This window comes from Aeromonas sp. EERV15, assembly GCF_900079845.1.
GTDB classification, from domain to species: domain Bacteria; phylum Pseudomonadota; class Gammaproteobacteria; order Enterobacterales; family Aeromonadaceae; genus Aeromonas; species Aeromonas sobria.
Genome location: NZ_FKKY02000011.1, coordinates 114,336 through 167,943 on the forward strand (window position 1 = coordinate 114,336; position 53,608 = coordinate 167,943).

The following is a 53,608-nucleotide window of genomic DNA, read 5'->3' on the forward strand; positions in this document are numbered from 1 at the left end:
CAGCCGGTTGCTGATGGTGATGGATGAGGACTTCATTAACGCCCCCTCGCGGGTGCGGCTGAAGTAGCTGCTCCACTGGCTACCGGCCTCTCCTTGCAAGCGGTTGAGGGCAAAGTCGGTGACGGGAGCCCCCGCGCCACGGCCAGTGACATGGCCGTTGGCAATCTTGATGACTGAGGCATCCAGATTATCGAAGGCATGCAGCACTACCTCGCAGCCGGCACCAAACAGGGCTGCCAACGCCTCGACGGCCGGTTCGAAACTGGCGATCAGATGGCGTTCTTCATCTGTTAACGCATTGATGTGGTCAGTGGTGGCTGCTGTGGACATATATGAGTAACTTTGAGTAAACCGCAGTTGATTCTACTATCAACAATCTCAACTAATGTTGAGCGGTATCCCCTTTTTGCACGCCATTATGCCCGCCTTTTAACAAAGTGCGAAAAATTGTGAAGGCACGCACAGACGCAGTGGCCAATCAGAGGTGATAGCGGGCCAGCAGCGCTTGATAGGCGGGGGTCTGCCTGAACAGTTTGAGTGCCTCCGAGAAGCGGATAGCCAGCTGATCGTGGCCGGGCTTGTGGGTAAATGCGAGGAAGTTGCGGTTATCATCCGTCAGTGGGAACAGGTGATGGCGCACCTGATCCTGCAGCCCCTGCGTATGCAGCAGATAGCGCCCGACCCGCTCGTTGAGTACCACCCCATCCAGTCGACCGGCCATCATCAGATGCAGCTGTTTAACGGCATTCCCCTCACCGGTCATCGGCATCCGGATCACTCCGGGATCGGTCAGAAATGCCTTGCTGTAGGCGTAGTCGGCCTGAATGCCGATCCTCAGCCCCTTGAGGTCGGAGATCTGCTCGAGATCCACCGGGCGAGCAGCCGGATAGAAGAGCACTTCGCCGCTGTAAGAGAGCGGCTCTTCGGGATAGTGGAGCCACTGCTGGCGGGAGGATTCGAAGAAAATGTCGAGCACCGCATCCCCCTGCTGGAGGTGGGCCTGTTGCAGTACCCGCTTCCAGGGCAGCACCTTTACCTCTGTGCGGTAACCGAGCTGGAGCAGTACGGCGCGGGCCAGATCGAGATCGGCGCCCACCGGCTCGCCCCTGTCATCCAGCATCATATAGGGGGGCCACACTTCTGCCAGCAGAGTCAGGGTTGGAGGTTCATCTGCCCGGGATCCACTGGCCAAACACACAGATAGAATGACCCCGCAATAGAACCATGCTCGTTGCCACGTTTTTCGCCAAGACTGCTGCCACACCATGGGACTATCTCCATATCAATATGATTTGAGCATATACAAAGCCCGGCAATAGACAGGACAAAAAGGCGGCGACTCCGACCAGCGAGGCGTTCAGTGAGAGATCCTGCTGAGATAGAAAAGCCAAAAGCGGTTGACTGAGGAACAGGTCTTTATGCGTATTGAACAGACTCTCGACTTTTTCTATGCCAATAATGCTGCCAGCTCTCACTCTCCCGTTCATTGCCTGCGTTTGTGTTGAAGGAACATACGATGCTCAAGTTTTCCGTGCTGGTAGATGATGATGTCTATCTGCCTGGCTGTTTACCCGAAAAGGGGCTGGCTCTGTTGCTTGAGTGTGATGGTCTCAAGGTGCTGTTTGATAGCGGCCGTGGCCAGGCCTTGCAGCACAATGCTGCTGTGATGGGGATCGATCTCGCTTCGCTCACTCATGTGGTGCTCTCTCACGGCCATTACGACCATGTGGGCGGCATTGGCTCACTTCCTCTCTACCCGACTCCCATCCCGCTGATCGCCTGTCCGGATGTGTTCTGTGAACGGGGCTATTTTCTGTCGCTCCCTTTTTTACGGCGTAACCTCTATCGCCTCTCGGGGGATCTGGAGCAGGAGTCGCTGCTGGCCAGGGGGTTGCTGCCCCACTGTTCGGTCGAGCCGATGTGGCTCTCGGAGCGTCTGGTGTTTCTCGGGAGTATCGCGCGCCGCGACAAGGCTGCCCCTTCCCTGCTTGGCTACATATTGCGAGGGGGGCGAGTGGAGAAGGACATTATCAGCGATGACTCGGCGCTGGCCTACAAAAGTGAGCAGGGTCTGATTGTCTTTATTGGCTGCGGCCACTCCGGGGTCGAAAACATCGTCCAGTGGGCCAAAGAGGTGTGTGGCGACGAGCGGGTCCACGCCGTCATCGGCGGCCTGCATCTTAAGTTTTCCGGCCCACAGCGGGCGGAGGTGCTCGGCACCTATCTGCAGGAAGAGGCGGTAGGCAAACTGTTTGCGTGCCACTGCACTGGCAGCAGAAAGGCGCAGTTGCCACGCCAGTGCCAGATCGGGGCCGGTTTTGAGCACAGTTTTTCGGCGTAAAAAAACGGCAATCCGAAGATTGCCGGGAGGAATGTAGTGACGCGACCTGGCGTGGGTTGAGCGGGTCGCAGGGGCAAGCCCCGGTTTCGCCGCGTGCCATCAGGGATGGCTACACGGCTTACAGCATGTCCGGACTGCGCTCGTTCAGTCCGCACCGCCACACACCTTCAGGGCTACCCGCGTGCCACAGCTTGCGGGCCAGACCTATAAAATCAACTCGTTTACAGCATGCCCTGTACGGCAGCCTTCATCTCTGATGGCCAGACGCCGACTTGAACCTGACCAATATGTTCTTTTTGCAGCAGCAGCATGGCCAGACGGGATTGGCCGATGCCGCCGCCGATGGTTTGCGGCATCCGTGCGGCCAGCAGATCCTGATGCCAGTCATACTGCAGGCGATCTTCATCGCCGGTGATGGCGAGCTGGCGGCGCAGCGCCTCGGCGTCGACCCGGATCCCCATGGAGGAGATCTCGAAGCTGTCTTGCAGTACCGGGTTCCACACCAGAATGTCGCCGTTCAGACCCGCCAGACCCAGCTCGCTGTGGCTGCTCCAGTCGTCATAGTCCGGGGCGCGTACATCGTGGCGCTCGCCGTGGGAGAGGGCGCCACCGATACCGATCAGGAACACGGCACCCAGCTCTTTGGCGATGGCGCGTTCGCGCCCCTTGGCATCGAGGTCCGGGTAGCGGGTCAGCAGCTCTTCGCTGTGCAGGAACTGGATCTCGGCTGGCAGGAAGGGGGTCAACTCATGCTCGGCACAGACCGCGCGCTCGGTGGCCTTGATGGCGGCCCAGATACCGCGCACGGTTTCCTGCAGATAGGCGAGATCGCGGCGCTCGCTCGGCATCACCTTCTCCCAGTCCCACTGATCCACGTAGACAGAGTGGATGGGGGTGAGCTTGTCTTCATCCGGACGCAGCGCCTTCATGTGGGTGTAGATCCCTTCGCCCGGGCCGAAGCCGAAGCGACCCAGGGTCTGGCGCTTCCATTTGGCCAGTGAATGGACCACTTCGTAGCTGTGCTCCGGCAGAGTTTTCACTTTGACCTGCACTGCATTCTCGTGGCCAGAGAGGTTGTCCTGAGTGCCATCACCGACCCGGCTCAGAATGGGGGCTTGCACCTCCATCAGACCCAGTTGTTGGGCGAGTTGGCGGGAGAACATCTCTTTGACAAAGCTGATCTGCTGTTGGCTGCGAATGTAGTGCTGTTTCATGCTGAATTCCTGTTTCAAACCCCGTTGGATGTGATGATTCTTCAACGGAATGACTACTAAATTCAATATTCGATAATAGAAATAGGCTTTGTGTGTTTTTTTCTTCAAAATAAACCGTTATTTAATGAGGTATCGTCAACGGGAGTGCAAAAAAATGCCGGAAAATTACCGGATCGATAATCTCGATCAGGCCATCCTCACCGCCCTGATGGAGAATGCGCGGATCCCTTACGCCGAACTGGCGAAACAACTGGCTGTCAGCCCGGGCACCATCCATGTGCGGGTGGAGAAGATGAAGCAGGCGGGGATCATCGAGGGGACGCGGGTGCAGGTGAACGCGAAGAAGCTCGGTTACGACGTCTGCTGCTTTATCGGGATCAATCTGAAGAGTGCCAAGGATTACCCCTCTGCGCTGGCCAAGTTGCAGGCGCTGGACGAGGTGGTGGAGGCTTACTACACCACGGGTCATTACAGCATCTTTATGAAGGTGATGACCCGCTCCATCGATGAGTTGCAGATTGTGCTGATCAACAAGATCCAGACCATCGACGAGATCCAGTCCACTGAAACCCTGATCTCGCTGCAGAATCCGATCTTGCGGGACGTGAAACCTTGAGTCGGGCTGCATAAGAGTGGCCTAGAGATCCATCTCCCGTGCGAAACCCTGATCTCACTGCAGAACCCGATCCTGCGGGATGTGAAGCCCTGACCGGTTGATCAGGGTTCGATATAGGGGATGGCGTACTTGTCGTAGAGGGCTTTGAGGCTGCCGTTGCGCTTCATGCGCAGCAGCTCGGCATCATAGGCTGCCATCAGGGCGGGGGTCTGTGCATCCGCCCGTGCGCGGGCCCAAGTGTTGAAGTAGGGGCTGCTCTTGAGCGGTTTGGGCAGGTAGTCGACCTTGCCCTCCATCCCCTCTTCCCTGATCTGGGTGAAGGCGGTGACCAGCGGCATGGGCACGGTATCGATCCGTCCAGCCAGCAGTTTGCGTAGTTGCAGCTGGTTCATGGTGATCTCCTGAAACTGATAGGTCGGGTCAGTCATCGCCGCCGCCAGTTCAGGGGTGTAGGAGAAATCCTTGGTCACCCCGATGCGCCAGGGTTTGAGGTCGGCCAGCGTTTCGTAGCGGATCTTCAGCAGGTCTGCCTTGCGCACGAAGAAGTGCCAGCTGTGGCGAAGATGGGCCTGTTGGGGGTAGATGAGATAGCGCTCCCGCTCCGCCTTGTAGGAGTGGGTCATCACCACATCGCAGGCGCCGGTTTCGGCATTGCGGGTGAGGCGGGCAGCGGAGTCGGCCAGTTCGATCCGAAAGGGCGTCGTCAGCTTGTCGAAGATGGCGGTGACGATATCGATATCAAGACCCTGGGGTTTCTGATCGGCAGCGAGAAACTTGAGCGGGGGCTCCATGGTGCCGCAGATCACCAGCTCTTTGGCGGGCAATCCAAGTGGAAACAGCAACCAAAACAGGGGGATCACACGCAAACTACGTCTCCTGAGCCCGTTTGAAGATATTCCAGGACCTGATTCCAGTATATTGGGTAGCAACTGATCCGTGAGAAGCGACTGTTTATGGCAAACCCTGAAATCGAGAGCCCACTGGACGGGATCGACAAGTTGACCGTCTCGCTCTACCGTCTTGGCCTGAGTGCGGCCGCTCTGTTGCTGCTTTGCCGCGGTGTGGCGCTACTGAGCGGGATGGCACTGCTCCCGTCGGCACAATGGTTGATGTCATTTGCAGTGGCAAGCGCTATCTGCGGCTTCTCGCTGCATATCTACGACAAGCGGATTCGCCTGATTCTGCAGGGATTTGGTTGGGGGGCGCTGGTGCTGGCGGCGGTGGGGGCGCCGGATGCGCTGGTGCTGGGGGCTGCGTTGGCGACCCTCTCCGGGCTGGCGTTCAAGGAGCAGTTTTGCTTTGCCATTCCCGGCATCAAGCTAGTGCCCGTGCTGCTGCCGCTGTTGTGGCTGCTGGAGTGGTTGCAAGTGGAGTGGGCCGCCGCACTGGTGGCGCTGGTCTGCGGGGCCCTGTTGACCTTGCTGGCGCTGGCCAAGTGGCGGATGCCCCTGCACTTCGATATCGGTGACAAGGGGCGTTACCAGATCTAGGTCTGCTGGCACACCTTCATCTGCTGGTTGAGGGCCTGCATCACCTGACGGCGGCTGATGATGCCGATCACCTTGCCCTGTTGCAGCACCGGGTAGATCTTGGGCTTGGCATCGGCCATCTGGCGAGCCAGCTCCAGAATGCTCTCATCCGGCCCGACCGAGAGGGGCGTGCGGTTCATCAGATCTTCCACCCGGGTGCGGGTGTCGCAGTGGTAGCTGCCGGTGAGCAGGCTGGGGATGCAATCCTGCTCCGAGAGAAAGCCGATCAGCCGTTTCTGCTCATCCAGCACCGGCAGGCCGCCAAGGCCGGATTGATGCAGGCGATCCAGCGCCTCGGCCAGGCCGAGTCCGGCCGTGAGGGAGTGGGTCAGGCGACCCATGTGGTGGTGCACTTTCAGCATGGTGGTAACTCCGCAAGAGGGGGATGCCGCCACTATGACGCGGCCGGGTGGCCCGCGACCAATGGCTTGTGCCACAGGGATTGATAGGCACTGGACATCGGCGGTGATCCGCTGGCAGGCGGGCTTCGTTCATGCAAGACCATGAAAGGGAAAGGAGATCGTATGCGTGCATTGGTAACGGGCTGCGGCCGTCGACTCGGATTTTATCTCTGTGAACAGCTGGTGGCGGCGGGCTGGCAGGTGACCGGCAGTTATCGCAGCGAGCGGCCGGAGCTCGCCACGCTGGCGGCGCTGGGGGTCGAGCTGGTGCAGGCGGATTTTGCCTGCGAGGCGGAGGTCGGCAAGCTGATCGACGTGCTGGCGGCCCATCAGGATCTGGCGCTGGTGATCCACAACGCCTCGGCCTTCGAGCCGCAGGCGGCCGATCCGGCGGCGCAACTGGCCCAGTTCGAGCAGTTCTACCGGGTGCACATGGCAGCCCCCTTCCAGCTCAACCGGGCGCTGGCGCCCCAGTTGGCAAGCAATGCCAACGCCAGCATCATTCACATCACCGATATCTATATCCATGCCCCGGCCCCCCGTTTTGCCAGCTATGTGGCGACCAAGGCGGGAGCCCATTCGCTGGCCATGAGCTTTGCCCGCGAGCTGGCGCCCACCGTGCGGGTCAACACCATAGAGCCGGGGCCAATCCTGTTTCTCGACGAGCACGGTGAAGAGTGGCGCCAGCAGGTGTTGGCGAAAACACCGTTGGCGCGGGAGGGGGGGCTGGAGCCCATCTGGCAGGCGGTGCAGCTACTGGTGGGGAACAGTTATATGACGGGGGCCAGCATCAAGGTGGATGGCGGGCGCGCTCTGGCCACCCTCTGAAGGCTCGCCGAGCACCAGTGGCCCAAGCCCAACCTGCCGGGTCAGCAGGCCCTTGCCGGGCTTGAGCTTGCCCGACGGGCCGGGGATTGCCACCTGCAGCGCCACCTTGGGGTTGTGCACTTCACCATGGCCGTAGAGCTCGGCCAGCAGCTCCGCCAGATAGGAATCGACCTCTGCCGTGGCAAAGTCACCGTCTGTGCTGCTGGCCAGAATATCGATGTCGAGCGGTCGATCGTGCACCTTGCAGAGCGGATCGCTGCGATCCCGGCCGTGAGCCACCTCGAGGGCGACAAAGTGTTGCTTGAGGTGGGCGGCATCGAGCGGGCTCTCCACCACCAGCAGGCAGTTGAGAAAGTCGTGGCTGGAGTGCATTCCCACCGGTTTGGTGCGGATCACCGAACTCAGCTGCAGGGGGCCGACCTGCGCAAACAGCTCGGCCAGCACGCGGCTGACATGGGTGTGTGGGTCGAGATTGGAACCAATGCTACACAGATAGAACATGCTCACCTTCCTGGGGTTGGGCTCATCTGAAATGTATACGCAGCTCACGGTTATCGGATTAACTATGGCGTAACATTATCTTATCTATTGTGATCCGGCACTGATTGGCAGAAAGGAGGTTTGCATGAGTGTGGAGCTGAAATGGGCGCTGTTAACCGCCTCGGGAGCGTTGGCGATGATCCTGACCATCTGTCTGGCCTCTGTCGCGTTGGCGTGAATCACCACAATCCAGATAATCCAAACCGGCCTGTTGGCCGGTTTTGTTTTTTGGGGCGGTGCGGCTATGCTGGCGCACCGGTGAGAATGCAAGAGAAGAGATGATGACCAAGGTTCGCCCACGCTCCCTGCTGCAGGTGGTATTGATGGGATTTGTGCTGGTGTTGATGCCGCTGGGCGGCATGATCTGGCACAACAGCACCTCCCTTGCCCACCTCAGTCAGCTCACCAGCGACGAGATGGAGCGGGCGGTCAAGGATACCCGCCGCGCCACCCTGCTGACGGCGCAAGCCATCGATATCGAACGCACCTTGCGCCGCTTCGCGGTGCTGGGGGATCGCCGCAGTCTCACCAGTTACCAGCAGCAACTCGACGGGTATCGTGTGTTGCTGGCGGAACACCGTAACTCCATCACCGACAGCCAGCTCTACAGCGGGCTCGATCAGGGGCTGGCCTGGCTCGACAGCCTGCAGGATGCCGCGTTGGCCCGTGCGGCGGCAGCGGGGGACAAGCTGGAGCAGTTCAACGATGCCAACAAGCAGCTCGAAATAGTCACCCGCAGCCGGGTTGACGAACACATGGATCGGGTGCAGCTCACCATCGCCGGACTGACCAGCGAGCTCTGGTGGGTGAGCGGAGCTGTGGCGGCGCTCAGCCTGCTGATGGTCTTTATCTTCACCTACCTCATCATCCACCCGGTACGACAGATTGAGTCGCGCATCTTGAGTCTGGGAGCCGGGGTCGAACCCGATCCCAAGCCGGTTGACGGCCCTGCCGAGCTGGTATTGCTTGGGGAGCGGATCGTCTGGCTGCACGACAAACTCAAGGAGCTGGAGCTGCAGAAATACCAGTTCCTGCGCCATGTATCCCATGAACTGAAGACCCCACTGGCGGTGCTGCGGGAGGGGACGGATCTGCTCTGCGAGCAGCTGGTCGGGCCTTTGACGCCGGATCAGCTGGAGATCTGCCAGATGCTCGACGAGAACAGTCGGCGCCTGCAGACCCTGATCGAGCGGCTGCTCGACTTCAACCGGCTCAGTCAGCAGGAGGCCTTCGAACTGGAGCCGGTCCCCCTGCTGCCGATGTTGTCGGAACTTTCTGCCGAGTACCGGCTGGCATTGGAGTCCAAGCAGATCCGTGTACACTTGCCGACCGTGCCGGTTACCCTGTGGGCGGAGCCCTACCGGCTACGACTGATCCTCGATAACCTCTTCTCCAACGCCGTCAGTTACGGCGCCAGCGGGGGCAATATCTGGATCAGGGCAGGGCAGAATGAACAGATAAGCTGGCTGGAAGTGGCCAACGAGGGGCCCAAGATCCCCGTGGCCGATCAGCAACGCATTTTTGAACCCTTCGAGCAGGGCAGCACAGTGCGGCAAGGTCTCTTGAAAGGCTCGGGCATGGGCCTCTCCATCGCCCGCGAGTCTGCCAACAGCCTGGGGGGGGAACTGGTTCTGGTAGAGGATAAACAGGCGGATGTCTGTTTCAGGTTGACGTTGAAATGAGGACTATGAAGATACAACGCGTATTTCCAGCTCTGATGGCAGGGCTGCTCGCGGGTTGCTCCTTGCTGCCGCAACAGGCACAGCGGGAGTCCTCCGATATCGCTTTTGCCAAGCGGATGGAGTTTGCCAACAAGGAGATGCAGGTGCGTCTGCAATACTCCGACTGGCTGCTGGCCAGTCACCCCCAGCAACGGGTGCAGGAGCGTCAGCGTCTGAAAGGGGCTGACGATCTGGAGAGCCGGGTCAGTCTGGCCATGGTGGACTCTCACCCCGCCGAATCGGTGGCCAATCGCACCGCCGGTCTGGCGCGCCTGAAGCAGATGCTGCCCGAGCTGGGTCTCGATGCGCAGGCCTTTTTGCGCAGCTGGATCGCCCTCGGCGAGCAGCTGCTGGCTCGCGACAGCCGTCGCGATGACCAGAGTCAGGAGATCCAGCGGCTGCGCCGCCAGATCGAGCAGCTGACCGCTATCGACGACCAGCTCAACCAGCGCAAGCTGAACGAGAATCGTGAGGTAATACCATGAGCCGGATCCTGTTGGTGGATGACGACGTCAGCCTGCTCAAACTGATGAGCATGCGGCTGCGCAGTCAGGGTTATGAAGTGGATACCGCCGACAGTGCGGAAGGGGCCCTCGACCGGTTGCGTCAGCAACGGGCCGATCTGGTGCTGAGCGATCTGCGGATGGCCGGCATGGACGGGCTGGCGCTGTTCGAGCGGATCCAGGCCCAGTGGCTGGGGTTGCCGGTGATCATCATGACCGCCCACGGCACTATCCCGGACGCCATTCAGGCGACCCGCTCTGGGGTCTTCAGCTTTCTGACCAAACCCATCAACAAGGATGAGCTGTTCGCCACCATCGAACATGCTCTCAGCCTGACCCGGCCGAAACAGCAGCAGGAGTGGCAGTCGCTGATCCTGACCCGCAATCCCCAGCTGGAACAGCTGCTGATCCAGGCCCACAGCATTGCGACCATGGAGGTGCCGGTGCTGATCATGGGGCCGTCAGGCTCCGGCAAGGGGGCGATGGCGCAGGCGCTGCATCAGGCCAGCCAGCGGCGCGACAAGCCGCTTCATACCATCAACTGTGCCGCCATTCCGTGGGCGTCACTCGACTTGCAGCTGTTTGGTGAAGATGGCCAGTCCGGTCTGTTCGAGCAGGCCAAGGGGGCGACCCTGTTTCTCGACGAGATTGGCAGCCTCTCCGAATCCCTGCAGGCCAAGCTGCTGCAGGTGATGGAGGAGTATGGTCAGGGCACGCCGGAGGTGAGGGTGCTCAGCTCCAGCCATCAGGATCTGGTCAAGGCGATGGAGGAGGGGCGCTTTCGGGAAGATCTCTTCTACCGTCTCAACGTTGCCAATATCACCTTGCCGTCTCTCAGTGCCCGCAGCGAGGATATCCCCCTGCTGGCCCGTCAGGCGCTCGACGATTACCGTAGCCGCCACAGCGACTGCGCCGCCATGGGTTTTTCGCCCGAGTCGCTGGCGATGCTGGCGGCCGCTGCCTGGCCCGGTAACGTGCGCCAGCTCTGCAACGTGGTGGAGCAGCTCGCCAGCCTCTGTTGCAGCCCGGTGATCGGGGTCTCCATGGTGGAGTCCGCCCTGAGCGGCGGTGGTGGCGGCATCCCCTCGTTCAACGAGGCGCGGGCCGAATTCGAGAAGGAGTATCTGATCCGTTTGCTGCGCACCACCGAGGGCAACGTGACCCTGGCGGCCAACATGGCGGGCAGAAACCGTACCGATTTTTACAAGTTATTGAATCGGCACGGTATCGAAGCTGCAAACTTCAAATCGAAGGGATAAATCAGGCGGGATCAACTACCGCCGGAGCGGCATCGGCTTTCTGGGTTTTATGTGAGAGCCAGAGGCCGCTCGCCTTCATCAGGTAACCGAACAAGGCGCCAATGATGAGGGAGGGCAGGATCAGCCGCCACTCGCCAGCCGCCCCGAAGGTGGCACAGCAACCGGCAAAGGTGCCGGGAATGTAGCCGAGCCACTGCTGCTTGGCCTGTACGCACATCAGGGTTGCGACCACCCCCGTCATCACATAACCCGCCACGCCCGCCCCCCATAGACTGTCGCCATGGATCAGCAGCAGTGCCCACAGCATGCCGCTGGTGTTGCAGAAGATGGTCTGCAGCAGTGCCTTGTAGCCGCCGCTTGACGCGAAATAGCTGGTGCAGCCGAGAAAGCCGACCCAGGAGATAAGGCCGAACGCGACGGCAATCCAGCCCCAGACGGCGGAGAGAATTCCAGTGGTGATGGCGATGGCGATCAGTGGGCTCATGGGGCGACTCTTCAGTTGGCTTCGCAAAATGGGCAGCCTACCCCCGGCAATCGGTGCGGCAAGCGGGGGCCGAATTGTGTGTGATCTTCATCACCCTTTTCAACTCAGGAATACGCTTGCGCTCGCGAAAAAAATTCATTGGTGACCGGCCTGACAGTCGGCCATAGTTAGAGGCCCTGTCCTGCTCATGGAGTGAGTCTGATGGCGCCAAATGTGATCGTTCCCCTGCTGGTGTTCGTAGTCCTGTTTCTGGTCGGCACCATGGCCAAGGCACTGCCCCTGCACCACATGATGTAAATTTGTGTGAAATAAAAATCTGCCGGGGCGGGTCTTATCCATACTGCCTCACTCAGCCCCGGGAGTTTTTCATGTTGATCAAGCGTCGTACCGCCCACCCCCTCACCGAACAGGATGTCACCCCGGAAGCCGTTTATCAGGACCGCCGCCTTATTCTCAAAGGGCTGGGTCTGGGCGCGGCTACTCTGGCGTTTCCCACTCAGGCCGGTGTACTCGATCTGCTGCGCGGTAAAGAGGATGCTCCCCAGTTAGCCACCAAACCGCTCAACAGCAAGCCTGCCGAGCGCCCGGCCAATCTGGTACTGACACCGGAAGAGAAGGCCACCAGTTACAACAACTTCTATGAGCTGGGCACCGACAAGTCCGACCCAGCTCGCAACGGCCATTACCTCAAGCCCGAACCCTGGACCCTCAAGGTGGAGGGGGAGGTGGCCAAGCCTTTTACCCTCGATGTGTGGGATCTCATCAACAAGAGCGAGCTGGAGGAGCGGATCTACCGGCTGCGCTGCGTCGAGGCCTGGTCCATGGTACTGCCCTGGAATGGCATCTCGCTGGCGGAGATTATCCGCCGTGCCGAGCCCACCAGTCGCGCCAAGTTTGTCGCCTTCGAAACCCTGTTTGATCCGAAACAGCTGCCGGGGCAGGCCTCCAGTCTGGGGGGCGGCATCGAGTATCCCTACGTCGAAGGGCTGCGTATCGACGAGGCGATGCACCCTCTCTCTTTCCTTGCTATGGGACTCTACGGCAAGACCCTGCCCGCCCAGAATGGCGCGCCGCTCCGGTTGGTAGTGCCGTGGAAGTACGGCTTCAAGAGCATCAAGAGCATCGTCTCGATCCGGCTGGTGGAGGAGATGCCGCCCACCACCTGGAACCTGCTGGCTCCCAACGAATATGGCTTCTACGCCAACGTCAATCCACAGGTGGATCATCCGCGCTGGAGTCAGGCCAGCGAGCGCTTTATCGGCGAGGGCGGTGTGTTTGGCGCCAAGCGTCAGCCGACCCTGATGTTCAATGGCTATGGTGACGAAGTCGCCTCGCTCTATCAGGGGATGGATCTGCGCCAATGGTACTGAGATTGAAACCGGCCCATATCAGCGGCCTGCGGGCGCTGGTGCATCTGGGCTCCTTGGGTTTCCTGCTCTGGCTGGGGTTTGCCATTCCGGCAGGTCTGCTGGGGGGCGATCCGGTGCCAGAGCTTATCCACTACCTCGGCAAGGGGGCGCTCAACCTGCTGCTGCTCACCCTGCTGGTGTCGCCGCTGGCCAAGCGTTGGCGGCAGGGGCAGCTCATCAAGCTGCGTCGTCCCCTCGGGCTCTGGTGTTTTGCCTGGGCGCTGCTCCACTTCATGGCGTGGCTGGGGCTGGATCTGCAGTTTGACTGGGGGCTGATTGGCGGCGAGCTGGTCAAGCGCAGCTATATCGTGGTGGGGATGGTGGCACTGTTGCTACTGGCCGCCCTCAGCATCACCTCGCTGCCCGCATTGCAGCGCAGAATGGGGGCCGTGTGGCAGAAGTTGCACAACTGGGTCTATGCCATCGCCCTGCTGGTGCCGGTGCACTACTGGTGGTCGCTCAAGAGCGGTTGGGGGGAGCCTCTTGTCTACCTGCTGCTGGCCTGTGCCCTGCTCTGGCCGAGGAAAGATAAGCTGCTGCGCCCATGGCGGGGACGCTGGAATACAAAAGAGGCCTAATCGGCCTCTTGTTGTTTGATCTCGCCGGTGTAGGCATCGATGATGAGATGCACCTTCTGATCCTGGCGATTGAGGGTTTTGACCTCGAATTTGTCCCCTTCCAGCTCTACTTCCCGAATGTCGTGATACCCTTGCGCCAGCAGGAGTTTGACCAGCCCGGCCATGTCGAGACGGCTCTGTGCCGCCCAGCTTGTGGCACTGAATAGACAAAGGATCAGCAGGAAACTGCGCGGGATCATATTCATTCCGGATTCATGGCTGGCAGACTATAAACGCCATTATGTTAGGTTTTTGGAGATGAATCATCCATGAATAGAGCGCTCCCTCTGCTCGGGTTATTGCTGCCGGTGCTGGCACAGGCGGTCACGCCTGATGAAGCCCAGCTGCAGCAAGCTGTCCATGAGGGACGGGTTCGGCCATTCCATGAAATGATGGAGGTGGCAGCCAGATTGCCGGTGCGGGTGTTGCGGGTAGATCTGGGGGAAGAGGATGGTATCTGGCTCTATGAACTACGAGTTATCGATCGGGCAAATAGCGTGATCAAGGTGGCCTATCGGGCCGATAACCTTGAGCTGGTGTGGGCCAAGGGCCACCATCTGGAGCGGCTGTTCGAGCCGCCCAAGCCATCGGTCGAGGGTGATGAATAACCTCTGTTTGGAAGCCTGTTGATGCGAATTCTGATTGTTGAAGACGAAAAAACGCTGGCGGGGCAGTTGGCTGAACAGCTGCGCCTCTCCGGCTTTGTCACCGACCTTTGCCACAATGGCAACGACGCCGGTTTTCTCGGTGAGACCGAGCCCTATGATGCCATTATTCTCGATCTCGGCTTGCCGGGGCGCGATGGCCTGAGCGTGCTGAAAGAGTGGCGCAGCAAGGGTATCGATACCCCTGTGCTGGTACTGACCGCCCGTGGCCAGTTGCACGAGAAGATCGAGGGGCTCAACGCCGGTGCCGATGACTACCTCACCAAGCCGTTCCAGGTAGCCGAGCTGGTGGCGCGGGTGCAGGCACTGGTGCGGCGGGCGGCGGGCAACGCCAGCTCCATTCTGGAGATTGGCGGGGTGCGGCTCGATATGGCAGCATCGCAGGTGTGGTACGAAGGGACCCCCATCAAGCTGACCGCCCACGAGTTCCGGGTGCTGGGTTACCTGATGCAGCACAGGGGCAAGGTGGTGTCGCGCAGCGAGCTGATCGACCACATCTACGCTCAGGATTTTGACCGCGACTCCAACACCGTCGAGGTGTTCATCGGCCGGATCCGCAAGAAGACCCATGCTGATTTGATCGAAACGGTGCGCGGCCTCGGGTACCGGATCAACGAATGAGGCTGGTCAGAACCCTGCGGGGGCGACTGGTCGCCATTGCGCTGGTGTGGTGCGGGCTGTTTCTGTTCGCCACCGGCTTCAGTCTGCAGACCATGATGCGCAACTACTGGCAGGAGGCGGAAGCCGACGGCCTGCGTTTGCAGGTTTATGATCTGCTCGCCCGGATCGAGGTGCAGCATGATGGCTTGCCCGTGGTCACCGAGGCGATGACCGACCCTCGCTTTAACCAGCCCTACTCCGGCTACTACTGGCAGCTGGAGCTGGGCCACGATGTGGTGGGACGCTCCCGCTCCCTGTGGGATACCAATTTGAAAACCGAGGGGCTCAAGTCCGCCTTCGGCGATCCGGATTTGTTTGTCGGCAAGGGGCCCAATCGTGAGCCCTTGCTGGTGATGACCCGTACCGTGCTGCTGCCCGGTTCCGATCGGGTGTTCACCCTGGTGATGGCCAAGGACAGCAGCGCCCTGACGTTGACCCTTAGCAAAACCCGTATCAGCCTGTTCCTTGGCCTCGGCTTTGCTGCCGCCGGTCTGGTGCTCGGCTTTATGTTCCAGATCCTCTATGGCTTGCGGCCATTACATCTGCTGCGTCGCGAGCTGGGCTATGTCCATCAGGGCCATCAGGAGGGATTCCGCCTGCGCTATCCGCTGGAGATCCAGCCGCTGGTAGAGGATATCAACCGGCTGCTGCATCACTACGGCGAGCTGCTGCAGCGGGCGCGATCCCACACCGGCAATCTGGCCCACGCCCTTAAGACACCGCTCAGCATCATGCGCAATCAGGTGGCCCAGTTGTCGCCGGAAGATCAGGCCGCCATCGGCGAGCAGCTCGACCAGATCCAGCGCCACATCGATTACCACCTTGGCAAGGCGCGGGTGACCGGCGCTGCCAAAATCCTCGGGGTCTCGACGCCGGTGCGGGCGCGGGTGGAGTACATCTGCCGCGCCTTCTCCCGCCTCTATCCGGGCAAGATGGTGGATCTGCAGGTGCCCGCCAATCTGGCGGTCGGGGTGGAGGAGCAGGACTTTGACGAGATGGTGGGTAACGTGTTGGAAAACGCCTTCAAATGGTCGGCCACTCAGCTGCGCATCTCCAGCGCCGAGCTGGGGGGCTGGATCACCTTGCGTATCGAGGATGACGGCCCCGGCATGAGCGAGGATCAGATCGCCAAGGCGGTGTTGCGCGGAGTACGCCTCGACGAGAAGGTGCCGGGCTCCGGGCTGGGTCTTAATATTGTCTCCGATCTGGCAGAAGCCTATCGGGGCAGTTTCATCATGGGCCGCGCCGAACTGGGCGGTCTGGCTGCCTCCCTCTCGTTGCCCAAGGTGGCAAGAGTCGAGAGCTAGGCATAACATATGGCATTTGTTTTAGCCTGAGGAAGAGAAGCATGACCGACGATCCGTGGGCACTGTGTCACCTTGACGATTCATTTGATGCCTCTGTGCTGGGGGTCAAGGGCGCCCAGATCCAGTGGTTTGAAGACAGGGATGGCCTGATCGCGTTCCTGCTGGAAGACTTTGTCGACCTGCTGGCCGATGTGGGCGAGCTGGAGGAAGATCAGACCGAGCAGGCGCGGGAGCGCTTCACCCTGCTGGTGGAGCAGAGCTTCGACGATCGCACCCTGATGGATGCCATCAACGATCTCGCCTCCGGCCTGCGCCGCATCGCCTGGCTGGGGCCGCTCTCGGAGCTGGCCGAGATCAGCGACGAGTTTGCCTCCGGCCTGCGCCGCTACTTCTGGAGCCAGTACGACGGGGATGAAGATGACCCGGACGCCTGGGTGCCGGAAGAGCTGTGGCCGCAACTGGTGGAGTGCGCGCAGGAGTATATGGAGGAAGGGGATTTTTAAATCCGTCCCGACACCGTGTGCTCTTTGGCAGACAGATAAAGAAATGGCGCCTTGATGGCGCCGTTTTTATTGGGTGGCAATCGCCTTAGCCGTTGGCCGGTACCGCGTGGGCGGTGTTGGCCAGCACCGGGCCTGTGTACTTCTCGATCTGCAGCTGGGCCATGTGGCCGCAGTTGCCCTGCGCCAGACTGGACGAGCCTTCGTCGAAGGTGAGGCAGTTGACGTTGCCGTTCTTGCAGATGCTGCCCGCTTCGCCCGGCTTGGCCGGGTCGTACCAAGCCCCTTCGCAGATCCGTACTACCCCCTGACGCACATCTTCAGAGAGCAGGGCACCCACCAAAATCTGGCCCCGTTCGTTGAAGGCACGCACCAGATCCCCCTGGACGATGCCACGGGCCTTGGCATCTTGCGGATGGATCATGATCGCTTCGCGGTCGGCGATGGCGAACTTGTCCCGCAGCGGGGTGTTGTCGAGCTGGGAGTGCAGCCGCTGGGTCGGGTGGGCGGTGTTGAGGGAGAGCGGATAGCGCGCCGCCACCTCGCTCTTCACCCACTCCTTGGGCTCATACCACTTGGGATGGCCGGCGCAGTCGGCATAACCCATCCCCGCCACCGTGTTGGAGAAGATCTCGATCTTGCCGGACGGGGTACCGAGCGGGCTCAGCAGCGGGTTTTCGCGAAAATCAGCGTGCCGGATCCACTGGCGGTTTGCCTCGGGGATCGGGAAGCGGATGTAGTTGTTGGACTCCCAGAACATGTTGAACGGTGGCAGCGCCACCCGGGCACCACGGGCCTGCGCCGCCATGCCGTCGTACATCTGCTTGAGCCACAGCATCTCGTCCTTCCCTTCGGTGTACTGCTCTTGCACACCCAGTTTGGCGGCGATGGCGCTGAAGATGTCGAAGTCGTTGCGGGACTCGTGCTGGGGGGGCACGCACTGGTGCATCGGGAACACATAGCGCTGGGAGTAGTCGCCGCCCATCTCCAGATCGTTGCGCTCGTAGCTGGTGGTGACCGGCAGCACGATATCGGCGTGCTTGGCGGTAGCGGTCCAGTAGGGCTCGTGAACGATCACGGTCTGCGGCTTGCGCCACGCCTGCAGCAGGTTGTTGGTGTCCTGATGGTGGTGGAAGGGGTTGCCGCCCGCCACATAGACCAGCTTGATGTCCGGATAGGTCACCTTGCGGCCGTTGAAGTCGATGGTCTTGCCCGGGTTGGCGAGACAGTCGGCGATGCGGGCCACCGGGATCGGTGCCGGGCTGTTCTTCGGTGCGTTGCCGGCGGATATACCGGCCAGAATGCCGCCCTTGGCGGTGGGGCTGCCACCGGAGGAGTAGTGGTAGCTGAAGCCGTAGCCGCCGCCCGGCAGGCCGATCTGGCCCAGCATGGAGGCCAGAGTGACCAGCATCCAGTTCGGCTGTTCGCCGTGCTGCTGACGCTGCATGCCCCAACCGGCCATGATCATGGTGCGCTTGGCGGCCATGTCGAGAGCCAGCTGGCGGATCACCTTGGCATCGACGCCGCAGACGGTGCTCGCCCATTCGGCGCTCTTCGGTTGGCCGTCATCCTTGCCGAGCAGGTAGTTCAGGAACTTGTCGAAGCCGACGGTATAGCGATCGAGGAAAGCCTGATCGTGCTTCTTCTCGCTGTAGAGGGTGTGAGCCACACCCAGCATCATGGCCACGTCGGTGTAGGCGTTCGGCGCAATCCACTCGGCACCGACCAGCTTGGCGGTCTCGTTGTAGATGGGATCGATGCTGATGACGCGGGTGCCCTTCTCTTTCAGCGCCATGAAGCCGGCCTGACCCTCGTGATCCGGCATGTTCCAGCTGTTCTTCAGGGTGACCTGGGCGTTGACCCCCCACAGTACCACCAGTTCGGCGTTCTCCACCACGTTGGGCCAGGCGGTCTGCTGCTCGTACACCTCGATGGAACCCATCACGTGGGACATGATCACCTGAGCCGCGCCGGTGGAGTAGTCACCGGCATAACCGGTGAAACCGCCGGAGAGATTCATCAGGCGGTGCAGCAGGGTACGGCTGTTGTGGAACATGCCGACGCTCTTCCAGCCATAGGAACCGGCGTGGATCGCCTGCGGACCGAAGTCACTCTGCACCCGCTGGATTTCACCGGCCACCAGTTCGATCGCCTTGTCCCAGCTCACTCGCACCCACTCGTCGGCACCGCGCAGCTCGGGCTTGGCGCCCGGGCCATGCTCCAGCCAGCTTTTGCGTACCATGGGGTATTTGATGCGGTTCTTGGCGTGCACCTGGAACGGCGCCATATCGATGAGATCGTTCGGCGCCGGATCATCGGCTACTGGCTGGACGCGCACCATGCGGCCATCTTCGACGATCGCCTCGAAAGCACCCCAGTGGGCGCCGGTCAGAATGCCCTTCTGGGCGGGCACCAGGGTCGGGAACTGACTCAATGCGGTGCTGATGGCTTGCGCCAGCGCACTCTTGGGAAAAATGCCGCCGAGCAGGGGCAGGGCTGCGCAGGCGCCGAGCCCCTTGAGCAGGTTGCGGCGGGACAGATTGGTCTTGTTGTCGTTGAAAAAAGTCATAACGGTTTTCCTCTGTGCCAGCCTTAGTGGGCCGCGCTCATGTCACTGGCGTGTTTCTGGACATACTGGGTCAACATACGAGCCTGTTCCGGGGTCAGGGAGGTACGAGATTCCATCCCCTTGATGACGCCGATCCACTGGTTGGCATTGAAGTGATCCAGCGCGGTGAGGCCGTGGCAGCCGGTACAGTTGTTGGACATCAGGGTGGAGGCGTATTGCCACAGCTTGCCCTGATCGCCGATGAGCTGGCTCTGGTCGACCCAGGCGGTCAGCTTGACCTGATGCCAGGTGAGGTTGGTGGCGCTGTCGGTTTCGCTCTGGCCGGTGACCAGCGCTTTCTTGGCAGCATCGCCGACCAGCACGCTGAGGATCCGCTTGCCCGGTGCGGCGTAGAACACTTCGCTCACACCATCCTGTTGCCAGCCTTCGATCTGCACCTTGGCGCGGCCGTTTTCGTTGGCCAGCACTTCCACCCTGGTGGAGGGCATCAGGGTGCCTTCGTCCGTCTTGGCGGCGGCATCGAGGAACAGCGGGGTGGTGGCGATGGCGTAACGGGTGGTGACGTTGGCCGGAGTCTGGGCCGCAGCCTGCGCCAGCTCGCTGGCACCGGCGGCAGCCAGGCCGCTCATGTCTGGCATGATGTGGGCGACACCGCGGTGGCAGTCGATACAGGTCTGACCCTCCTTGATGGCGACCGGGTGTTCGGCACGGGCATTGGGGCGCTGGGCCAGAATGTCCATCGCCGCATAGCTGTGGCAGCTGCGGCAGGTGGCGGAGTCGTTGGCTTTCAGCTCGTCCCAGACGGATTGGGCCATCCGCAGCTTGTGGGCCTCGTATTTCTCAGGCGTGTCGAGCGTGCCGATCGCTTCGTGATAGATATCCTTCACGGCGCGGACTTTGGTCCACAGGTAGGAGGTGGGGTCGCCCGGGATGTGGCAGTCGGCGCACTCGGCGCGGATCCCCTTGGGATTCTGGAAGTGGATGCTGCCCTGATACTCGGCGAGCGGAGTCTGCATGGAGTGGCAGGAGACGCAGAATTCGGTGGAGCTGGTCTTGTGCAGCACTGTCACGGTGACACCCAGTGCCGCGACACCCAGCAGGGCCCCGAGCAGCAGGAGCCAGAACCAGGTTTTTCTTATCAGTTTTCCAATCATGGCGGCGTTTTCCTGTGGTCAATTTTTACCAACATAGTACTAGCCCAATAGTAGTAGTAATGACAGGGATAAGGCGTTGACCTCCATCATGGTTTATATTTTTGACTGTCGTCACACTTTGTCTTTTATTTCAATATTGACTAATAACTCGAATTTAATTCAATAAATCGCCGATTGATCGATTTGTACACTTTCCACGCCAGCTGTTAGCCTCCTCGCAAAACCCCACAAGATTTGTTGATATAGTGAGCAATGAGCCACAACGGAGTATCGCTGATGAGCCCTTTCTCGCTGCTGTGTGTCGCCGCCAACGTGCAACTGCTGGCCGAATTCGAACAGGAGCTGGCCCCGCTGCTCGGCCATTTTGCGCTGGTGGTGGTGGTCGGGCAGGAGTCGGCGGAGCTGGCCCTCGACGAGCTGGACCGCAAGGGGCAACCGCCCGCCGTGGTGGTGTGTGACAGCGATCTGGGGGATGGGCGAGGGGCCGATTTTCTGATCCGCCTCGGCAACCGTCACGAGGCGTGCCGCAAGATCCTGCTGGGCAGCCAGCCGGAGATGAAATCGATCATCGAGGCGGTCAACCTCGGCCGTCTCGACTACTACCTGCAACGCCCCTGGCGCGATGGCAGCATGCGCCGGGCGGTGATCGAGCAGGCCAGCTACTTTGTGCTGCTCCAGCCCGAGGCTGACCTGCTGAGCTATGCCGCCGTGCTCGACAACCAGAAGCTGCTGCGGGCCCACGTAGATCGCCAGCTGGCGGCCTACCGGCAGGGCTTTATGGATTACACCCGTTGCAGCGATGAAGAGCTGTCGCGGGTGGTGATCGACGGCCTCTATCAGTTTTTCGATGGCAACGACGAGGGGCGGGTCTGCCGTCACTACAGTCCGGGCCATGTGCTGACCCGCGAGGGGGAGCCCAACAGCTTCCTCTGGTTTATCGCCAAGGGGGAGGTGGTGCTGCGCAAGCGGGACGAGCAGGGGATCGATCAGGAGGTGGTGCACTACCGCACCGGTTCCTTGGTGGGGGGCATGTCCTTCGTCACCGGCGAACCCGCCTTCACCACCGGGGTGACCCTGACCGGTGCCGAGGTGATCAAGCTCGACAAGCTGCAATTCTCCCGGGTGATGCAGGCGCGGAGCGAACTGCTCCCCTCCTTTACCAATCTGCTGCTGCGCCACTTCAACCGCCGCCTGCAAAACAGCATCCGTACCGAGATGCGGCTGCAACAGACCCTCAACTCCCTCGATGCCGCCCACGCCCAGCTGGTGGAGAGCGAGAAGATGGCGATGCTGGGTCAGCTGGTGGCCGGTGTCGCCCACGAGCTGAACAACCCGGTGGCGGCCATCATCCGTGGCAGCGAGACCCTGCGAGCTGCCATCCCCGATCTGGTCAATCTCGAACTGCCTGCTCCCATCAAGGGGCTGGGCAACCAGACCCTCTGTCAGGCGCTGACCGCCCAGCCGGTCTCGACCAGCGAGATCCGTGACAAGACCCGGCAGGCGGAGGGGCGCTTTGGTGACCGCCAGCAGGCGCGGCTGGCGGTGCAGATGAATCTGGATGACGAGCTGAACTGGCAGCGCTGGTTTGCCAGCCGCACTGCCGACGAGCGGGAGGTGCTGCTCTCCCGGCTGGAGCTGTTCCAGCAGACCGGCAGCTTCCTGCGCAACATCGAGGTGTGTGCCCGTCGCATCGGCGATCTGGTCAAGAGCCTCAAGCAGTACGCCCGGCAGGATCGGGCCGAACCCTCGCTGGTGGATCTGCACGAGGGGCTGGAAGATACCCTGATGATTTTCGAAAACCGCCTCAAGCATCATGAGCTGTGCAAGGAGTACCAGCCGCTGCCGCCGGTACGCTGCCACCCCATCGCCTTGCAACAGGTGTGGACCAACCTGATCGCCAACAGTCTGGATGCCATGAGCGGCCCGGGGCGGCTCACCATCCGTACCGGCTTGCTGGATCCCGAGTGGGCCATGGTGGAGATCGAGGATAGCGGTTGCGGCATCGAGCCCGAGCTGTGGCAGCGGATCTTCGATCTCAACTTCACCACCAAGCGGGAGGGGCACTTTGGTCTCGGCATTGGCTTGAGCGTCTCGCTGCAGATTGTGCAGCAGTACCACGGCCGGATCGAGGTGGCCTCCGAGCCGGGCTGCTACACCCGGATGCGGGTCTGTTTGCCGCTGGATGGCATGGGGCAGGCCAGTTATGGGGGCGATCCCCGCCACAAGGAGCATGCGGCCTGAGCCGTCGCCAGCATCAATCGCGCGGCGTGCCAAACCATGTCGCCAAGGAGGAGCAATGAACAAACACTATCTGATCCTATGTGTGGACGATGAGCGGGAGGTGTTGGATGCGGTGATCCACGATCTCGCACCGTTCCGTTCCCACTTCGAGCTGGAGGCCGCCGAGAGCGTCGATGAGGCGCGGGCGGTGGTTGAGGAGTGGGAGAGCGACGGCAACAAGCTGGCGCTGATCCTTTGTGACCACATCATGCCGGGGACCCTGGGGGTCGATTTTCTAGTGGAGCTGAACCAGCGCGCCGCGACCAGAGCCAGCCGCAAGTTGCTGCTGACCGGGCAAGCGGGGCTGGAGGCCACCGTCGAAGCGGTCAATCGCGGCGGCTTGCACTACTACCTGGCCAAACCGTGGAAGCTGGAGACCCTGCAAGAGGCGGTGCGCGAACAGCTGACCGACTATCTGCTGACGGAAGATGGCGAAAATGCCTTCCACTATGCGCCGCTGCTCAATCAGGTGCGGCTGTTTGCCGCCATCCACGATCACCCGTTTGACCAATAGGGGCAGTTGGGCTTTCGCGGCGGCAGTTGTATACTGTCTACATATACAGTATTGCAGGTAGCCACCGATGCGACTCTTTATCGCCGAGAAGCCCACCCTGGGCCGCGCCATTGCCGATGCCCTGCCCAAGCCCCACAAGAAGGGCGACGGTTTTATCGAAACAGCCCAGGGCGATGTGGTCACCTGGTGTATCGGCCATCTGCTGGAACAGGCCGAGCCCGATGCCTATGACGCCGCCTTCAAGCAGTGGCGGATGGAGCATCTCCCCATCATCCCCGCCCAGTGGCAGCTGGTGGCCAAGCCCAAGACCAAAACCCAGCTCACCGTTATCAAGCGACTGATCAAGCAGGCGGACTGTGTGGTCAACGCCGGTGACCCGGACAGGGAAGGGCAGCTGCTGGTGGACGAGGTGATCGATTTTCTCGGCTACCCGAAAACCAAGCCGGTGCAGCGCTGCCTCATTAGCGATCTCAACCCGCCCGCGGTGCGCCGCGCCCTCGACAAACTGAGGGATAACAAGGAGTTCGTGCCGCTGGCGGTTTCCGCACTGGCCCGCAGTCGGGCCGACTGGCTCTACGGCATCAACATGACCCGCGCCTATACCCTGCTCGGGCGCAAGGCCGGTTGCAGCGAGCTGCTCTCGGTCGGTCGGGTGCAGACCCCGCTGCTGGGGCTGGTGGTGCGGCGGGATCTCGAGATCGAGGCCTTCGTCCCCAAACCCTTCTACGAGGTGCTGGCCCATCTGCTGACCGATAGCAACGAGCGCTTCACCGCCAAGTGGCTGCCATCGGAAGCCTGTCTGCCGTGGCAGGACGAGGAGGGGCGGGTGCTCAACCGGGCGCTGGCCGACAAGGTGGTGAGCCGGATCAACGGCCAACCCGCTCAGGTCGAATCGGTGGAGGAGCAAGCCCGCAAGCAGGCGGCGCCGCTGCCTTACAACCTCTCTAGCCTGCAGATCGATGCCGCCAAGCGGTTCGGCATGGATGCCAAGCGGGTGCTCGACATCTGCCAGAGCCTCTACGAGCGCCACAAGCTCATCACCTATCCGCGCTCCGACAGCCGCTATCTGCCGACCGACCACTTCAAGCGGGCCGAGCAGGTGCGCGGCGCTATTGCCGCCACGGCGCCCACGCTGGCCAAGGCGGTGGCCGAGGCTGATGGCAAGATCCGCAGCAAGGCGTGGAATGACAGCAAGGTGGATGCCCACCACGCCATCATCCCCACCGAGAAGCAGGGCAACCCCGCCACGCTGGGGGCTGACGAGGCGAAGATCTATAGTCTGGTAGCCCGCCAGTACCTGCTGCAGTTCTATCCGCCGTTCGAATATAACGACAGCAAGGTGCTGCTGCGCATCGCCGGTGGTCTGTTTCAGGCCAAGGCGCGGCGCATTCTCAAGGCGGGCTGGAAGGCGCTGCTCGGGGTGGAGGAGGATGACGACGAAGAGAAGGCGGGTACCCTGCCTGCCCTGAAAGAGGGGGAGCAGCTGCTCTGCGAGCGAGGCGAGTTGCTGGAGAAGATGACCCAGCCGCCCAAGTCGTTCACCGATGCGACTCTGCTGGCGGCCATGACCGGCATCGCCCGCTATGTGCAGGATCCCGAGATCCGCAAGACCCTGCGTGACACCGACGGTCTTGGCACCGAAGCGACCCGGGCGGGCATTATCGACCTGCTGTTCAGGCGCTGTTTTCTGGTGCGTCAGGGCAAGAGCATCAAGGCGACCCCGACCGGGCGGGCGCTGGTACAGGCGCTGCCCGCCACCGCCACCACACCGGATATGACGGCGCTGTGGGAGCAGCACCTCGGCCAGATTGCCGAGCGCCACGGCAGTTACCAGCAGTTTATGGGACCGCTCACCGAGCAGCTTAACGGCCTGATCGAGGGGGCGCGGCAGGACTCCGGTGCCAGCTTCAGCGCCCTGCCCAAAGAGGCGCCGGGTGCCGGCAAGCGGCGTTTTACCAGGCGCAAGAGTCCAGCGGCCAGCGGTGCAGCGCCTCGCAAGAGTACGGGCAAGCGCACAGCCAGAAGCAAGGCGGCCTGACCGCATGAGGGGGCGGATAGGCTGATACACAAAAGCGGTCAGCTGAAAAAGAAAAAGGAGTCATGTGCTCCTCTCTCTTTTTTATCGCTGTAATGGCCTAGCTCCGCTTAGCCGGTATAGACGTTCTCTTCCGGATAACGGATGCGGGTCTCGACCGGGCGGGCCAGCATAAAGGCCAGGGTCAGCGGGCCGAGACGGCCGCAGATCATCACCAGCACCAAGATCAGCTTGCCCGGCTCGCTCAGGGAGGCGGTGATGCCGGTAGAGAGGCCGACGGTGGCAAATGCCGAGATGGTCTCGAACATGATTTTGTCGAACGGCAGATCCTCGGTCACCATCAGCAGGAACATCGCCAGCATCAGCACCATGGTGCTGACGATGATGATGGCCAGCGAGCGGGTCACGATCTGGGGCGACAGGGTGCGGCCAAAAGCGGTGACATGGGGTCGCTTGGTCAGAAACGCCTTGGTCGCCAGCAGCACTACCGCGAAGGTGGTCACCTTGATACCACCACCGGTCGAGGTGGCGCCGGCACCGATAAACATCAGCATCATCAGGAACAACAGGGCCGCCGGGGTCATCAGCCCGATATCTATGGTATTGAAACCGGCGGTACGGGCGCTGGCAGACTGGAAGAAGGCCGCCAGCAGCTGGCCACCGATACTGGCGTTGCCGAGGGTGCCCGGGTTGTTGTGCTCCAGCAGCCAGAACATCAGGGTACCGACCAGCAGCAGGGCCGGGGTCATCAGCAGCATCAGCTTGCTGTGCAGCTTCAGCTTGCGCCAACTGCGGTTGCGCACCAGATCGACGATGACGGTGAAACCAATCCCCCCCAGGATCAGCAGACCGGCGATGGTCAGACTGATGATGGGGTCGTCTCGATAGTCGATGAGATTGTTGGCAAACAGCGAGAAGCCGGCGTTGTTGAAGGCCGAGACCGCATGGAAGAAGCTGACATAGAGGCCGTGCACCCAGCCCAGCTCCGGCACCCAGCGGATCGCCATGATGCCGGTGCCGATCAGCTGGGCAATAAAGGCGAACAGCACTATGCGTTTGACCAGCTGGATAATATTGACCGAGCCCTCCTGTCCCAGTGCCTCTTTGGCCAGTACCTGCTGGCGCAAGCCGACCCGCTTGCTGAAGATGGCGATCAGCAACAGGGTCATGGTCATCTGACCCAGCCCGCCGATCTCCATCAGCATCAGCAGGAAAATCTGCCCCTGCAGGGTGAAGGCGGTGCCGGTGTCCACCACGCCAAGACCGGTCACGCTGATGGCCGAGGTGGCGGTGAACAGGGCGTTGACGAAGGTGACCTCGCCATTGTGGCTGGAGGGTTGCACCAGAAAGATGGTGCCAACCAGCAGAATGATCAGAAAGCTGCCGAGGATCAGCCGAGCCTCGCTCCAGCGGGAGTCGCGCTCCCGATGAAGGGCAAAGGCGTAGCTGCTGCGCCAGTTGATCATAGGGTTTCGAGCCAGCGGTCGATGGCGTGTTTGTTGCCTGCCAGAATGAGGATGTCACCCAGTTGCAGCGCCATCTTGCCGGTCAGCACGTTGTGCAGCACCTCACCGCGCTTGATGGCGAGCAGTTGGAAGTCGCTCTGCTGCAACAGGTGGAGGTCACCGAGCGCCTTGCCATTTTGCGGCAGGCCGATGACGAACTCGGTCAGCACCATGTCGTGACCCAGCTCCAGATAGTCGAACAGCCGGTTATCCAGCATGCTCTGGGCGACCCGGCGCCCCATATCCCACTCGGGATTGATCACCTTGTCGGCACCGACTTTCTGCAAAATTTTGGCGTGGAACTTGTCGCGCGCCTTGACCCACACCTTCTTCACCCCCGCTTCCTTCAGAACGAGCGTGGTGAGGATGCTGGTCTCCAGGTTGTCACCGATGGCGACGAAGACGATGTCGAAATTAGCCAGTCCCAGCTCGGCAACTGTTGCCTCGTCGGTGGCATCCGCCACGATCACATGGTTGCAGAGGGCGGCGATTTGCCGGGTTTTGCTCTCGTCGATGTCGATAGCCAACACTTCGGCATCCTGCCGCTGCAGCTCTTCGCATAGCGCACTGCCAAACAGACCCAGGCCGATGACGGCAAACTGGTTGTTCATGAGTTCATCCTCAATAGTTGAAGCGGTCTACTCTAACCCACTGTTATTCGCCAGAAAAGATCTCGGGTTTTTCGTCACCGACCAACTTGAGGTAGACTGCGCCCTTGCACCAAGCCGGGATAGACAGATGAAACTGAATGCCAACGCCTCCTTGTTGAAGCTCAACACCCTTGCCCTCGATGCGCACTGCCTCTGGCTGGCCGAGGTGGAGCAGGTTACCGATCTGGTTACCCTGCGTAGCGATCCCGAGCTGAGTCTGCTCCCCCGTCTGAATCTTGGCGGTGGCAGCAATGTGCTCTTCACCAGCGATTTTCTCGGTCTGGTGGTGCTCAACCGACTCAAGGGCATTGCCGCTGAAGATGGTGGCGATCACTGGCTGCTTCATGTGGCGGCGGGTGAGGATTGGCATCAGCTGGTGCGCCATAGCTTGCAGCAGGGCTGGTATGGGCTGGAGAATCTGGCGCTTATTCCCGGTACGGTCGGTGCGGCGCCGGTGCAGAACATCGGTGCCTACGGGGTCGAGCTGGCTGACTTCTGCACCTATGTCGAGGCATTCAACTGGCACAGTGGCGAGGTCGAGCGGATTGAGGCTGCCCAGTGCCGTTTCGGTTATCGCGACAGTATCTTCAAGCACGAGTATCAGGATTCCCACCTGATCACCGCCGTCGGGCTCGCGCTGCCCAAGGCGTGGCAGCCGGTGCTGGGCTATGGCCCGCTGGCGGCACTCGGTGACACACCTTCGGCCCAGGTCATCTTCGATACCGTCTGTACCACCCGCATGGCCAAGCTGCCGGATCCCGCCGTGCTCGGCAACGCTGGCAGTTTCTTCAAAAATCCGCTGGTGTCCGCTGCGCTGGCGGAGAATCTCAAGTCGCGCTATCCGCAGATGCCTTGCTATCCGGCCGAAGAAGGGCAGGCCAAGCTGGCCGCTGGCTGGCTCATCGATCAGTGTGGTCTGAAAGGGTTCGCCATCGGCCGCGCCGCTGTTCATCAGGAGCAGGCACTGGTGCTGGTCAATCTGGGGGGCGCCAGTGCCATGGAGCTGATCGCGCTGGCGGCTCATGTCCGCGATAGTGTGGAACAGAAGTTTGGCGTGGTGCTGGAGCACGAAGTGCGCTTCATGGGGCCACAGGGCGAAACCTGGCTCGATGAGGTGCTCTCATGACCTTGACCCCCATCAGGCAGACCCTGATTACCTTGCTCAGCGACGGTCAGTTTCACTCCGGTGAGCAGCTGGGCGAGCAACTTGGTATCAGTCGGGCGGCAGTGAGCAAGCACATGGCGGCGCTCAAGGAGCTTGGGCTGGATCTGTTCAGTCTGACCGGCAAGGGCTACCGGCTGGCGGTGCCGATGGCACTCTATGAGCAGGGAACATTACAGGCGCTGGCCCCCATGGCGCCGGTGCACTGCTTCCCGGTGATCGACTCTACCAACCAGTATTTGCTGGAACGGGTAAGCCGGTTGCAATCCGGCGAGAGCTGCCTGGCCGAGTGTCAGACCGCCGGTCGTGGTCGTCGTGGCAAGCCATGGGTCTCCCCCTTTGGTTGCCAGCTGATCCTTAGCATGTACTGGCGCTTGGAGCAGGGAATGGCGGCGGCCATGGGGCTGAGTCTGGCAGTCGGGGTGGCTGTGGTTCAGGCATTGGAATCCCTTGGTTATCAAGGTGTCGAGCTCAAATGGCCGAACGACCTCTATTACCAGGGGCGCAAGCTGGCCGGTATATTGGTGGAGATGAGCGGCAGTGCTGGTGCCAGCTGTCATCTGGTGATTGGGATTGGCCTCAATCTGGCGATGCCAGCCCGCGAGGGGGAGAAAATCGATCAGGTCTGGTCCGAGCTACGTCATATTCAGTCGGAACTGGTGGACCGCAATCAGCTTGCAGCCCGAATGCTCTGCTGCCTGCAGCAAGCCTTGGTGGCCTTCGAGCAACACGGGTTGTCGCACTTTGTCGAGGACTGGAACCGGCTCGATCACTTTGCCGGTCGCCCGGTGCGCTTGCTGATGGGGGATCAGGAGATCCGCGGCATCGCCCGTGGCATCGACGATCGCGGTGCCCTGCGGCTGGAGACAGAGGAGGGGATCAAGTTCTATCTGGGGGGGGAGATTTCCCTGCGCCGGGGCGACTGACCGTTATTGAGGCGGTTTGATGATGGCAAATGTCGAAGAGGGGGCCTGTGGGCCCCCTCTTCGTTATCCGGCAAACACTGTCATCATTTGCGCAGTTTGATCTGCTCGATGGCGTGCTCTTGTCCCTTGGTCAGGATCAGGTTGGCACGCTCGCGGGTTGGCAGGATATTTTCCTGCAAGTTTAGATAGTTGATATCTTTCCAGAGGTTGTTGGCGATCTGGGTTGCCTCGCTTTCGGCCAGCTTGGCATAGTGATGAAAGTAAGAGTCGGGATCCGAGAAGGCGCCGCTGCGGAACTTGAGGAATCGCTCGATATACCAGGTGCGCAGCAGTTCGGCTTCTGCATCGACATAGATGGAGAAGTCGACAAAATCTGACACAAAGACCCGATGGGGCTCTTGTGGATAATCCATGCCACTTTGCAGCACGTTCAGCCCCTCAAGGATCAGGATATCTGGCTGCTCCACCACCTTCTTCTCATCAGGAATGATGTCGTAGATCAGGTGAGAGTAAACCGGCGCCTCGACCTTCTCGTGACCGGCACGCAGGTCGGTGACAAACTCCACCAGATGACGGATGTCATAGGACTCCGGGAACCCCTTGCGGCGCATCAGGCCGCGCGCTTCCAGCACCTTGTTGGGGTAGAGGAAGCCGTCGGTGGTCACCAGTTCCACCCTTGGATGCTCCGGCCAGCGCTCCAGCAGGGCCTGCAAGATGCGGGCTGTGGTGCTTTTGCCCCCCGCCACGCTGCCGGCAATGCTGATGATATAGGTGCCTTTGCCACGGGACTGGCCGAGGAACTGCTCCAGCACCCGACTGCGGCGCTGTTTGGCTTTGACATAGAGATTGAGCAGGCGGGAGAGGGGCAGGTAGATCTCTTCCACTTCCCGCAATGACACCTTCTCGTTGATCCCGCGCAGGGTCTGCAGATCGTGTTCGGTCAGGGTCAGGGGAACCGAATCGCGCAATAACGCCCATTGTTCACGGGTAAATTGCAGATAGGGGTTATGCTCTTTCGTCATGGTGTCATCACTGTTTCTTGGGCACGGCGACCATACACCAAGGGGGGGGGGGCGACAAGGGACGTGGCAGGATTGGCGGGGTTGCCGCCATTTTTTTGTTATTTTCCCGGCAATAAAGCATATTTTGCCCAGCTCAGTGGTTGCATCCCCCAAATCCTTACAATAAAATGCGCGACGCTTGAATGTCTGTCGTCTATTTGCCCTGCAAAAGCGATAAAAACAACGGGTGCAAGCAGAATTACCGTTGTGACAATCTGGCATCTGGAGGGGTTCCCGAGCGGCCAAAGGGATCAGACTGTAAATCTGACGGCTCTGCCTTCGAAGGTTCGAATCCTTCTCCCTCCACCATATTTCTCTGCGGTTTGAGTTCTTTGGGTTAGAGAAATGCGGGCATCGTATAATGGCTATTACCTCAGCCTTCCAAGCTGATGATGCGGGTTCGATTCCCGCTGCCCGCTCCAAGATGCTGATATGGCTCAAACGATATCATTGACCACGCCTGCGGGTGAGGTCGGCAGTTGAATCTGCCTGTCAGCTCCAGTCTCTCTTCCCCACCAGATTCAAACCCATCTTATCAACTGTTCTGTGGTTAGCTTGCCACCGCGTACTCAGCGTTAGTTTAGAGGGACGATCATGTCTAAAGAAAAATTTGAGCGTAACAAACCGCACGTAAACGTGGGTACCATCGGCCACGTTGACCACGGTAAAACCACCCTGACTGCAGCTATCACCAGCGTACTGGCCAAGGCCTACGGTGGTAAAGCTTTCGCCTTCGACCAGATCGACAAGGCACCGGAAGAGCGTGAGCGTGGTATCACCATCAACACCTCCCACGTAGAATACGACACCCCGATCCGCCACTACGCACACGTAGATTGCCCGGGCCACGCCGACTACGTTAAGAACATGATCACCGGTGCTGCCCAGATGGACGGCGCAATTCTGGTAGTAGCAGCGACTGACGGCCCGATGCCGCAGACTCGTGAGCACATCCTGCTGGGTCGCCAGGTTGGTATCCCGTACATGATCGTGTTCATGAACAAGTGCGACATGGTAGATGACGAAGAGCTGCTCGAACTGGTCGAGATGGAAGTTCGTGAACTGCTGACCGAATATGACTTCCCGGGTGATGACCTGCCGGTAGTACGTGGTTCCGCGCTGAAAGCGCTGGAAGGCGAAGCGCAGTGGGAAGAGAAGATCATCGAGCTGGCTGGCCACCTGGATACCTACATCCCAGAGCCGGAGCGTGCAATTGACCTGCCGTTCCTGATGCCTATCGAAGACGTATTCTCTATCGCTGGCCGCGGTACTGTAGTTACCGGTCGTGTAGAGCGCGGTATCGTTAAAGTAGGTGAGTCTGTAGAAATCGTTGGTATCAAAGATACCGTGACTACTACCTGTACCGGTGTAGAAATGTTCCGTAAGCTGCTGGACGAAGGTCGTGCAGGCGAGAACGTTGGTGCACTGCTGCGTGGCGTGAAGCGTGAAGACGTAGAGCGTGGTCAGGTACTGGCCAAGCCGGGCTCAATCAAGCCGCACACCAAGTTTGAATCTGAAGTGTACGTACTGTCCAAAGAAGAAGGTGGTCGTCATACTCCGTTCTTCAAGGGCTACCGTCCGCAGTTCTACTTCCGTACAACCGACGTGACCGGTACCATCGAACTGCCGGAAGGCGTAGAGATGGTAATGCCAGGCGACAACATCAAAATGGTTGTTACCCTGATTGCGCCGATCGCGATGGACGACGGCCTGCGTTTCGCTATCCGTGAAGGTGGCCGTACCGTAGGTGCTGGTGTTGTAGCTAGCGTAATCGCCTAATCTTTGGCTTACATAAATAAAGCAAAGCCCCTATAATAGGGGCTTTCTTATGTAGGGGTGTAGTTCGAATTGGTAGAACAGCGGTCTCCAAAACCGATGGTTGCGGGTTCGAGTCCTGCCACCCCTGCCATATACCTCGTCTCGTACGGGGCTTTTGTGTCTTAGGTTACGTCAGATACAGGTGGGTTGTATGAGTGTTAGTTCTGAGAGCCAGGGCGGAAGCAAGGATACCCTGCTGTGGGGCCTGGTTTTCATTATCCTGGCGGCCGCTGTAGTGGGTAATTACCTGCTCAACGATGTCATCGCTGCCGTCCGCGCCCTGGGTGTGGTCGTTGTCATTGCTGCTGCTGGTGCAGTAGCCCTGCAAACCACCAAGGGAAAGAACACACTGGCATTTGCCCGTGAGTCTCGCCTGGAAGTCCGCAAGGTCGTATGGCCAACCCGTCAGGAAGCCATTCAGACAACCCTGATTGTGCTGGCGGTGACTGCCGTGATGGGTTTGTTGCTGTTCGTACTGGACGGTGCCTTGGTATGGTTGGTCAACCTGATTACCGGTGTGTAAGGATAAGCCATGACTGAACAACGTGAACAACGTATGAGATGGTATGTCGTGCAGGCATTCTCCGGCTATGAAGGCCGTGTAGCTAAATCCCTGCGTGAGCATATCAAGATGCATGGCATGGAAGACATGTTCGGTGAAGTACTGGTCCCGACTGAAGAAGTGGTCGAGATGCGTGCTGGCCAGAAGCGCAAGAGTGAGCGCAAATTTTTCCCGGGTTATGTCCTGGTCCAGATGTTGATGGATGAAACCACATGGCACCTGGTACGTAATGTACCCCGTGTAATGGGCTTCATTGGCGGTACTTCTGACCGTCCGGCGCCGATCTCTGATAAAGAGGCCGATGCTATCCTCAACCGTCTGCAGGATGCCCAAGACAAGCCGCGTCCGAAAACCCTGTTTGAACCGGGTGAAATGGTGCGGGTTGCCGATGGTCCGTTTGCTGACTTCAACGGTACCGTTGAAGAGGTGGATTATGAGAAGAGCCGAGTGAAGGTCTCTGTACTGATCTTCGGTCGTTCTACTCCTGTTGAGCTGGATTTTGGTCAGGTCGAAAAGGGCTGATTGAATTTCGTACGTTCAACTGTTGTCAGGGGCAGCGAATATCTCTATAATTCGATGCCCCTTTATTTAGTTGGGGAGCCGTTTGCAGGAGCATGTCTCCGAGGCGCTAGAACCCATATCTGAGGTATTTTTCTAATGGCTAAGAAAGTCACAGCTTATATCAAGCTGCAAGTTAAGGCTGGCAGTGCTAACCCCAGCCCTCCCGTTGGTCCTGCTCTGGGTCAGCACGGTGTGAACATCATGGAATTCTGTAAGGCGTTTAACGCTCGTACAGAGAAGCTGGAAAAAGGTTCACCGACTCCGGTCGTGATCACCGTTTACAGCGACCGTTCCTTCACCTTCGAAACCAAGACTCCGCCAGCTTCCTTCCTGCTGAAGAAAGTTGCCGGTATCAAGTCTGGTTCTGCCAAGCCGAACAAAGACAAGGTTGGTAAGGTGACCGTAGCCCAGCTGCAAGAAATCGCCAAGACCAAAGAGCCGGATATGACCGGTGCCGATCTGGATGCAAAAGTACGTTGCATCGCAGGCTCCGCTCGTTCCATGGGTCTGGTAGTGGAGGATTAAGACAATGGCAAAACTTTCCAAGCGTATGCGCGTTATTCGCGAAAAAGTTGACGGTACCAAAGAGTACTCCATCAACGAAGCCATTGCCCTGCTGAAAGAACTGGCTACTGCTAAGTTCGTTGAAAGCGTTGACGTTGCTGTCAACCTGGGTATCGACGCTCGTAAATCTGACCAGAACGTACGTGGTGCTACTGTACTGCCGCACGGTACCGGTCGTGATGTACGCGTTGCCGTATTTACCCAAGGCGCAAACGCCGAAGCTGCTAAAGCAGCCGGTGCTGAGCTGGTAGGTATGGAAGACCTGGCCGATCTGGTTAAGAAAGGCGAGATGAACTTCGACGTCGTTATCGCATCCCCGGATGCCATGCGTGTTGTTGGTCAACTGGGTCAGATCCTGGGCCCGCGCGGCCTGATGCCGAACCCGAAAGTTGGTACTGTAACTCCTAACGTTGCTGAAGCGGTCAAGAACGCTAAAGCTGGTCAGGTTCGTTACCGTAATGACAAGAATGGTATCATCCATACCACTCTGGGTAAGGTTTCTTTCAACGAAAGTCAGCTGAAAGAAAACTTGGAAGCTCTGCTGGTTGCCCTGAAAAAAGGCAAACCTTCTTCCGCCAAAGGTGTATTCATCAAGAAAGTCAGCATCTCCACCACCATGGGTGCCGGTGTTGCTGTAGATCAAGCGACTCTGGAAGCTAAGATCTAATTGATGGATTTTACAAGGCGCAAAATTTAATCTATAATTTTGCGCCTTGATTGGTTGGGGGTTTCGACCTCCGTCCAAGACCGCAGGTGGCGTTAAACGCCTTAATTTTTCCTGCGTAGACGGTGCCGGAAACCCAGCGAGAAAGATTCTTTCTCTTCTGGAATCCTGCTACCGCATCGTTCCCCTCTGTTGTAAAGGTAGGGGGGATGTGTCAGTACTGAGTCATGAGACTCAGATTCAATCCAGGAGTTATGCCAATGGCATTGGGACTCGAAGACAAAAAGGCAATTGTTGCTGAAGTCAACGAAGCTGCCAAAGGCGCTCTGTCTGCAGTAATCGCCGATACTCGCGGTGTTACTGTTGATAAGATGACCGTCCTGCGTAAAACCGCTCGCGAAGCCGGTGTGTACATGCGCGTAGTGCGTAACACCCTGCTGCGTCGTGCAGTTGAAGGCACCGATTACGCGTGCCTGAACGACGTATTGACTGGTCCTACCTTGATTGCATTCTCTAACGAACACCCGGGCGCTGCTGCTCGTCTGTTCAAAGATTTTGCCAAAGCGAACCCTAAGTTCGAAATCAAGGCTGGCGCTTTTAACGGTGAGTTTATCGCCGCAGCACAAATTGATCGTCTGGCCACGCTGCCGACCTACAACGAAGCAATTGCGAAGTTGATGGCGACTATGAAAGAAGCCTCTGCTGGCAAGCTGGTTCGTACCATCGCTGCTGTGCGTGATCAGAAACAAGCTGCTGCTTGATTCTCGCCTATTTAGGCTGTTTGAGTTTATTCAACATCAGGAATTTTTGTCATGTCTATCACTAAAGACCAAATCATCGAAGCCGTTGCTTCCATGTCTGTAATGGAAGTTGTTGAGCTGATCGAAGCTATGGAAGAGAAGTTCGGTGTTTCTGCCGCTGTTGCTGTTGCTGCCGGTCCGGCTGCTGAAGCAGTAGAAGAGAAGACCGAGTTCGACGTAGTACTGACCGCTGCTGGCGCCAACAAAGTTGCCGTTATCAAAGCTGTACGTGCTGCCACCGGCCTGGGCCTGAAAGAAGCCAAGGACCTGGTAGAAGCTGCACCGACCAACCTGAAAGAAGCCATCTCCAAAGATGAAGCTGAAGCTCTGAAGAAGCAGCTTGAAGAAGCTGGTGCTTCTGTTGAGATCAAATAATCTGCATTTATGTAGATTAGCCTGATAAAACAGGCTAGGGCTGGTGAATATTTGTTCACCAGCCTTTTTGCGCTGTAGACTGAGAGCATTTCACACCGTTTACGACTCTCGGTGCACCAGCAATCCGGACCGTTTCCATTCGTCCGGGTCAACACAAAACGGTGTTGAGACAGAGCTGTCCCGCGGGACAGAGTGGGTCACTTATCAGCGAGCTGAGGAACCCTATGGTTTACTCTTATACCGAAAAAAAACGCATTCGTAAGGACTTCGGTAAGCGAGACCAGGTACTGGACACGCCTTATCTGTTGTCCATCCAGCTGGACTCCTTCAAGCAGTTCATCGAGGCCGACCCGGAAGGTGAATATGGCCTAGAGGCCGCTTTCCGAAGCGTTTTCCCGATCACCAGTTACTCCGGTAGTGCTGAGCTTCAATACGTCAGCTATCGCCTGGGTGAGCCGGTATTTGACGTAAAAGAATGCCAGATCCGTGGAGTGACCTACTCCGCGCCGCTGCGTGTCAAGCTTCGTATGGTTCTATACGACCGAGAAGCAGCTGCCGGCACCGTCAAAGACATCAAGGAACAAGAAGTGTACATGGGCGAAATTCCGCTCATGACCGAGAACGGCACCTTTGTTATCAATGGTACCGAACGGGTAATCGTCTCCCAGCTGCACCGCAGCCCGGGCGTCTTCTTCGACCACGATAAAGGCAAAACTCATTCATCCGGTAAGGTACTGTATAACGCCCGCGTTATTCCCTACCGTGGTTCCTGGCTGGACTTCGAGTTCGATGCAAAAGACAACCTGTTTGTCCGTATCGACCGTCGTCGTAAATTGCCAGCATCCATTATGTTGCGCGCCCTGGATTTCACTTCCGAACAGATCCTGGCCACCTTCTTCGAGACCATCGGTTTTGAAGTAAAAGATGGCAAGTTGATGATGGATTTGGTGCCTGAGCGTTTGCGTGGCGAAACAGCGACCTTTGACATCGTGGCCAATGGCGCCGTGGTGGTTGAGACCGGTCGTCGTGTCACTGCGCGCCACATTCGTCAGTTGGAAAAAGATGCCGTTACCCAGATTGAGGTACCGGTTGAGTATGTTGTTGGCAAAGTTGCAGCCAAGGACTACGCACATCCGCAAACTGGTGATGTGGTCGCGACCGCTAACCAGGCGTTGAGCCTGGAAGCAATTGCTAACCTTTCCCAAGCCGGCTTCAAGCACTTCGAGGTTCTGTTCACCAACGAACTGGATCACGGTGCTTATATCTCCGAGACCCTGCGTGTCGACTCCAGCTCCAACCGTTTGGAAGCGCTGGTCGAAATCTATCGCATGATGCGTCCAGGTGAGCCGCCGACGCGTGAAGCAGCAGAACAGCTGTTCGAAAACCTGTTCTTCTCTCCTGAGCGTTACGACCTGTCTACCGTAGGTCGGATGAAGTTCAACCGCCGTCTGGGTCGTGAAGTCGAGACTGGCGTTGGCGTTCTGACCAAAGACGACATCGTCGAAGTCATGAAGCGTCTGATCGACATCCGTAACGGTAACGATGAAGTGGACGATATCGACCACTTGGGTAACCGTCGTATCCGTTCTGTCGGTGAAATGGCTGAAAACCAGTTCCGTGTCGGTTTGGTGCGTGTCGAGCGTGCGGTCAAGGAGCGTCTCTCCCTGGGCGACCTGGACACCCTGATGCCGCAGGATCTGATCAACGCCAAGCCGATCTCCGCCGCAGTCAAAGAGTTCTTTGGTTCCAGCCAGCTGTCCCAGTTTATGGACCAGAACAACCCGCTCTCCGAAGTGACCCACAAGCGCCGTATTTCTGCGCTGGGCCCGGGCGGTTTGACTCGTGAGCGTGCCGGCTTTGAAGTCCGAGACGTACACCCGACCCACTACGGTCGTCTGTGCCCTATCGAGACTCCTGAAGGTCCGAACATCGGTCTGATCAACTCTCTGTCCGTGTACTCTCGTACCAACGAGTATGGTTTCCTTGAGACGCCGTACCGTAAGGTCATTGACGGTGTGATCACCGACGAAGTGGACTACCTGTCTGCTATCGAAGAAGGCAAGTACGTGATCGCCCAGGCTAACGCCGCGACCACCGAAGATGGCCGTCTGAAAGATGAATTGATCCCGTGCCGTCACAAAGGTGAATCCACCTTTATGAATGCCGACCAGATCCAGTATATGGACGTGAGCCCGCAGCAGATCGTATCTGTGGCAGCTGCTCTGATCCCGTTCCTGGAACACGATGACGCCAACCGCGCATTGATGGGTTCAAACATGCAACGTCAGGCTGTACCGACTCTGCGTGCTGACAAGCCGCTGGTAGGTACTGGTATGGAACGCGCTGTGGCCGTTGACTCCGGGGTAACCGTAGTAGCCAAGCGTGGCGGCGTAATCGACTATGTCGATGCCTCCCGTATCGTCCTGAAGGTTAATGAAGATGAGCTGATGCCTGGCGAAGCCGGTATCGACATCTACAGCCTGACCAAATATACCCGTTCTAACCAGAACACCTGTATCAACCAGCGTCCTTGCGTGATGTTGGGTGAGCCGGTGATGGCTGGTGACGTGCTGGCTGACGGTCCGTCCACCGACCTGGGTGAACTGGCGCTGGGCCAGAACATGCGCGTCGCGTTCATGCCGTGGAATGGTTACAACTTCGAAGACTCGATCCTGGTGAATGAGCGTGTTGTTCAGGAAGATCGCCTGACCACCATCCATATCCAGGAGCTGGCCTGTATCTCCCGTGACACCAAGCTGGGTCCGGAAGAGATCACTGCCGACATCCCGAACGTGGGTGAAGCCGCACTGTCCAAGCTGGACGAGTCCGGTATCGTCTACGTGGGTGCCGAAGTGAAGGGCGGCGACATTCTGGTTGGTAAGGTTACACCGAAAGGTGAAACCCAGCTGACGCCGGAAGAGAAGCTGCTGCGCGCCATCTTCGGTGAGAAGGCCTCCGATGTGAAGGACTCCTCCCTGCGTGTGCCGAACGGTGTGTACGGTACCGTGGTTGACGTGCAAGTCTTTACCCGCGATGGCGTGGAAAAAGACAAGCGCGCCAAAGAAATCGAAGAGATGCAGCTGAAGGAAGCGAAGAAGGACTTGACCGAAGAGTTCAAGATCCTGGAAGACGGCATTTTCGGCCGCTCCCGCAACCTGCTGCTGGCCGCCGGTTACAGCGAAGATCGTCTGAACAAGCTTGATCGCTCCAAGTGGTTTGAACTGGCCATCGAAGATGAAGGCAAGCAGACCGAACTGGAACAGATCGCTGAACAGCACATCGAGCTGAAAGCTGATTTCGACAAGAAGTTCGAGAACAAGCGTCGCAAGATTATCCAGGGTGATGATCTGGCGCCGGGCGTACTGAAAATCGTCAAAGTTTATCTGGCAGTCAAGCGTCGCATCCAGCCGGGTGACAAGATGGCAGGCCGTCACGGTAACAAGGGTGTTATCTCCAAGATCTGCCCGGTCGAAGATATGCCCCATGACGAGTTTGGCCGTCCGGTCGACATCGTACTGAACCCGCTGGGTGTACCATCCCGTATGAACATCGGTCAGATCCTCGAAGTGCACCTAGGCCTTGCGGCCAAGGGTATCGGCGAGAAGATTGACCGCATGATCAAAGAGCAGCGCGAGCTGCACGAGATGCGCAACTTCCTGCAGCAGGTCTATGACCTGGGCGAGAAGGACACCAAGCAAGTCGATATCGCTGAACTGTCTGATCACGACGTACGTGTGTTGATGGGTAACCTGCGTAATGGTCTGCCAGTTGCTACACCGGTGTTTGATGGTGCCAAAGAGCGCGAAATCAAAGCACTGCTGAAGTTGGCTGATCTGCCGGAATCCGGTCAGATTGACCTGTTTGATGGCCGTACTGGTAACCGCTTCGAGCGTAAAGTAACCGTTGGTTACATGTACATGCTCAAGTTGAACCACTTGGTTGACGACAAGATGCACGCGCGTTCTACCGGTTCTTACAGCCTGGTTACCCAGCAGCCGCTGGGTGGTAAGGCACAGTTCGGTGGTCAGCGTTTCGGTGAGATGGAAGTGTGGGCCCTGGAGGCTTACGGTGCGGCATATACCCTGCAGGAAATGCTGACCGTCAAGTCTGACGATGTGAATGGCCGTACCAAGATGTATAAGAACATCGTGGATGGCGACCACCGTATGGAGCCGGGCATGCCCGAATCTTTCAACGTATTGTTGAAGGAAATCCGCTCTCTGGGTATCAACATCGAGCTGGACGAAGAGTAAGAGCTCGCTCTTATTGTTCGAGAATTGACGTGGGCGCCCCGCTGCTTTGGCAGTAGGGGCGCCGAGGTTAGACTCCTGACAGGGGAAACACGTGAAAGACTTACTCAAGTTTTTGAAGGCTCAGACCAAGACCGAAGAGTTTGACAGTATCAAGATCGGTCTGGCCTCTCCTGACATGATCCGCTCCTGGTCATTCGGTGAGGTCAAAAAGCCTGAGACCATCAACTACCGGACTTTTAAGCCGGAACGTGATGGTCTGTTCTGTGCCCGTATCTTCGGACCGGTGAAGGACTACGAGTGTCTGTGCGGCAAGTACAAGCGCCTGAAACACCGTGGTGTGATCTGTGAGAAGTGCGGCGTTGAAGTGACTCAGACCAAGGTCCGTCGCGAGCGTATGGGCCATATCGAGCTGGCCAGCCCGACTGCCCACATTTGGTTCCTGAAGTCGCTGCCGTCTCGTATCGGCCTGCTGCTGGACATGACCCTGCGCGACATCGAACGCGTGCTCTACTTCGAATCTTTCGTAGTAATCGAGCCGGGCATGACCAACCTCGAACGCAGCCAGATGCTCTCTGAAGAGCAGTACCTGGATGCGCTGGAAGAGTGGGGCGACGAATTTGACGCCAAGATGGGTGCCGAAGCAATCCTGGCATTGCTGCGCGCCATCGATCTGGAAGGTGAAGTCAAGACTATGCGTGAGGAGCTGGATCAGACCAACTCCGAGACCAAGCGCAAGAAGACCACCAAGCGTCTGAAGTTGATGGAAGCATTCCTGCAGTCCGGCAACAAGCCGGAGTGGATGATCATGACAGTGCTGCCTGTGCTGCCGCCGGACCTGCGTCCGCTGGTACCGCTGGACGGCGGCCGTTTCGCGACTTCCGATCTGAACGATCTGTACCGTCGCGTGATCAACCGTAACAACCGCTTGAAGCGTCTGCTGGACCTGGCTGCTCCGGACATCATCGTGCGCAACGAAAAGCGTATGCTGCAAGAGTCCGTCGATGCGCTGCTGGATAACGGCCGTCGTGGTCGTGCCATCACCGGTTCCAACAAGCGTCCGCTGAAATCCTTGGCCGATATGATCAAGGGTAAGCAAGGTCGTTTCCGTCAAAACCTGCTGGGTAAGCGCGTCGACTACTCTGGTCGTTCCGTTATCACCGTAGGCCCGACTCTGCGTCTGCATCAGTGCGGTCTGCCGAAGAAGATGGCGCTGGAACTGTTCAAGCCGTTCATCTATGGCAAGCTGGAAACTCGCGGTCTGGCGACCACGATCAAGGCTGCCAAGAAGATGGTTGAGCGCGAAGAAGCTGTCGTTTGGGATATCCTGGACGAAGTGATCCGCGAGCACCCGGTCCTGCTGAACCGTGCACCGACTCTGCACCGTCTGGGTATCCAGGCATTCGAACCGACCCTGATCGAAGGTAAAGCGATCCAGCTGCATCCGCTGGTTTGTGCCGCCTATAACGCGGACTTCGACGGTGACCAGATGGCGGTCCACGTGCCGCTGACGATCGAAGCTCAGCTTGAAGCGCGTGCGCTGATGATGTCTACCAACAACATCCTGTCGCCTGCTTCTGGTGAGCCAATCATCGTTCCTTCTCAGGACGTGGTCTTGGGTCTGTACTACATGACCCGTGCCCGTATCAACGCCAAGGGCGAAGGTATGGTGCTGGCCGGCCCGAAAGAAGCCGAGAAAGTGTATCGCGCCGGTTTGGCCGATCTGCACGCTCGCGTCAAAGTGCGTATCACCGAATATCTCCGTCAGGAAGATGATTCACTGGTTGAGCGTACCGAGATGAAGAACACCACCGTTGGTCGTGCGATCCTGAGCCTGATCCTGCCAAAAGGCATGGAATATGCGCTGATCGACGAGCCGAAGGTGCTGACTGCAGCTGAGCAGGCTGATCTCGATGCCAATCCGCAGAACTGGATCAAATCTGTATCCAACAAGGCGCTGGGCAAAAAGCTCATCTCCCGTCTGCTGAACACCTGCTATCGCAAGCAGGGGCTGAAGGACACCGTCATCTTCGCTGACCAGCTGATGTATACCGGTTTCCATTATGCGGCCCTGTCTGGTGCTTCTGTTGGTATCGATGACATGGTCATCCCGGATGCCAAGAAAGACATCATCGCCGCTGCCGAAGCTGAAGTTGCCGAGATCCAGGACCAGTTCCTGTCTGGTCTGGTGACCGCTGGCGAACGCTACAACAAGGTTATCGATATCTGGGCCAGCGCCAACGAGCGCGTCTCCAAGGCCATGATGGAGAACTTGTCCAAAGAGCGTGATGTTAACTCGCTGGGTGAAGAAGAAGAGCAAGCCTCGTTCAACAGCATCTTTATGATGGCCGACTCTGGTGCGCGTGGTTCCGCCGCCCAGATCCGTCAGCTGGCCGGTATGCGTGGCCTGATGGCCAAGCCGGATGGCTCCATCATCGAGACGCCAATCGTCGCGAACTTCCGCGAAGGTCTGAACGTACTGCAGTACTTTATCTCCACTCACGGTGCTCGTAAGGGTCTGGCGGATACCGCACTGAAGACCGCGAACTCCGGTTATCTGACCCGTCGTCTGGTTGACGTGGCACAGGACATGGTGATCACCGAGGACGATTGCGGCACCGTTGAAGGTCTGTGGATGACTCCGCTGATCGAAGGTGGCGACGTAGTCGAGCCGCTGCGTGAGCGCGTGCTGGGCCGTGTGCTTGCCGACGACGTGATCAAGCCGGGTACTGAAGATGAAGTACTGGTAGCGCGCAATACTCTGCTCGATGAGCAGCTGTGTGATCTGCTGGAACAGAACTCTGTTGACCGTGTGAAGGTGCGTTCTGCCATCACTTGTGAAACTGACTTCGGTAACTGTGCTCGCTGCTACGGCCGCGATCTGGCTCGTGGTCACCTGGTGAACAAAGGTGAGGCAGTCGGTGTTATCGCCGCTCAGTCCATCGGTGAGCCGGGTACCCAGCTGACGATGCGTACCTTCCACATCGGTGGTGCCGCATCCCGAGCTGCTGCCGAGAACAGCATTCAGGTCAAGAACACCGGTAGCATCAAGCTGCAGAACGCCAAGTTCGTTCTCAACAGCGATGACAAGCTGGTTATCACCTCTCGTTCTACCGAACTGACCATCATGGATGACATGGGCCGTACCAAGGAAAGCCACAAGCTGCCTTACGGTTCCGTGCTGGAAGTGAAGGACAACCAGGCTGTGAACGCTGGCGAGACCGTTGCCAACTGGGATCCGCACACCCACCCGATCATCACCGAAGTAGCAGGTCGTCTGCAGTTCGAACACATGATCGATGGCGTGACCATCACTCGTCAGACCGACGAGCTGACCGGTCTCTCTTCTATCGTCGTACTGGATGTCAACGAGCGTCCGAGTGCCGGTAAAGAGATGCGTCCGACCGTTAAACTGGTCGACCTGAACGGCAAAGATGTGATGATTCCGGGTACCGATGTAGCCGCCCAGTACTTCCTGCCGGGCAAGGCGATCGTCAACCTGGAAGATGGTGCCAATGTGGGTGTGGGTGACGCGGTAGCGCGTATCCCGCAAGAATCCAGTGGTACCAAGGACATCACCGGTGGTCTGCCGCGCGTTGCGGATCTGTTCGAAGCACGTATTCCGAAGGAACCGGCTATTCTGGCCGAGGTCTCCGGTACCATCTCCTTCGGGAAAGAGACCAAAGGCAAGCGCCGTCTGGTCATCACCCCGACTGATGGTGGCAGCGTCTACGAGGAGATGATTCCGAAGTGGCGTAACCTGAACGTGTTCGAAGGTGAAAAAGTTGAGAAGGGTGAAGTGCTGGCGGATGGTCCTGAGTCTGCTCACGATATCTTGCGTCTGCGCGGTATCAGCCCGGTCGCCAACTACATCGCCAACGAAGTGCAGGACGTTTACCGTCTGCAAGGCGTTAAGATCAACGACAAGCACATCGAAGTCATCGTTCGTCAGATGCTGCGTAAGTGCGAAATCTTGAGCGCTGGTGATACCGACCTGATCGAAGGTGAGCAAGTTGAAGTTGCTCGTGTGAAGATTGCCAACCGTAAACTGGTTGCCGAGGGCAAGGCCCCCGCTACCTTCCGTCATATCCTGATGGGTATTACCAAGGCATCTCTGAGCACTGAGTCCTTCATCTCTGCGGCTTCCTTCCAGGAAACCACCCGTGTTCTGACCGAAGCTGCCGTTGGTGGCAAGCGTGATGAACTGCGTGGCCTGAAAGAGAACGTCATCGTGGGTCGTTTGATCCCGGCTGGTACCGGCTTTGCCTACCACCATAGCCGGATCAACCAGCGTGCCGCCGCAGCGCGTGCTGTTGGTACCCCGCAGGTGACTGCCGATGAAGCTCAACAGAACCTGGCGGATCTGCTGAACGCAGCCGGTAGCTTCGACGAAGAGTAAATCGTCATCCGCGATTTAAAGAGCGCCTCCTGGGGCGTCTCTTATACAAAAATCCCCAAGCATCGCTTGGGGATTTTTTTTGCTCGCTTTTCGTCTTCCATGTCCAGAGAGTCATCCTGAGAGATGATGGTGCGACATACCTTGATGCAATTCATTCAATTGACTGTTTGCATAATAGAGCTCTTCTGCGGTGGGCCAATTCCTCGGCAAAGGCAGGCACTGCGCGGTTTACAAGATGATCCAGAGCAAAGTTGTAGAGTAAAAAATCAAAAAAAGTTGACTTTACTGCCCCGCAATTTAAAACTCGGGCAAGTTGAATGGTTATTACAGGGGTAGAACATGACTGTCGGTATCGAGGAAACGATGTTTCCCGAAGAACAGCTGATCAGCCGCACTTTTACAGATGAAGACAGGGAATTGTTGCGCTCATACGATGGGCTCATCGATGGCTTGGCCGAATTGTTCGGCAAGCATTGTGAAGTGGTCCTCCACTCCCTGGAAAATCTGCATGAGTCGGTGATCAAGATCGCCAACGGATTTAATACCGGACGCACCCTGGGGGCGCCCATTACCGATCTGGCATTGCGGATGCTCAAGGATATCGAGAGCACGGGCCAGGATTATACCCAGAGTTATTTTGCCCGTAGCCGCACTGGCGCCTTGATGAAATCGAGCACTATTTCTATCAGAAACAGTGAGCGGCAGGTAATCGGTCTGATCTGCATCAACCTGCACATCAATGCACCTTTCCATGAATTTGTGGCCGAATTTTTTCCGACGCCCCAGCAGGCGGCGCGCCAGTCACCAGAGACCTTTGCCAACAGCGTAGAAGAGCTGGTTGCCCAGACGGTGGATAACACCATCGACGAGATCAACCGCGATCCGACTGTGGCCAACAATGCCAAGAACCGTTTCATCGTGACCCAACTGTTCGAGAAGGGAATTTTCGACATCAAGGATTCGATCAATCTGGTGGCGGATAAACTCAATATTTCAAAACATACCGTTTATCTTTACATCCGACAGCGCAAGCAGGGTGAAGACGAGAACGAGTAACTTATTCCAGAAGGGGATAGATGAATGGCTAAAGAAGTGATTGCAACCGACAAGGCGCCTGCTGCGATTGGTCCCTATGTTCAGGCTACCAAGGTTGGCGAGATGATCTTCACCTCCGGGCAGATCCCGCTCGATCCTGCCACCATGGAGATCGTGGCTGGCGGTATCGAAGAGCAAGCCGAACGGGTAATGAAGAATCTGGTTGCCGTGTTGCACGCTGCCGGTGCCGATGCCAGCAACGTGGTTAAAACCACCTGCTTCCTGAGCGACATGAACAACTTCGTTGCCTTCAATCAGGTCTATGCCCGTTACTTTGGCGATGCGGCACCTGCCCGCTCCTGTGTTGAGGTAGCCCGCCTGCCGAAAGATGTGCTGGTCGAGGTCGAGGCCATCGCCCATCTCTGATTAACGCATCGAATCAAGCCCCTCCTGGCAGGGGCTTTTTTATTTTTGGCGTAAAATGGATCGGGTCAGTACAGGAGCCCTGCTATGAGTTTGAGTTTTGCCATCCTGGTAACGGGGCCTGCCTATGGCACCCAGTCGGCCAGTACTGCCTATCGCTTTGCCCGCACGCTGTTGGCGCAAGGACATACCTTGTCTCACCTGTTTTTCTATCAGGATGGCGTCCATAACGGTAACGGTTTGCATCAGCCCGCGTCCGATGAGACCGACCTGGTGCGTCTGTGGCGAGAGCTGGCAGAAGAGCAGGGGATCCGTATCGACGTCTGTGTCGCCGCCGCTATGCGGCGCGGTGTGCTCGATGAGCAAGAGGCCAAGGGGGCAGGGCAGGCGCACTTCAATCTGCAAGCGCCATTTTGCCTGAGCGGTCTGGGCCAGTTGGCCGAGGCGGCGCTCACCGCCGATCGGTTGGTTCAGTTCTAGGGGATAGCCATGAGCAAGAAAATTGCCTTTATCTGCAGTCGTGGCCCCCATGGCCATGCTGCCGGTCGGGAAGGGCTGGATGCCCTGTTGGCCACTTCGGCCATGACTGATTCACTGGCGCTGTTCCTGATTGGGGATGGCGTGCTGCAACTGCTCAAAGAGCAGCAACCGGCCACTATTTTGCAGCGCCACTACGCTCCCACCTTCAAAATGCTGGAACTCTACGACATCGAAGAGGTCTATGTTTGTGCTGACTCGTTGGCAGAGCGTGGTGTGACCGTGGATGATCTTCTGATCCCCGTCGACAGTTTGCCACGCCATGAATTGGCTCGGTGCTGGTCGCAATGTTCGACTCACATCAGTTTTTGAGGTCTCCATGTTGCATCTGATATTGAATTCTCCCTTCCAAAGTCAGGCGCTGGCAGAGGCACTCTCCTATCTTCAGCCGGAAGATGAGCTGGTGCTGATGCAGGATGCGGTGATTGCTGCCGCGGCCCCCAAGTGGTGTGAACGACTGGCGGGTATTCCGCTTTATGTGATGCAAGATGACCTGCAGGCCCGTGGTCTGCACCATGGCGTCGGCATTGCGCTGGATATGGCGGGTCTGGTGGCGCTGATCGCGAAAAATGGATCACCTCGCACCTGGGGAGGGTGATCATATTATTTTTATTGAAATTCAGCATGTTAGCTTTGCTGTGATCGGATCCAGATTGTCCTTTTGTGACGCAAATTGTATAAATCTTGACTCCCCAGACAACAGGGCATAAAATTTCGCGTCCCCGTATCTGCGGGGAGGATTTTCCACACGTTTATGAAGTCATTATCAGGAGCCTCTTGATGGCAACTATTAACCAGTTGGTTCGCAAGCCACGCATCAAGCTCGTTGTTAAGAGCAACGTGCCGGCGCTGGAAGCGTGCCCTCAGAAGCGTGGCGTATGCACCCGTGTATATACCACCACCCCGAAGAAGCCTAACTCTGCACTGCGTAAAGTGTGCCGTGTACGTCTGACCAACGGCTTCGAAGTCACCTCCTATATCGGTGGTGAAGGTCACAACCTGCAAGAGCACTCTGTTGTTCTGATCCGTGGCGGTCGTGTAAAAGACTTGCCAGGTGTTCGTTATCACACCGTTCGTGGTGCGTTGGACTGTGCCGGTGTTAAAGACCGTAAGCAGGCTCGCTCCAAGTATGGCGTGAAGCGTCCTAAAGCTTAATGGTTCTCCGTTAAGTAAGGCCAAACGTTAATTCGTTTCTAGTTAGATAACTTTCTAGTTTTGGGTAATCCCTGAAGTTACGGAGAATTTGAAATGCCAAGACGTCGTGTTGTTGGTCAGCGTAAAATCCTGCCAGATCCCAAGTTCGGATCAGAGCTGCTGGCTAAATTCGTCAACGTAGTAATGGTTGACGGTAAGAAATCTGTTTCCGAAGCCATCGTATATGGCGCCCTGGACATCATTGCCACCAAGAGCGGCAAAGATCACCTGGCCGTCTTCGAAGAAGCTCTGGATAACATTCGTCCGTCCGTCGAGGTTAAATCTCGTCGTGTCGGTGGTGCAACCTATCAGGTACCGGTAGAAGTTCGTCCGGTCCGTCGCAATGCCCTGGCAATGCGCTGGTTGGTTGACGCCGCTCGTAAACGTGGTGAAAAATCAATGGCTCAGCGTTTGGCTGGCGAGCTGCTGGATGCCTCTGATAACAAGGGTTCGTCTGTCAAGAAACGTGAAGACGTTCACCGTATGGCTGAAGCGAACAAAGCCTTCGCTCACTTCCGCTGGTAATCCGCTTACGCAGAGCCTCATGGCTCTGCGTGCCTTTCATTACCTAGGGCGAAGCGCCTTAGTAAGAGGATGACAATGGCTCGTACAACTCCTATTGAGCGTTATCGTAACATCGGTATCTCCGCTCACATTGACGCCGGTAAAACTACTACTACCGAACGCGTTCTGTTTTACACCGGTGTAAGTCACAAGATCGGTGAAGTTCACGATGGCGCAGCCACCATGGACTGGATGGAACAGGAACAGGAGCGTGGTATTACCATCACCTCCGCCGCGACCACCGCATTCTGGTCCGGTATGGGTAAACAGTATCAACCGCACCGTATCAACATCATCGACACCCCGGGCCACGTTGACTTTACTATCGAAGTAGAGCGTTCAATGCGTGTTCTGGACGGTGCCGTGATGGTGTACTGTGCCGTAGGTGGCGTACAGCCACAGTCTGAAACCGTATGGCGTCAGGCTAACAAGTACAAAGTTCCCCGTATCGCGTTCGTCAACAAGATGGACCGTACCGGTGCTAACTATTTGCGCTGCGTTGAGCACATCAAGACCCGTCTGAAAGGCGTTCCGGTTCCCCTGCAACTGAACATCGGTGCAGAAGAGAACTTCAAGGGCGTTGTTGACCTGGTCAAGATGAAAGCCATCAACTGGAGCGAAGCTGATCAGGGCGTATCCTTCGATTACGAAGAGATCCCGGCTGAACTGCTGGAGCAGGCGCAAGAAATGCGCATGAACCTGGTTGAAGCAGCTGCTGAAGCATCTGAAGACTTGATGGAAAAGTACCTCGGCGGTGAAGAACTGACCGAAGAAGAAATCAAGAAAGCTCTTCGTTTGCGCGTTCTGAACAACGAGATCATCCTGGTTACCTGTGGCTCTGCGTTCAAGAACAAAGGCGTTCAGGCTATGCTGGATGCCGTAGTTGACTATCTGCCGGCACCGACCGACGTAGCAGCTATCGACGGCCTGAAAATGGACGGCGAGACCAAAGACGAGCGTCATGCTTCTGATGACGAGCCGTTCTCTGCTCTGGCGTTCAAAATTGCTACCGACCCGTTCGTTGGTAACCTGACCTTCTTCCGCGTCTACTCCGGTGTTGTTAACTCTGGTGACACCGTGCTGAACTCCGTTAAGGACAAGCGCGAGCGCTTTGGCCGTATCGTTCAGATGCACGCCAACAAGCGTGAAGAGATCAAAGAAGTACGCGCTGGCGACATCGCTGCTGCTATCGGTCTGAAAGATGTGACCACCGGTGATACCCTGTGTGATGAAAAATCACCGATCATCCTCGAGCGTATGGAATTCCCGGAGCCGGTAATTTCTATCGCGGTTGAGCCGAAAACCAAGGCTGACCAAGAGAAGATGGGTCTGGCACTGGGCCGTCTGGCGCAAGAAGATCCGTCTTTCCGTGTATGGACTGACGAAGAATCTGGCCAAACCATCATCGCCGGTATGGGCGAGCTGCACCTGGACATCATCGTTGACCGTATGCGTCGCGAGTTCAAGGTTGAAGCTAACGTTGGTAAGCCGCAGGTTGCCTACCGTGAAACCATTCGTGAAACCGTCAAGGATATCGAAGGTAAGCACGCCAAGCAGTCTGGTGGTCGCGGTCAGTACGGTCACGTTGTGATCGACATGTACCCGCTGGAAGCCGGTAAAGCCTACGAGTTCGTTAACGACATCAAAGGCGGCGTGATCCCAGGCGAATACATCCCGGGTGTTGATAAGGGTCTGCGTGAGCAGCTCAAATCTGGCCCGCTGGCTGGCTATCCGGTTATGGATGTCGGTGTTCGTCTGCACTACGGTTCTTACCACGATGTCGACTCTTCCGAGCTGGCGTTCAAGATCGCTGCATCTCTGGCATTTAAAGCTGGCTACATGAAAGCCAAGCCAGTGCTGCTTGAGCCGGTTATGCAGGTTGAAGTCGAGACTCCGGAAGATTACATGGGCGACGTTATCGGTGACCTGAACCGTCGTCGTGGCCTGATCGAAGGTATGGAAGATGGCCCGTCCGGCAAGATCGTACGTGCTCTGGTGCCGCTGGCCGAAATGTTCGGTTATGCAACTGCACTGCGTTCCGCTACCCAAGGTCGTGCTTCCTACGCAATGGAATTCGCTAAGTACTCTGATGCCCCGACTAACGTGGCTCAAGCAGTAATCGAAGAGCGCAAATCCAAGTAATTTATGATTCCCCGCTTACGACGGTAGGCGGGTTTAACCTAGAAGGACTACGTCGTGTCTAAAGAAAAATTTGAGCGTAACAAACCGCACGTAAACGTGGGCACCATCGGCCACGTTGACCACGGTAAAACCACCCTGACTGCAGCTATCACCAGCGTACTGGCCAAGGCCTACGGTGGTAAAGCTTTCGCCTTCGACCAGATCGACAAGGCACCGGAAGAGCGTGAGCGTGGTATCACCATCAACACCTCCCACGTAGAATACGACACCCCGATCCGCCACTACGCACACGTAGATTGCCCGGGCCACGCCGACTACGTTAAGAACATGATCACCGGTGCTGCCCAGATGGACGGCGCAATTCTGGTAGTAGCAGCGACTGACGGCCCGATGCCGCAGACTCGTGAGCACATCCTGCTGGGTCGCCAGGTTGGTATCCCGTACATGATCGTGTTCATGAACAAGTGCGACATGGTAGATGACGAAGAGCTGCTCGAACTGGTCGAGATGGAAGTTCGTGAACTGCTGACCGAATATGACTTCCCGGGTGATGACCTGCCGGTAGTACGTGGTTCCGCGCTGAAAGCGCTGGAAGGCGAAGCGCAGTGGGAAGAGAAGATCATCGAGCTGGCTGGCCACCTGGATACCTACATCCCAGAGCCGGAGCGTGCAATTGACCTGCCGTTCCTGATGCCTATCGAAGACGTATTCTCTATCGCTGGCCGCGGTACTGTAGTTACCGGTCGTGTAGAGCGCGGTATCGTTAAAGTAGGTGAGTCTGTAGAAATCGTTGGTATCAAAGATACCGTGACTACTACCTGTACCGGTGTAGAAATGTTCCGTAAGCTGCTGGACGAAGGTCGTGCAGGCGAGAACGTTGGTGCACTGCTGCGTGGCGTGAAGCGTGAAGACGTAGAGCGTGGTCAGGTACTGGCCAAGCCGGGCTCAATCAAGCCGCACACCAAGTTTGAATCTGAAGTGTACGTACTGTCCAAAGAAGAAGGTGGTCGTCATACTCCGTTCTTCAAGGGCTACCGTCCGCAGTTCTACTTCCGTACAACCGACGTGACCGGTACCATCGAACTGCCGGAAGGCGTAGAGATGGTAATGCCAGGCGACAACATCAAAATGGTTGTTACCCTGATTGCGCCGATCGCGATGGACGACGGCCTGCGTTTCGCTATCCGTGAAGGTGGCCGTACCGTAGGTGCTGGTGTTGTAGCTAGCGTAATCGCTTAATCGATTCGTTATATACAAACATGAAAAGGGGTGGCTTCGGCCACCCCTTTTATTTTGGCTATGTCCCAATTACGTGTTGCATGGGTTGCCCCAGCGCCTCATGTAAACACGCTTTGATATTCACACCCTTCCCATAACGCTCCAGCATCCTGCGCCAACCCAGATAATTCCTCAGGTAGTGCGTCGCCACGCCATGGAAGCGCTCCATCCACTCTTTCAACCGACGGTGATAGCCGTTCACATGCTGAATGTGATACGCGCCGGCCACTCGCTCACCCTGACGATTGCGCACGACTTGATGAGTCACGCCCTGCACTTTACTGAAACTGGCATACACGCCCGCGCCATCGCTACACAGCACCGCATCCGGTGACACCTGCGGCTTCAACACCGCGATGACAGTCTCGGCATTCATATGCTCCAGCTGAAAATCTGCATGATGGCCTGCGCGGTCCTGCACCACCATCACCGGGATGTAATCTGGCCCGGTACCACGGTTCGCCCCTTGCCACCACGATGTCGTGCCGGACGCGGCAGTCCCCGTTGCCCCTTGAACGATTCGAGGAAGAAGGTCTCATCGACCTCAACGATACCCTCTTCCCGTGTGGCTTGATGGGCGGCCATCGCACGCAAGAAGCGGTGACGCCAGAGGAACGCGGTGTTCTTGCTGACCCCGCAACGCAGCGCTGCCTGGCGGACAGTGAGTCCTTCAATGAGAGCTTGCGCATAGTCTTCCCAGCACTGCGCTTTACGTAATCTGGCCAAGGGGGTCTTGGTGAGGATGGAGCTGGTGCGCAGACACAGTTTGCAACGGTAGCGACGTAGTCCCCGACGCCATCCCCAGGGGGCCAGCTGATTGGCATCGGCCTGACAATGTGGGCAACCACTGCATGCAGGTAACTGGGAGTTCAGGGAGGTAATGGCGTGGGGCGCAGTGAGCTCCTGCTGGGCAACACGGCGTTGGCGCAGGGTAAGTTGTGGAAACAGAGACAACAGGTGTTGAAAGGCTGGGGTATCCATGATGGTAGACCTCAAGGTGATGGCCTACTTTAAGCTTAGCCTTTCAACACATAATTGGGACAGAGCCTTTATTTTTGGGGCTATTTATGGCCTGTGAGATACTGGACGAAACCATTGATAGAGGTAGTTTCCGTGAGCAAAGCCGCCATTTTTCTGGATCGTGACGGTGTCATCAATGAAGACACTGGCTATGTGAGTCAGGTAGATGATTTCCATTTTCTGCCCGGGGTGATCGAAGCCCTGCAGCTGTTAAAGAAGAAAGGGTACCTGCTGGTTGTCGTTACCAACCAGTCCGGTATCGCCCGTGGCTACTTCAGCGAAGATGACTTCATGAATCTGACGGAGTGGATGGACTGGTCACTGGCCGATCGGGATGTGGATCTCGATGGCATCTATTTCTGTCCCCACCACCCGGATCACAGTGCACCGTGTGATTGTCGTAAGCCAGCCCCCGGAATGCTGCTGTTGGCTAAACAGGAACACGACATCGATATGGGCCGTTCTTATATGGTGGGTGATAAGCCTTCTGACCTCAAAGCTGCGACTAATGCCAACGTTGGCCATAAAGTGATGGTCAGGACGGGTAAACCGCTGACAGATGAAGGTATCGTTTTGGCTGATGCGATCTATGACAATCTCCACGATTTCGCCATTGCAGTGCCTGCCGCAGCCTGATTTCGGTTATTAACTGTGCTAATTGGTGGCTTTGCGAGCGAACGAGCGACGAAAGCCATCTTTTTGCAATTATCTGCTTGCCAGAAAGATTCTGCTCCCTATAATGCGCCCCATCGACAGGGCAAGCGGCAACGCAAACAGCCCAGTCGGTAACCTCGAAAAGCCCTTGAAAATAAGGCTTGACTCGAGAAGGCGGTTGAGTAGAATTCCACTCCCGCAGCAACGAACTGTTGCGTCGCTCTTTAACAATTTGAATCAAGCAATCTGTGTGGGCACTCACAGCATCGAGCATCAAAATTAATTTTTGATTTTCAATGTCTGGTGAAGTGACCAAGA

51 protein-coding genes, 3 tRNA genes and 1 pseudogene (1 of these 55 running past the window's edge) are annotated in these 53,608 nt (G+C 57.9%); 41 read left to right on the top strand and 14 right to left on the bottom strand.

The window, feature by feature from the left end; translation table 11 throughout:
* Nucleotides 1–330 carry the beginning of a helix-turn-helix transcriptional regulator gene (locus BN4575_RS11600; protein ID WP_042017963.1) on the bottom strand. It extends 339 nt beyond the left edge of the window, so 330 of the gene's 669 nt are visible here — the first part of the coding sequence; the start codon lies at nt 328–330; its stop codon lies off the left edge, out of view.
* 148 nt (nt 331–478) lie between these two features.
* Nucleotides 479–1,198, bottom strand: a complete 720-nt coding sequence (locus BN4575_RS11605) for a substrate-binding periplasmic protein (protein WP_256028957.1) — start codon at nt 1,196–1,198, stop codon at nt 479–481.
* Nucleotides 1,199–1,516: 318 nt separating this feature from the next.
* Between BN4575_RS11605 and BN4575_RS11615 the strand changes: the two genes are divergently transcribed.
* On the top strand, nt 1,517–2,341 hold the full coding sequence (locus BN4575_RS11615; protein WP_068978282.1) for an MBL fold metallo-hydrolase: 825 nt from the start codon (nt 1,517–1,519) through the stop codon (nt 2,339–2,341).
* Between the two features lie 221 nt (nt 2,342–2,562).
* Here the strand turns inward: BN4575_RS11615 and asnA are convergent, their stop codons facing one another.
* Nucleotides 2,563–3,555 (bottom strand): aspartate--ammonia ligase, encoded by a 993-nt coding sequence (gene asnA, locus BN4575_RS11620; protein ID WP_033135289.1) that lies wholly within the window; start codon nt 3,553–3,555, stop codon nt 2,563–2,565.
* A gap of 154 nt (nt 3,556–3,709) precedes the next feature.
* On the opposite strand from asnA, the gene asnC reads away from it, so the two are divergent.
* Nucleotides 3,710–4,171, top strand: coding sequence for a transcriptional regulator AsnC (gene asnC / locus BN4575_RS11625; protein ID WP_033135290.1), 462 nt, complete (start codon nt 3,710–3,712; stop codon nt 4,169–4,171).
* A gap of 101 nt (nt 4,172–4,272) precedes the next feature.
* Here asnC and BN4575_RS11630 read toward each other — a convergent pair whose 3' ends face one another.
* Nucleotides 4,273–5,037, bottom strand: a complete 765-nt coding sequence (locus tag BN4575_RS11630; protein ID WP_068978283.1) for a substrate-binding periplasmic protein — start codon at nt 5,035–5,037, stop codon at nt 4,273–4,275.
* A gap of 87 nt (nt 5,038–5,124) precedes the next feature.
* On the opposite strand from BN4575_RS11630, the gene BN4575_RS11635 reads away from it, so the two are divergent.
* Complete coding sequence (locus BN4575_RS11635; protein WP_068978284.1) at nt 5,125–5,661, top strand: DUF2301 domain-containing membrane protein; 537 nt, start codon at nt 5,125–5,127, stop codon at nt 5,659–5,661.
* Here BN4575_RS11635 and BN4575_RS11640 read toward each other — a convergent pair.
* Complete coding sequence (locus BN4575_RS11640) at nt 5,658–6,062, bottom strand: CBS domain-containing protein (RefSeq protein WP_068978285.1); 405 nt, start codon at nt 6,060–6,062, stop codon at nt 5,658–5,660. The genes BN4575_RS11635 and BN4575_RS11640 overlap by 4 nt on opposite strands.
* Before the next feature lie 162 nt (nt 6,063–6,224).
* On the opposite strand from BN4575_RS11640, the gene BN4575_RS11645 reads away from it, so the two are divergent.
* A complete protein-coding gene (locus BN4575_RS11645; RefSeq protein ID WP_068978286.1) occupies nt 6,225–6,929 on the top strand; it encodes an SDR family oxidoreductase in 705 nt (234 codons plus the stop codon).
* On the opposite strand, the gene BN4575_RS11650 is transcribed toward BN4575_RS11645, so the two are convergent.
* Nucleotides 6,855–7,430, bottom strand: coding sequence for a 2-amino-4-hydroxy-6-hydroxymethyldihydropteridine diphosphokinase (locus tag BN4575_RS11650; RefSeq protein ID WP_068978287.1), 576 nt, complete (start codon nt 7,428–7,430; stop codon nt 6,855–6,857). The two genes, BN4575_RS11645 and BN4575_RS11650, sit on opposite strands and share 75 nt — an antisense overlap.
* Before the next feature lie 124 nt (nt 7,431–7,554).
* Between BN4575_RS11650 and BN4575_RS21750 the strand changes: the two genes are divergently transcribed.
* The 4 genes from BN4575_RS21750 (at nt 7,555) to BN4575_RS11665 (ending at nt 10,952) form a co-directional block, all read left to right on the top strand.
* Nucleotides 7,555–7,647, top strand: coding sequence for a cytochrome bd-I oxidase subunit CydH (locus BN4575_RS21750; RefSeq protein ID WP_005341891.1), 93 nt, complete (start codon nt 7,555–7,557; stop codon nt 7,645–7,647).
* A 103-nt stretch (nt 7,648–7,750) separates the two neighbouring features.
* Complete coding sequence (locus BN4575_RS11655) at nt 7,751–9,151, top strand: sensor histidine kinase (RefSeq protein ID WP_068978309.1); 1,401 nt, start codon at nt 7,751–7,753, stop codon at nt 9,149–9,151.
* Between the two features lie 5 nt (nt 9,152–9,156).
* A complete protein-coding gene (locus BN4575_RS11660) occupies nt 9,157–9,675 on the top strand; it encodes a hypothetical protein (RefSeq protein ID WP_040070048.1) in 519 nt (172 codons plus the stop codon).
* A complete protein-coding gene (locus BN4575_RS11665; RefSeq protein ID WP_005339807.1) occupies nt 9,672–10,952 on the top strand; it encodes a sigma 54-interacting transcriptional regulator in 1,281 nt (426 codons plus the stop codon). The genes BN4575_RS11660 and BN4575_RS11665 overlap by 4 nt, the downstream gene beginning before the upstream one ends.
* A 1-nt stretch (nt 10,953) precedes the next feature.
* Here BN4575_RS11665 and BN4575_RS11670 read toward each other — a convergent pair whose 3' ends face one another.
* The gene (locus BN4575_RS11670; RefSeq protein WP_005339809.1) at nt 10,954–11,436 is read right to left on the bottom strand and encodes a DUF1097 domain-containing protein; all 483 of its coding nucleotides are present in this window, start codon (nt 11,434–11,436) and stop codon (nt 10,954–10,956) included.
* A 368-nt stretch (nt 11,437–11,804) separates the two neighbouring features.
* Between BN4575_RS11670 and msrP the strand changes: the two genes are divergently transcribed.
* Entirely contained in the window at nt 11,805–12,806 is a 1,002-nt protein-coding gene (msrP, locus tag BN4575_RS11675) for a protein-methionine-sulfoxide reductase catalytic subunit MsrP (RefSeq protein WP_068978288.1), read from the top strand.
* Nucleotides 12,797–13,423, top strand: a complete 627-nt coding sequence (gene msrQ / locus BN4575_RS11680; protein WP_068978289.1) for a protein-methionine-sulfoxide reductase heme-binding subunit MsrQ — start codon at nt 12,797–12,799, stop codon at nt 13,421–13,423. Before msrP ends, msrQ begins: the two co-directional genes overlap by 10 nt.
* Here the strand turns inward: msrQ and BN4575_RS11685 are convergent.
* Nucleotides 13,420–13,668 carry a PepSY domain-containing protein gene (locus BN4575_RS11685; RefSeq protein WP_068978290.1) on the bottom strand — a complete coding sequence of 83 codons (249 nt, stop codon included), beginning with the start codon at nt 13,666–13,668 and terminating at the stop codon, nt 13,420–13,422. The two genes, msrQ and BN4575_RS11685, sit on opposite strands and share 4 nt — an antisense overlap.
* A 63-nt stretch (nt 13,669–13,731) precedes the next feature.
* Between BN4575_RS11685 and BN4575_RS11690 the strand changes: the two genes are divergently transcribed.
* Genes BN4575_RS11690 through BN4575_RS11705 form a run of 4 tightly spaced genes read left to right on the top strand, consistent with a single transcriptional unit; the run spans nt 13,732 to nt 16,597 of the window.
* A complete protein-coding gene (locus BN4575_RS11690) occupies nt 13,732–14,070 on the top strand; it encodes a PepSY domain-containing protein (protein ID WP_042017948.1) in 339 nt (112 codons plus the stop codon).
* Between the two features lie 21 nt (nt 14,071–14,091).
* Nucleotides 14,092–14,748: a response regulator transcription factor gene (locus BN4575_RS11695; RefSeq protein ID WP_042017947.1), complete on the top strand. Its 657-nt coding sequence runs from the start codon at nt 14,092–14,094 to the stop codon at nt 14,746–14,748.
* Nucleotides 14,745–16,094 carry a sensor histidine kinase gene (locus BN4575_RS11700; RefSeq protein ID WP_068978291.1) on the top strand — a complete coding sequence of 450 codons (1,350 nt, stop codon included), beginning with the start codon at nt 14,745–14,747 and terminating at the stop codon, nt 16,092–16,094. The genes BN4575_RS11695 and BN4575_RS11700 overlap by 4 nt, the downstream gene beginning before the upstream one ends.
* Before the next feature lie 41 nt (nt 16,095–16,135).
* On the top strand, nt 16,136–16,597 hold the full coding sequence (locus BN4575_RS11705; RefSeq protein WP_033135304.1) for a hypothetical protein: 462 nt from the start codon (nt 16,136–16,138) through the stop codon (nt 16,595–16,597).
* Between the two features lie 85 nt (nt 16,598–16,682).
* On the opposite strand, the gene torA is transcribed toward BN4575_RS11705, so the two are convergent.
* Nucleotides 16,683–19,163 (bottom strand): trimethylamine-N-oxide reductase TorA, encoded by a 2,481-nt coding sequence (gene torA / locus BN4575_RS11710; RefSeq protein WP_068978292.1) that lies wholly within the window; start codon nt 19,161–19,163, stop codon nt 16,683–16,685.
* A 23-nt stretch (nt 19,164–19,186) separates the two neighbouring features.
* The gene (locus BN4575_RS11715) at nt 19,187–20,317 is read right to left on the bottom strand and encodes a NapC/NirT family cytochrome c (RefSeq protein WP_068978293.1); all 1,131 of its coding nucleotides are present in this window, start codon (nt 20,315–20,317) and stop codon (nt 19,187–19,189) included.
* 276 nt (nt 20,318–20,593) lie between these two features.
* Between BN4575_RS11715 and BN4575_RS11720 the strand changes: the two genes are divergently transcribed.
* From BN4575_RS11720 to BN4575_RS11730, 3 genes are all read left to right on the top strand, one after another.
* Nucleotides 20,594–22,558, top strand: coding sequence for an ATP-binding protein (locus BN4575_RS11720; RefSeq protein ID WP_068978294.1), 1,965 nt, complete (start codon nt 20,594–20,596; stop codon nt 22,556–22,558).
* Nucleotides 22,559–22,613: 55 nt separating this feature from the next.
* Nucleotides 22,614–23,111: a response regulator gene (locus BN4575_RS11725; RefSeq protein ID WP_068978295.1), complete on the top strand. Its 498-nt coding sequence runs from the start codon at nt 22,614–22,616 to the stop codon at nt 23,109–23,111.
* A gap of 67 nt (nt 23,112–23,178) precedes the next feature.
* Nucleotides 23,179–25,149, top strand: a complete 1,971-nt coding sequence (locus BN4575_RS11730; protein WP_068978296.1) for a DNA topoisomerase III — start codon at nt 23,179–23,181, stop codon at nt 25,147–25,149.
* A 107-nt stretch (nt 25,150–25,256) separates the two neighbouring features.
* On the opposite strand, the gene BN4575_RS11735 is transcribed toward BN4575_RS11730, so the two are convergent.
* Together BN4575_RS11735 and BN4575_RS11740 are read right to left on the bottom strand one after the other, a co-directional pair.
* Nucleotides 25,257–26,612, bottom strand: coding sequence for a TrkH family potassium uptake protein (locus BN4575_RS11735; protein WP_068978297.1), 1,356 nt, complete (start codon nt 26,610–26,612; stop codon nt 25,257–25,259).
* Complete coding sequence (locus BN4575_RS11740; RefSeq protein ID WP_042017933.1) at nt 26,609–27,262, bottom strand: potassium channel family protein; 654 nt, start codon at nt 27,260–27,262, stop codon at nt 26,609–26,611. Before BN4575_RS11740 ends, BN4575_RS11735 begins: the two co-directional genes overlap by 4 nt.
* A 127-nt stretch (nt 27,263–27,389) precedes the next feature.
* On the opposite strand from BN4575_RS11740, the gene murB reads away from it, so the two are divergent.
* Nucleotides 27,390–28,427 (top strand): UDP-N-acetylmuramate dehydrogenase, encoded by a 1,038-nt coding sequence (gene murB / locus BN4575_RS11745; RefSeq protein ID WP_068978298.1) that lies wholly within the window; start codon nt 27,390–27,392, stop codon nt 28,425–28,427.
* The gene (birA, locus tag BN4575_RS11750) at nt 28,424–29,389 is read left to right on the top strand and encodes a bifunctional biotin--[acetyl-CoA-carboxylase] ligase/biotin operon repressor BirA (protein ID WP_068978299.1); all 966 of its coding nucleotides are present in this window, start codon (nt 28,424–28,426) and stop codon (nt 29,387–29,389) included. Before murB ends, birA begins: the two co-directional genes overlap by 4 nt.
* A gap of 83 nt (nt 29,390–29,472) precedes the next feature.
* Here the strand turns inward: birA and coaA are convergent, their stop codons facing one another.
* Nucleotides 29,473–30,411, bottom strand: a complete 939-nt coding sequence (gene coaA / locus BN4575_RS11755) for a type I pantothenate kinase (protein WP_042017929.1) — start codon at nt 30,409–30,411, stop codon at nt 29,473–29,475.
* Nucleotides 30,412–30,674: 263 nt separating this feature from the next.
* On the opposite strand from coaA, the gene BN4575_RS11760 reads away from it, so the two are divergent.
* From BN4575_RS11760 to tuf (BN4575_RS11860), 21 genes are all read left to right on the top strand, one after another.
* A tRNA-Tyr gene (locus BN4575_RS11760) sits at nt 30,675–30,759 on the top strand.
* Nucleotides 30,760–30,797: 38 nt separating this feature from the next.
* A tRNA-Gly gene (locus BN4575_RS11765) sits at nt 30,798–30,872 on the top strand.
* A 172-nt stretch (nt 30,873–31,044) separates the two neighbouring features.
* A complete protein-coding gene (gene tuf, locus BN4575_RS11770) occupies nt 31,045–32,229 on the top strand; it encodes an elongation factor Tu (protein WP_068978300.1) in 1,185 nt (394 codons plus the stop codon).
* Nucleotides 32,230–32,282: 53 nt separating this feature from the next.
* Nucleotides 32,283–32,359 (top strand) — tRNA-Trp (locus tag BN4575_RS11775).
* A gap of 60 nt (nt 32,360–32,419) precedes the next feature.
* Nucleotides 32,420–32,791 (top strand): preprotein translocase subunit SecE, encoded by a 372-nt coding sequence (gene secE / locus BN4575_RS11780; protein ID WP_042019322.1) that lies wholly within the window; start codon nt 32,420–32,422, stop codon nt 32,789–32,791.
* Nucleotides 32,792–32,800: 9 nt separating this feature from the next.
* The gene (gene nusG / locus BN4575_RS11785) at nt 32,801–33,352 is read left to right on the top strand and encodes a transcription termination/antitermination protein NusG (protein ID WP_042019321.1); all 552 of its coding nucleotides are present in this window, start codon (nt 32,801–32,803) and stop codon (nt 33,350–33,352) included.
* Nucleotides 33,353–33,487: 135 nt separating this feature from the next.
* Entirely contained in the window at nt 33,488–33,916 is a 429-nt protein-coding gene (gene rplK, locus BN4575_RS11790; protein WP_042019319.1) for a 50S ribosomal protein L11, read from the top strand.
* Nucleotides 33,917–33,920: 4 nt separating this feature from the next.
* The gene (gene rplA / locus BN4575_RS11795; protein WP_042019318.1) at nt 33,921–34,622 is read left to right on the top strand and encodes a 50S ribosomal protein L1; all 702 of its coding nucleotides are present in this window, start codon (nt 33,921–33,923) and stop codon (nt 34,620–34,622) included.
* 257 nt (nt 34,623–34,879) lie between these two features.
* Nucleotides 34,880–35,380, top strand: coding sequence for a 50S ribosomal protein L10 (gene rplJ, locus BN4575_RS11800; RefSeq protein WP_042019317.1), 501 nt, complete (start codon nt 34,880–34,882; stop codon nt 35,378–35,380).
* 51 nt (nt 35,381–35,431) lie between these two features.
* Nucleotides 35,432–35,794 (top strand): 50S ribosomal protein L7/L12, encoded by a 363-nt coding sequence (gene rplL, locus BN4575_RS11805; protein WP_042019315.1) that lies wholly within the window; start codon nt 35,432–35,434, stop codon nt 35,792–35,794.
* A 224-nt stretch (nt 35,795–36,018) separates the two neighbouring features.
* Complete coding sequence (rpoB, locus tag BN4575_RS11810; protein ID WP_082186738.1) at nt 36,019–40,047, top strand: DNA-directed RNA polymerase subunit beta; 4,029 nt, start codon at nt 36,019–36,021, stop codon at nt 40,045–40,047.
* Between the two features lie 91 nt (nt 40,048–40,138).
* Nucleotides 40,139–44,443, top strand: a complete 4,305-nt coding sequence (gene rpoC, locus BN4575_RS11815) for a DNA-directed RNA polymerase subunit beta' (protein ID WP_042019312.1) — start codon at nt 40,139–40,141, stop codon at nt 44,441–44,443.
* Between the two features lie 339 nt (nt 44,444–44,782).
* Nucleotides 44,783–45,499: a helix-turn-helix transcriptional regulator gene (locus BN4575_RS11820; protein ID WP_042019310.1), complete on the top strand. Its 717-nt coding sequence runs from the start codon at nt 44,783–44,785 to the stop codon at nt 45,497–45,499.
* 24 nt (nt 45,500–45,523) lie between these two features.
* Nucleotides 45,524–45,904 (top strand): RidA family protein, encoded by a 381-nt coding sequence (locus BN4575_RS11825; RefSeq protein WP_042019309.1) that lies wholly within the window; start codon nt 45,524–45,526, stop codon nt 45,902–45,904.
* An 84-nt stretch (nt 45,905–45,988) separates the two neighbouring features.
* Nucleotides 45,989–46,381 (top strand): sulfurtransferase complex subunit TusD, encoded by a 393-nt coding sequence (gene tusD, locus BN4575_RS11830; protein WP_068978301.1) that lies wholly within the window; start codon nt 45,989–45,991, stop codon nt 46,379–46,381.
* 9 nt (nt 46,382–46,390) lie between these two features.
* Complete coding sequence (gene tusC / locus BN4575_RS11835) at nt 46,391–46,750, top strand: sulfurtransferase complex subunit TusC (protein WP_068978302.1); 360 nt, start codon at nt 46,391–46,393, stop codon at nt 46,748–46,750.
* Nucleotides 46,751–46,757: 7 nt separating this feature from the next.
* The gene (gene tusB / locus BN4575_RS11840) at nt 46,758–47,036 is read left to right on the top strand and encodes a sulfurtransferase complex subunit TusB (protein ID WP_042019303.1); all 279 of its coding nucleotides are present in this window, start codon (nt 46,758–46,760) and stop codon (nt 47,034–47,036) included.
* A gap of 182 nt (nt 47,037–47,218) precedes the next feature.
* Nucleotides 47,219–47,593 carry a 30S ribosomal protein S12 gene (gene rpsL, locus BN4575_RS11845; RefSeq protein WP_005306278.1) on the top strand — a complete coding sequence of 125 codons (375 nt, stop codon included), beginning with the start codon at nt 47,219–47,221 and terminating at the stop codon, nt 47,591–47,593.
* A gap of 93 nt (nt 47,594–47,686) precedes the next feature.
* Nucleotides 47,687–48,157 (top strand): 30S ribosomal protein S7, encoded by a 471-nt coding sequence (gene rpsG / locus BN4575_RS11850; RefSeq protein ID WP_042019301.1) that lies wholly within the window; start codon nt 47,687–47,689, stop codon nt 48,155–48,157.
* Between the two features lie 75 nt (nt 48,158–48,232).
* Nucleotides 48,233–50,338, top strand: a complete 2,106-nt coding sequence (fusA, locus tag BN4575_RS11855; protein WP_042019299.1) for an elongation factor G — start codon at nt 48,233–48,235, stop codon at nt 50,336–50,338.
* 54 nt (nt 50,339–50,392) lie between these two features.
* Nucleotides 50,393–51,577, top strand: coding sequence for an elongation factor Tu (gene tuf, locus BN4575_RS11860; RefSeq protein ID WP_068978300.1), 1,185 nt, complete (start codon nt 50,393–50,395; stop codon nt 51,575–51,577).
* Between the two features lie 58 nt (nt 51,578–51,635).
* Here the strand turns inward: tuf (BN4575_RS11860) and BN4575_RS11865 are convergent.
* Nucleotides 51,636–52,597, bottom strand: a pseudogene (locus BN4575_RS11865) (IS1595 family transposase).
* A 132-nt stretch (nt 52,598–52,729) separates the two neighbouring features.
* Here BN4575_RS11865 and gmhB point away from each other — a divergent pair.
* Nucleotides 52,730–53,272, top strand: a complete 543-nt coding sequence (gene gmhB / locus BN4575_RS11870; RefSeq protein WP_042019296.1) for a D-glycero-beta-D-manno-heptose 1,7-bisphosphate 7-phosphatase — start codon at nt 52,730–52,732, stop codon at nt 53,270–53,272.
* Nucleotides 53,273–53,608: the final 336 nt, after the last annotated feature.

Bases quoted from the DNA above. Each gene is read 5' to 3' on its own strand.
- birA (WP_068978299.1), top strand. From the start codon at position 28,424: ATGACCTTGACCCCCATCAGGCAGACCCTGATTACCTTGCTCAGCGAC.
- coaA (WP_042017929.1), bottom strand. From the start codon at position 30,411: ATGACGAAAGAGCATAACCCCTATCTGCAATTTACCCGTGAACAATGG.
- BN4575_RS11655 (WP_068978309.1), top strand. From the start codon at position 7,751: ATGACCAAGGTTCGCCCACGCTCCCTGCTGCAGGTGGTATTGATGGGA.
- tusB (WP_042019303.1), top strand. From the start codon at position 46,758: ATGTTGCATCTGATATTGAATTCTCCCTTCCAAAGTCAGGCGCTGGCA.
- tusC (WP_068978302.1), top strand. From the start codon at position 46,391: ATGAGCAAGAAAATTGCCTTTATCTGCAGTCGTGGCCCCCATGGCCAT.
- BN4575_RS11730 (WP_068978296.1), top strand. From the start codon at position 23,179: ATGCGACTCTTTATCGCCGAGAAGCCCACCCTGGGCCGCGCCATTGCC.
- rplA (WP_042019318.1), top strand. From the start codon at position 33,921: ATGGCAAAACTTTCCAAGCGTATGCGCGTTATTCGCGAAAAAGTTGAC.
- BN4575_RS11670 (WP_005339809.1), bottom strand. From the start codon at position 11,436: ATGAGCCCACTGATCGCCATCGCCATCACCACTGGAATTCTCTCCGCC.
- BN4575_RS11705 (WP_033135304.1), top strand. From the start codon at position 16,136: ATGACCGACGATCCGTGGGCACTGTGTCACCTTGACGATTCATTTGAT.
- BN4575_RS11665 (WP_005339807.1), top strand. From the start codon at position 9,672: ATGAGCCGGATCCTGTTGGTGGATGACGACGTCAGCCTGCTCAAACTG.
- BN4575_RS11650 (WP_068978287.1), bottom strand. From the start codon at position 7,430: ATGTTCTATCTGTGTAGCATTGGTTCCAATCTCGACCCACACACCCAT.
- BN4575_RS11740 (WP_042017933.1), bottom strand. From the start codon at position 27,262: ATGAACAACCAGTTTGCCGTCATCGGCCTGGGTCTGTTTGGCAGTGCG.
- torA (WP_068978292.1), bottom strand. From the start codon at position 19,163: ATGACTTTTTTCAACGACAACAAGACCAATCTGTCCCGCCGCAACCTG.
- asnC (WP_033135290.1), top strand. From the start codon at position 3,710: ATGCCGGAAAATTACCGGATCGATAATCTCGATCAGGCCATCCTCACC.
- BN4575_RS11615 (WP_068978282.1), top strand. From the start codon at position 1,517: ATGCTCAAGTTTTCCGTGCTGGTAGATGATGATGTCTATCTGCCTGGC.
- tuf (WP_068978300.1), top strand. From the start codon at position 31,045: ATGTCTAAAGAAAAATTTGAGCGTAACAAACCGCACGTAAACGTGGGT.
- BN4575_RS11635 (WP_068978284.1), top strand. From the start codon at position 5,125: ATGGCAAACCCTGAAATCGAGAGCCCACTGGACGGGATCGACAAGTTG.
- rpsL (WP_005306278.1), top strand. From the start codon at position 47,219: ATGGCAACTATTAACCAGTTGGTTCGCAAGCCACGCATCAAGCTCGTT.
- rpsG (WP_042019301.1), top strand. From the start codon at position 47,687: ATGCCAAGACGTCGTGTTGTTGGTCAGCGTAAAATCCTGCCAGATCCC.
- BN4575_RS11640 (WP_068978285.1), bottom strand. From the start codon at position 6,062: ATGCTGAAAGTGCACCACCACATGGGTCGCCTGACCCACTCCCTCACG.
- BN4575_RS11715 (WP_068978293.1), bottom strand. From the start codon at position 20,317: ATGATTGGAAAACTGATAAGAAAAACCTGGTTCTGGCTCCTGCTGCTC.
- BN4575_RS21750 (WP_005341891.1), top strand. From the start codon at position 7,555: ATGAGTGTGGAGCTGAAATGGGCGCTGTTAACCGCCTCGGGAGCGTTG.
- BN4575_RS11825 (WP_042019309.1), top strand. From the start codon at position 45,524: ATGGCTAAAGAAGTGATTGCAACCGACAAGGCGCCTGCTGCGATTGGT.
- BN4575_RS11685 (WP_068978290.1), bottom strand. From the start codon at position 13,668: ATGAATATGATCCCGCGCAGTTTCCTGCTGATCCTTTGTCTATTCAGT.
- BN4575_RS11695 (WP_042017947.1), top strand. From the start codon at position 14,092: ATGCGAATTCTGATTGTTGAAGACGAAAAAACGCTGGCGGGGCAGTTG.
- BN4575_RS11720 (WP_068978294.1), top strand. From the start codon at position 20,594: ATGAGCCCTTTCTCGCTGCTGTGTGTCGCCGCCAACGTGCAACTGCTG.
- BN4575_RS11660 (WP_040070048.1), top strand. From the start codon at position 9,157: ATGAAGATACAACGCGTATTTCCAGCTCTGATGGCAGGGCTGCTCGCG.
- BN4575_RS11725 (WP_068978295.1), top strand. From the start codon at position 22,614: ATGAACAAACACTATCTGATCCTATGTGTGGACGATGAGCGGGAGGTG.
- msrQ (WP_068978289.1), top strand. From the start codon at position 12,797: ATGGTACTGAGATTGAAACCGGCCCATATCAGCGGCCTGCGGGCGCTG.
- BN4575_RS11645 (WP_068978286.1), top strand. From the start codon at position 6,225: ATGCGTGCATTGGTAACGGGCTGCGGCCGTCGACTCGGATTTTATCTC.
- BN4575_RS11700 (WP_068978291.1), top strand. From the start codon at position 14,745: ATGAGGCTGGTCAGAACCCTGCGGGGGCGACTGGTCGCCATTGCGCTG.
- rplL (WP_042019315.1), top strand. From the start codon at position 35,432: ATGTCTATCACTAAAGACCAAATCATCGAAGCCGTTGCTTCCATGTCT.
- tusD (WP_068978301.1), top strand. From the start codon at position 45,989: ATGAGTTTGAGTTTTGCCATCCTGGTAACGGGGCCTGCCTATGGCACC.
- nusG (WP_042019321.1), top strand. From the start codon at position 32,801: ATGACTGAACAACGTGAACAACGTATGAGATGGTATGTCGTGCAGGCA.
- BN4575_RS11690 (WP_042017948.1), top strand. From the start codon at position 13,732: ATGAATAGAGCGCTCCCTCTGCTCGGGTTATTGCTGCCGGTGCTGGCA.
- BN4575_RS11820 (WP_042019310.1), top strand. From the start codon at position 44,783: ATGACTGTCGGTATCGAGGAAACGATGTTTCCCGAAGAACAGCTGATC.
- murB (WP_068978298.1), top strand. From the start codon at position 27,390: ATGAAACTGAATGCCAACGCCTCCTTGTTGAAGCTCAACACCCTTGCC.
- asnA (WP_033135289.1), bottom strand. From the start codon at position 3,555: ATGAAACAGCACTACATTCGCAGCCAACAGCAGATCAGCTTTGTCAAA.
- secE (WP_042019322.1), top strand. From the start codon at position 32,420: ATGAGTGTTAGTTCTGAGAGCCAGGGCGGAAGCAAGGATACCCTGCTG.
- rplK (WP_042019319.1), top strand. From the start codon at position 33,488: ATGGCTAAGAAAGTCACAGCTTATATCAAGCTGCAAGTTAAGGCTGGC.
- msrP (WP_068978288.1), top strand. From the start codon at position 11,805: ATGTTGATCAAGCGTCGTACCGCCCACCCCCTCACCGAACAGGATGTC.
- fusA (WP_042019299.1), top strand. From the start codon at position 48,233: ATGGCTCGTACAACTCCTATTGAGCGTTATCGTAACATCGGTATCTCC.
- BN4575_RS11735 (WP_068978297.1), bottom strand. From the start codon at position 26,612: ATGATCAACTGGCGCAGCAGCTACGCCTTTGCCCTTCATCGGGAGCGC.
- rpoB (WP_082186738.1), top strand. From the start codon at position 36,019: ATGGTTTACTCTTATACCGAAAAAAAACGCATTCGTAAGGACTTCGGT.
- rplJ (WP_042019317.1), top strand. From the start codon at position 34,880: ATGGCATTGGGACTCGAAGACAAAAAGGCAATTGTTGCTGAAGTCAAC.